The sequence below is a fragment of the Methylobacterium sp. 1030 genome (assembly GCF_040544715.1).
GTDB lineage: Bacteria > Pseudomonadota > Alphaproteobacteria > Rhizobiales > Beijerinckiaceae > Methylobacterium.
In genome coordinates this window covers 113,655-168,669 of the sequence record NZ_JBEPKM010000012.1, presented here as the reverse complement: position 1 = coordinate 168,669, position 55,015 = coordinate 113,655, and the positions used below count along the sequence as shown (strand labels likewise).

The following is a 55,015-nucleotide window of genomic DNA, read 5'->3' as shown; positions in this document are numbered from 1 at the left end:
TTCGGCGCGACGGAAGGGGTCGCCCTGGCCCTGGTGCTGGCCGGGATCGCCTGCGCCGAGCGCCTGAAACCGGCGCCCGCCGCAGAGGCCACTCCGGAAGCCGCCTACTCGCAGACGCGGACGCGGCGGATGTAGACGTCGCCGTAGGCATCGTAGGTCCGGCGGCGCTCGAAGTGGCAGACCGGGCCGTAATCCTCCTCGACGTAGACCGGCGGCGGGGCGCGGTAGACCGGGCGGCCCGGGTAGTAGCCGTTGTTGGCCGACGCGATGGCGCCGCCGACGGCCAGGCCGCCGAGCACGCCGAGGGCCGCGGCGCCGCCGGCGCCGATGCCGTCGCGGGCCTGGGCGGCCGGCGCGAGCGTGGCGAGGCTCCCGACGACAAGGCTCGTCGCGAGAAGGTACTTCATGACATCCCCCTGAAAGCAGGCGATTCGTGCCGATCGATCGGCACAGAGCTGCTAGCACACCCGAGCTTTGGGGCGTTTGTTCGGCCGCACGTGCCGGCTTGACGTGAGGTGCTCCGCCGCACCAAACCCGGGGGCGAGCCGGAGGGCGAGCGAGAGGAGCGGCGACCGTCATGGTGACACGGGGCTTCGTCGGACGCAGGCAGCCGCCCGAGACCGGCGCGCGCCTGCCGCCGGGTCAATATCTCACCGACGATTTCCCGATCCTCCAGATCGGCCCCAACCCGACCGTCGACATGGCGACGTGGCGGTTCACGCTGCGCGAGGGATCCCGGCCGATCAAGGCGTGGAGCTGGGCGGAGTTCGAGGCGCTGCCCCGCACCACCTGGCGCGGCGACATCCACTGCGTCACCAAGTGGTCGAAGTTCGACACGACCTGGGAGGGCGTCAGCTTCGACGACATCCTGGCCGATGCCGGGATCACGGCACCGACCGGCTACCTCCTGGCGGAATCCCACGACGACTACACCACGAATGTCCCGGTGGCCGACCTCGTGGGCGGTCGCGCCCTGGTGGCGACGCGCTACGAGGGTCAGCCGATCCATCCGGATCACGGCGGCCCGGCGCGGCTGTTCGTGCCGCACCTCTATTTCTGGAAGAGCGCCAAGTGGGTGAAGGGCCTGCGGTTCACTCAGACCGACACGGCCGGTTTCTGGGAATTGCGCGGCTACCACATGTACGGGGATCCCTGGCGTGAGCAGCGCTACATCGGTGACTGAGGCGGTTCCTGAGGTGGTGACTGACGCGGTGACGGACACAGTGACTGACCCGGCGTTCGAGCCCATCGTCTTCCGCTGGCACGAGGCGGAGATCACCGCGATCGCGCCGGTCACGCCGCACGTGAAGAGCGTCCGGCTGCGCTGCGGCCTCGCCGAGTCCTACCGGGCCGGGCAGCACGTCGATGTCCGGCTCACCGCCGAGGACGGCTACCAAGCGCAGCGGAGCTATTCCATCGCCTCGGCGCAGGACGGCAGCGGCACCCTGGAGCTGATGATCGAGGCCCTGCCGGACGGCGAGGTCTCGGGCTGGTTCTCGCACTGCGCCGAGGTCGGCGACCGGGTCGAGCTGCGCGGGCCGATCGGCGGCTCGTTCTCCTGGGACGGGTCCGACGGCGGGCCGCTGCTCCTGGGCGGCGGCGGGTCCGGCGTGGTGCCGCTCCTGGCGATGCTGCGGCGGCGGGCGCAGCACTGGCGGGCGATCCCGGCGGCGCTGATCTACTCGGCCCGCACCCGCGCGGAGGCGATCGCGGTCGCCGAGCTGGAGCGGCTCGCCGAGACGGATCCCAACTTCTCCCTGCATCTCGCCACCACGCGCGAGCCCGGCGGCAAGCGGATCGACGCGCACCTCGTCGCCGACGCGCTGGCGCGGATCGGGGCGCCCGGGAAGGTGTTCCTCTGCGGCTCGAACCGGTTCGTGGCCGCGGCCTCGGACCTGATCCTGGCGCAGGGCGTCGCGCCGGGCCTGATCCGCACCGAGCGCTTCGGCGCCTGAACGAGGCCTGGCGCTTTCCGGTCGAGGATCTCGGCTCTGTCGTCGTTGCGAGCGAAGCGAAGCAATCCAGAGTGCGCCACATTCTCCAACGTCGCGCCGCCCCGGGTCGCTTCGCTGCGCTCGCGATGACGGAGCGGGTTGCGCCGACCGAAGCGTTCAGCCGGAAGCCGAATCAGGGGCTGAAGATCAGCACGAGGTAGACGAAGAACAGGACGAGGTGCACCGCGCCCTCCAGCACGGTGGTGCGCGAGCCCGAGAAGGTCTGGGCGCTGAGGATCAGCGTCACGGCCAGCAGGGTCATCTCGGTCGGCTTGAGGCCGAGCACCACGGTCTGGCCGGTGAGCAGCCCGATGGTCAGGATCGCCGGCACGGTGAGGCCGACCGTGGAGGTGGCCGCCCCCAGGCACAGGTTGATCGCCCGCTGGAGCTCGTTGCGGGCCACCGCCTTGAGCGCCGAGATCCCCTCCGGCGTGAACACGATGGCGGCGATCAGCACGCCGCCCAGCGCCGTCGGCGCACCGAGCGCCGCGATGCCGTGGTCGAGGATCACCGCGAGGCTCTTGGCCAGGATCACGATCGGCAGGACGTTGGCGAGCAGCAGGCCGACATGCTTGGCGACGCTGCCGCCCGAGACCGGATCCGCGCCGTGCGGCGGCTCCGTCGCCTCGGGGATCTCCGCGTCGATGAAGAACTCGCTGTGGCGCCCGGTCTGGATGAGCAGGAACACGCCGTAGAGGGCGAGGGTGAACACCGAGAACGTGACCGCCTGAAGCGTCGTCAGGGTCCCGTCGCTGGTGGAACTGGTGAAGTTCGGGATGATCAGCGCGATCGTGGTGAGCGGGATGATCACCGCCATGAAGGCCGAGGCACCCTGGAGGTTGTACCGCTGCTGGTGGTGGCGCAGGCCGCCGACCAGGAGGCCCAGCCCGACGACGCCGTTCAGCACGATCATCAGCACCGCGAACATCGTGTCGCGACCGAGGGTCGGCGCGTCCTTGGCCGACAGCATCACGGCGGAGATCAGCGCCACCTCGATGATGACGATCGCCAGCGTCAGGACCAGCGTCCCGAGGGGCTCGCCGAGGCGGTGTGCCAGTTCTTCGGCCTCGTGCACCACGCCGAAGGCGGCCCAGACGATCACGGCGAGCAGCCACGCGAACAGGCCCCCCGCGAACAGGGGCTGCGACAGGTCTCCGAGCCAGTCCTTGCCGAACCACGTGAAGGCGAGAACCGTCGCCCAGGCTACCGCCACCCGCAGGGCTGCCATCATGATGAACGTGTACTCCGCTCGGTTCGCGTCGGGCCTCGACGTGCGCGATTCACGGGAGCCTTAGCAGGTCGTCGGACCAGTGTCGGCGTCGACGGCCGATCGGCCGCGAGTCCATTCGCGCGCCGATGAGGCGTGCCGGATCCAGGATCGAGTGCGCGCAACCGCCCCATGCTGCGACGGGAGTGGTCAGTCGGCCCGGTTGGCGTTACCTTCCAGGCACCCGAATAAAGTCCGGCGCCTGATTCCCCCGCCGCGCGATGGCGCGCTGCCGGGCGCGGCACGGCCGTTGAGAGTTCCCGAAGCTTGCCTTTCCCGACCCTGCCCGCCCCCCTCGCGCGGGCCCTGAGCGACCGCGGCTACGCCGACCCGACGCCGGTCCAGGCCGCCGTGCTGGAAGCCGCCGCCGGCTCCCGCGACCTCCTCGTCTCGGCCCAGACCGGGTCCGGCAAGACCGTGGCCTACGGCCTCGCCATGGCCAGCATGCTGATCGGGGAGGCCGAGCATCTGCCGCCCCCGGCGGCGCCCCTCGCCCTGGTGATCGCCCCGACCCGGGAACTCGCCCTGCAGGTCCAGCGGGAGCTGTCCTGGCTCTACGGCCCGGCCGGTGGCCGGGTTGCGGCCTGCGTCGGCGGCATGGATCCGCGCCGGGAGAGCCGGATGCTCGCGGACGGCACCCACATCGTGGTCGGGACGCCGGGCCGCCTGCGCGACCACCTCGAGCGCCGCAATCTCGACCCGACGGCGCTGCGCGCCGTGGTCCTCGACGAGGCGGACGAGATGCTCGATCTCGGCTTCCGCGAGGACATCGAGTTCATCCTCTCGGCCACGCCCGCGGAGCGGGCCACCTACCTGTTCTCCGCGACCCTGCCGAAGGCGATCGAGACGCTGGCCGAGCGCTACCAGCGCGGGGCCCTCCGGCTCGCGATCAAGGGCGAGACCAAGGGCCACGCCGACATCGCCTACCGCGCGGTGCGGATCATGCCGCGGGAGACCGAGCACGTGGTGCTCAACCTTCTGCGCGAGGCGGACGCCAAGACCGCGATCGTCTTCTGCAACACCCGCAACGCCGTCCGGCACCTCCAGGCCAGCCTGACCGAGCGGGGCTTCTCGGTGGTGGCGCTCTCGGGCGAGCTGGGGCAGGGCGAGCGCAACGCCGCGCTCCAGGCCCTGCGCGATGGCCGCGCCCGCGTCTGCGTCGCCACCGACGTGGCCGCCCGCGGCATCGACCTGCCGTCGCTCAGCCTCGTCATCCACGCGGATCTCCCGCACGACGCCGAGGTGCTCCAGCACCGCAGCGGCCGCACCGGCCGCGCCGGCCGCAAGGGCACCTCGGTGCTGCTGATCCCCAATTCCCGGCGGCGCCGGGCCGAGCAGATGTTCGCCATCGCCAAGGTGAGCCCCGAATGGTCGGGACCGCCCTCGGCCGACGAGATCCGCCGGCTCGACGGCGAGCGCATGCTCTCCGACCCGCTCTTCGCCGAGCCGCCGGCCGAGGAGGACGTCGCGCTGGCCGAGACGCTGCTCGCCGGCAAGAGCCCCGAGGAGCTCGCCGCGCTCCTGGCCCGCGTGTACCGCACCCGCCTGCCGGCCCCCGAGGAGGTCAGCGATCCGGGCGAGGGCCGCGCGCCCCGCGGCGAGCGTCCGCCCTACGACCCGATGGACCCGGAGCGGATCGCCGCCATGGGCCCGGCGGTCTGGTTCCGGCTGAACCTCGGCCGCCGCGACAACGCCGACCCGCGCCGGCTGCTGCCGATGCTGACCCGTCGGGGCGGGATCGGGCGCCAGGAGATCGGCGCCATCCGGATCTTCGACCGCGAGACCAAGTTCGAGGTGCGTGGCAACGCGGCGGCGCGCTTCGCCGAATCCTTCGCCCGCAACGGCTCGCCGGAGATCCAGGTCGAAGCGCTCGCGGGCGATGGGGCGCCGGCCGAGCGCCGGGGCCCGCCCGCCGGGCCGAAGGGATTCGCGAGCCCGCGGGCCGGCAAGCACCAGCGCAAGGCCGAGCGCACCGGGCCGAAGGGCGACAAGGCCGGGCGCCAGACGGGCCGGGCCTGAGCGCCGGCCCCGGCAGACGTCCGGCCCCGTGAGCGGGGCCGCCGCGGCGGATCAGAAGACGTTCTTGACGGCGTCACCGAGGGCGTCGACGCTCTCCTTCAGCTTCCGCCCGGCCGGCGCCAGGGACGGGAGCTTGATGCCGAGCACCTCGGTATCCTCAGCCTCGGCGGGCTCCGCCTGGGCAACGGTCGCGGTGGCGGCGCCCTTCGCCTTATCGGCGGTCCGCGTCGGCGCGGGCGTTTGGCGGGTCGCCGCCTTGGGCACGGGCTTCTCGGGGCGCTCGATCTTCTCGGCGCGCTCCGTCCTCTCCGATTTCCCGGAGCGCTCCGTCTTCTCGGCCCGCTCCTTCTTCTCGGGACGCTCGGCCTTCTCCGCGCGCTCGGTGCTCTCCGCCACCGGCTTCGGCGCGGCCGGCTCGACGAGCTCGCGGGCCCGGACCGTCTCGGAGGCGCGGGGCGTCTGAAGCGCGGCCGTGCGGCCCGGCGCCAGCGGCGCGACTTCCCGCGCGGCCGCGACCGGCGTGACGGGCGTCGGAACCGGGATGCGCTGCGTCGGCGCGACGGGGGCGGCGGCGACCTTCGCGGGCCGCGGGGCCGCCGGCCGCGGGGCGTCGGGCGCGGGCGGCGTCGGCGCGGGCGTGATCGCCGCGAACGCCTCCGGCAGCGACACCATCCTGAGCGCCGGTGTCTCCGGCTTGGCGGGCTGCGCCGGGGCGGCCGCCGCCTGGACGGAGCCCTTGATGGCGGGCAGCCCGTCCTTCAGCTCCGGCCAGTCCGCGGCCTGCCGGGACGCGATGATCTTCACGGGGGTCGGCGCCGCCAGGCCGGCCATCACCGTCGAGGCGGCGACGCCGAAGCCGACCAGCGCGCTCGCGCCGGCCACGCTGAACAGCACGACCTTGAGGTTCAGCGACGGCCCGGGCTTGGCCGACGGCGTCCGGTCAGGCCGGGTCTCGGACGGGTCGAGGTTGAGATCGATCATAGGCCGGGGTCTCTGACACGATACACGCCGCGCGCGACCGGGCTCCCCTTCACCGGCCGCCACACTCCGAGGATTCGAAGCTGGTTCGACTCTGGTGGCGATAGAGGAGCTGCAATACGGCGCAATGATGTCGGTCCGAATTGCCTGCCCAGCCAGTCCTGGCGCGGCTATCCACAAGATTACGCCACGCCGCTTAAGAATCGGTGTTCGCCCCGTCCGCGGCACTGGGGGCGGGGCGGCCTGAGCACGTCCGGGTCGCCACTCCGCCGGCCGCCCGCGGCGGGCGCCATGGACTTCGCCGGCGCGGTCGCTATGCGTCAGCGCGTGGATACCCGCCCGAACCTGTCCCCGCGTACCGAGACGGCCGAAGCGCCGGACGCTCCCCGGCTCCGCCGCTGGCCCTGGTCGGCGTGGTCCACCCGCGCGCGGCTCGTCGCGGTGGTCCTGCTGATCGACGCCTTCGCGGCCGTGATCTCCTGCGCGGTCATCGTCCTGAACGCCCGGTCGGCCGTGCGCGTCGAGACCCGCGCGTCGCTCGCGACCGTCGAGTCGCTAGTGGCCGACACGATCCGCCTGTCCGACACGGCCGCGCCCGACACGCTGCTCCAGACCCTCGACCTGCGCTTCAAGGTCCTCCGGCACGTCCGGGTCGCTGTGCTCGACGCGGACGGCGACGAGGTCGGCCGGCCGCTGCCGCCGCCGCGCGCCGACCGGGAGGCGCCGCGCTGGTTCGCCGACCTGATCATGCCGCCGATCGAGCGCCACGCCCTTCCGATCGTCGTCAACGGGCGGCGGCTCGGCACGGCGCAGATCACCACGCAGCCGATGGACGAGATCGACGAGATCTGGGGCTACGCCCGGGCGCTCTCGCTGACCACCCTGGCGATCAACGCCGCGATGCTGATCGCGCTCTACATCGCGCTGGGCCGGATCCTCGCGCCGCTGCGGCGGCTCGGCGCCGGCCTGACCCAGCTGGAGCACCACGACTACACCGCCCGCCTGGAGCCGCCCGGCGCCCGGGAGCTGGCCGTGATCGCCGAGCGGTTCAACAAGGTCGCCGAGGCCCTGGGCGAGGTCCGGGCCGCCAACGGCCGCCTCAACCGCCAGCTCCTGACCGCGCAGGACGACGAGCGCCGCCGGACGGCCCTGGAGCTGCACGACGAGTTTGGTCCGTGCCTGTTCGCCCTTGAGGCCAACGCCGCCTCGATCGGCCGCATCGCCTCCGGCACGGCCGAGCCGAGCCGCGAGAAGCTCGCCGCCCGGGCGGCCGAGATCAGCGCGATCGTCGGGCAGGTCCAGACCGTCAACCGGGAACTCCTGAACCGCCTGCGGCCGCACGGCCTCGGGCAGGCGCCCCTGGCGACCTGCCTCGACCTACTCCTGCGCGGCTTCGAGCAGCGCCATCCCGGCATCACCTTCGCGGGCCGCTTCGACGGGCTGGCCCGGGGCTACGGCGACCTCGTCGACCTCACGGTGTTCCGCTGCGTTCAGGAGAGCGCCACCAACGCCGTGCGGCACGGCGCCGCGACCCGGGTGGAGGCCGAGGCAGCCGAGACCGGCGGCCGGATCGACCTCACCATCCGCGACAACGGCACCGGAATCCCGCCGGAACACGGTACCGGGCTCGGTCTGTCGGGGATGCGCGAGCGCGTGGAGGCCCTCGACGGCACCTTCGCCCTTGACAATGCCGGCCCCGGGGCGATCGTCCGGATCACGATCCCCGTTCCGCCCGACCGGGGCGACGAGAACAACACCGCGCCGAGCGCATGAACGCCATCGCATCCCAGATCGACGCCGCCGCCACGCGCCTGCCGGTTCTCGTCATCGATGATCACCCCATCGTCCTGCAGGGCTGTCGACGCGTGCTGGAGGATTCCGGCGTCGAGACCATCGCGGAGGCGACGACAGTCGTCGGCGGCTACCGGATCTTCCACCGGCTCCGCCCGCCGGTCGTGATCTGCGACCTGACCTTCCAGGGCAGCGGCATGGCCGGGCTCGGCCTGATCCGGCGGATCCGGGCGGTCGCGCCCGAGACGCGCATCCTGGTCTTCAGCATGCACAACGACCCGGTGATCGTCGCCCGCGCCCTCGAGGCGGGGGCCCTGGGCTACGTCCTCAAGGACCACGCCTCGGCCGAGCTGTTCGAGGCCTTCGCCAAGGTCCGCGTCGGCGAGGTCTACCTCGACCGGCGCCTCGCCACCGAGGTGGCGATGCTGCGCGCCGACGCCCGCCGCGCGCCGGAATCGCAGCTGACCCCCCGCGAGCAGCAGATCCTGGCGCGCCTCGCGCAGGGCCGCTCCTACGGAGCCATCGCGGCCGACCTGTCGGTGAGCTACAAGACCGTGACGAACGCCTGCTCGCAGATGCGCCAGAAGCTCGGCGTGCGCACCCTCGCCGAGCTGATCCACGTCGCCGTCACCCACGCGCAGCGGCAGGGCTAAGCCGTGGCATCCCCCGGACCTGACGACGCCTTCTCCTGGGAGGCCTGGGCGCGCAACGCCGCCGCCTACGAGACCATCCGGTCGATGCCGTTCAACGCCGAGCTCGCCGCCGGCACGCTGCCGCAGGACCGGTTCCGGCACTACATCGTGCAGGACGCGCACTACCTGATCGGCTTCGGCCGGGCGCTGAGCCTCGCCGCCGCGAAGGCGCCGGATCCGGACACGATCGTGCAGTTCTCCCGCGCCGCGCAGGAGGCGATCGTGGTCGAGCGCGCCCTCCACGGCGGCTTCTTCCGCGACTACGGCATCGGGCCGGACACCTTCGCGGCCACGCCCCTGACGCCGGCCTGCGACCACTACGTCAGCTACCTCACGGCCACCGCCTACGCCGAGCCCTACGCGGTCCTCTGCGCGGCCCTGCTGCCCTGCTTCTGGATCTACAAGGCGGTCGGCGACGACATCTTCGCCCGCGCGCAGCCCGACAACCCGTATCGCGCCTGGATCGACACCTACGCGGGCGACGATTTCGCCGCAGCGGTCGCGGCCATGATCGCCGCCACCGACTGCGCGGCGCGGGACGCGTCGGAGGCCGAGCGCGCGCGGATGCACCGGGCGTTCACGCAGGCCACCCGGCTCGAGTGGCAGTTCTGGGACAGCGCCTACCGCGACGCGGCCTGGGCCCTGTGACCCGCCCGGCGCGCCCGTGACCGCGCCGGACGCCAGCCGCCGCGATCTCGTCGCCGCCGCGCTCGCTGCAGCCCCGCCGCGCCGCTCCGTCCGGCCCTGGCCGCCGGCGCCGGCGATCCGGCGCCGATCCCGCCGGATCGGCCCGTCCGGATCGCCATGCTGGTCTATCCGGGCCTCACCGCGCTCGATCTCGTGGGGCCGCAGACCTTCCTCGCCGGCCTCGCCCCCGGCAGCCTCCACCTCGTCGGCGCGGAGCCCGGGCCGGTGACGAGCGACACCGGCCTCGTCCTGGTGGCGACCCACGGCTTCGCGACCTGCCCGGCGGACCTCGACGTCCTGTTCGTCCCCGGAGGCGACGGCACCCCCGCACAGATGGGCGACGCTGCGCTCCTCGCCTTCCTGCGCGACCGCGCCGCGCGGGCCGGCTGGATCGCCAGCGTCTGCACCGGGTCGCTGATCCTCGGGGCGGCGGGCCTGCTGCGCGGCTACCGCGCGACGTCCCACTGGAGCGTGCGCGACGCGGTGCTGCCGCTCCTGGGCGCCCGTCCGGTGGCCGAGCGCGTCGTCTTCGACCGCGACCGCGTCACCGCGGCCGGGGTCTCGGCGGGGCTCGATCTCGGGCTGGCGCTCGCCGCGCGCCTGCGCGGGGATACCTACGCCCGCACCGCGCAGCTCGTCGCCGAGTACGCCCCGGCGCCGCCCTTCCGCGCCGGCACGCCCGCCGAGGCCGGGCCGGCGACCGTCCGGGCGGCCGAGGCGATCCTCGCGCCGCTGGTGACGGGGGCGGAGGCCGCAGCGCGCCGGTGAGCGCCGCGCCGGCGATGCAACCGGGACACGGTCCGGCGCGACGTGCGGCGGCGTGCTTGACGGCGCGCCGCCGGGGCCCGAACTGTTGCGGTGCACGATCCCCCGGAGCCGCCATGTCCCTGATCGCACGCCTGCGCGCCTACGCGGCCGAGGCTCTCGGCGTCGGCACGCAAGAGACCGTGGACGAGACGCATCTCGCGGCCACCGCGCTCCTCGTCCACGTCGCCCGCGTCGACGGCATCCTGGCGCCGGCCGAGAGCGAGCGCCTCTCGCGCCTCGTGCAGGGCCACTACGCCGACGGTCCGGATGCGGCGCGGGCGCTGATCGAGCGCGCCGCCGCCATGGATTCGGAGGTGCGCGACGTGGCGAGCCTCGTGGAGATGATCCCGCACGAGGCCGACCGGTCCGAGCGCGAAGAGCTGCTGACCATGGCGTGGTCGGTGGCGGCGGCGGACGGCAACGTCGACGAGTTCGAGGAGGCGCTGGTCGAGCGCCTCGGCCGCCTGCTCGGCTTCGACGAGGCCGCCATCGCGGCGGCCCGCCGCAGCGGACAGCAGGGCGTCGCGGCCGCGTAGTCCCGGCCGCCCGCGATGATCGCCAGCCTGGCCCTGATCCTGCTCGCGCAGTTGCTGGGCGAAGCCCTCGCGCGCGGCGCGGGCGTCCCGATCCCGGGGCCGGTGATCGGCATGGGCCTGATGTTCGCGTTCCTGCTGCTGCGCGACAATGCCCGCCTCGGCCTACCGCGCGTGCTGCCGAAGCCGCTGACCGACGGGACGCTCGAGACGACCGCGCGCGGGCTGCTGATGAACCTGTCGCTCCTGTTCGTCCCCGCGGGCGTCGGCGTCGTCGGCCGCCTCGACCTGCTGCGGGCGCAAGGCGCCAAACTGGCCCTCGTGCTGGTCGTCTCGACCGCCCTGTCGCTGCTGGTCACCGTCCTGGTGTTCCGCGCCGTCGCCGCGCTGGTCGAGCGGCGCGGGACCGACGGGGAGCCCTGACGGGTGGCCGGCGACTTCTCGCTCTGGGTCTACCTCGCCAAGACGCCGCTCCTGTGGCTGACGGTGACGCTGACCGCCTACGTCCTGGCGGACCGGATCGCCGCCGTGACCGGCCGGCACCCGATCGCCAACCCCGTCCTCATCACCGTCGTCCTGGTGGGGGCGGTCCTGGCCGTCACTGGCACGCCCTACGGGGCCTATTTCGAGGGCGCGCAGTTCGTCCACTTCCTGCTCGGGCCCGCCACCGTGGTGCTGGCGATGCCGCTCTACGAGCGGCGGGCGACCGTCCTGCGCGCCCTCGCGCCGATGCTGGCGGCCCTCGCCGCCGGCTCGGCCACCACCCTCGCCGTGGTGATCGGCCTCGCGCGCCTCCTCGACATCCCGCAGCCGATCCTCGTCTCGCTGGCCCCGAAATCCGTGACCTCGGGCGTCGCGATGGGCATCGCGGAGGCGCTCGGCGGCGACCCGACGCTCACGGCGATCCTGGTGATCCTCACCGGCATCATCGGGGCGATCCTCGTGACGCCGATGATGAACCTCCTGCGGATCCGCGACATGCGCGCCCGCGGCTTCGCGGCCGGGCTCGCGGCCCACGGCATCGGGACGGCCCGCGCCTTCCAGGTCAGCGAGGTCGCCGGCACCTTCGCGGGCATCGCCATGGGGCTCAACGCCTTCCTGACGGCGATCCTCGCGCCCCTGGCGCTGCACCTGCTGTTCTGAGGCCTCAGGCGTCCAGCCGGTCGGCCACGGCCTCGGCGAGCGACAGGCTGGAGGTCAGGCCGGGGCTCTCGATCCCGAACAGGTGGACGATCCCCGGCAGGCCGTGCTCGGCCGGCCCGTCGATCCGGAAGTCGGCCGCCGCCTCGCCGGGCCCGGTCAGCTTCGGCCGCAGGCCCGCGTAGTCCGGGTACAGCGCCCCGTCGGGCAGGCCGGGCCAGTAGCGCCGGATCGCGCCGTAGAAGGCCTCGGCGCGCGCGGGATCGACCCGGTAGTCGAACCCGTCGACCCACTCCACGTCGGGCCCGAAGCGGGTGCGGCCGGCGAGGTCGAGGGTGAGATGGATTCCGAGGCCGCCGTCGATCCGCGGCGCCGGGTAGATCAGCCGCGAGAAGGCCGGCTTGCCGGTGCAGCCGAAGTAGTTGCCGCGGGCGAGGCGCAGCGTCGGGACGCGCTCGGCCGGGTAGCCCTCCGTGCCGGCGGCCAGGGCCGGGGCACCGAAGCTCGCGGCGTTGACCACCGCGTCGAAGGCCATCGTGCCGGGCTCGGCGCCGCCGAACGCGGCCCGCCACTGCCCGTCCCGCCGTGCCAAGCCCTCGACCGGGGTGCGCAGGGCGAGCGCGCCGCCGTGATCCTCGATCGCCCCGAGCAGGGCGAGCATCAGCGCGTGGCTGTCGACGACGCCGGTGCGTGGCGAGTGCAGCGCCACCGTGCAGGCGAGATTCGGCTCCAGCTGCCGGGCGGCGCGTCCGTCGAGGAGTTCGAGGCCCGGGACGCCGTTGGCCTCACCCTGGCGTCGGATCGCCGCGATCTTCTCGGCCTCCGCGTCGTCGGACGCGACGATCAGCTTGCCGCACGCGCGATGCGGGACGCCATGACTCGCGCAAAAGTTGTATAATTGGCGGGCGCCCTCGACGCAGTGGTGCGCGCGCTCGGATCCGCCCGGGTAGTACATGCCGGCGTGGATCACTTCCGAGCTGCGGGACGAGACCCCCGTTCCGAAGGCGTCCTCGGCTTCCGCCACGATGACGGCATGCCCGCGCAGCGCGAGTGCCCGCCCGATGGCGAGTCCGACGACGCCGGCTCCGACGACCAGGGCCTCCATGTCTTCGCGTTCTCCAACGCGCCCGGTTGGGCAGGTGAGTCCTCAATACCGCACTTGAGCCGGAACAACGACGCGCCCGTTGATTCGTCGTTGACCCTAAATCTCAATCCTAAGTAGAAATATCGGCGCGATAAATGCGCGGCTCGGTTGTAGCGGCGGCGGACTGGCCCATAATGAGGCCATCCGCCGCCTCCGGCCGAGGCCGAGAACGTCTCAGGGACATGCACCGGCCGTCGGCGGCGAAGAGCCCGACGGAAACCGACGAGAGCCACATCCGAAACACGTAGAATCGAGGTGACGACCATGCAGATGACATCGCCGAGCGTCGAACTCGCCGCAAAGATCCTGAGCGCCTACGTCACGCGCAACAGTGTCCCGGCGGGAACGCTGCCGGACCTGCTCTCCGAGGTACACCGCTCGATCACCGCCCTGGACCAGCCCGCGGAGCCGCAGGTCCGGCGGCCGACCGAGGCGCAGATCCGGGCCTCGATCCGGCCGGACACGCTCATCAGCTTCGAGGACGGCAAGCCCTACAAGGCCCTGCGGCGTCACCTGACGATGCGCGGCCTCACGCCCGAGGCCTACAAGGCCAAGTGGGGCCTGCCCGTCGATTACCCGCTGGTCTCGGCGGTCTACAGCGCCCGCCGCTCGACGATCTCCCGCCAGATCGGCGAAGGCCAGCGCCTGCGGATGCAGCAGGCCGCGGAGTAAATGGGCGTCGGTCGCCGGCGCGCGAGCCCGGCGACCGGTCCTCACGGCCAGCCCGGGTTCTGCGCCTCGGCGGCGGCGGTCGCCACTTCCTGGATCAGCAGGGCCACGAGCCCGGACCATCCGGTCTGGTGCGACGCGCCGACCCCGCGGCCGCTGTCCCCGTGGTAGTACTCGTAGAACAGGACGTGGTCGCGGAAATGCGGATCCTCCTGCTCGATCCGGCTGTCGCCGTAGACCGGCCTGCGCCCGTCCGGGCGGCGGGTCGAGAGGCTGATCAGCCGCCGTGACAGGTGGGCGGCGATCTCCCGGAGCGCGTAGGTCCGGCCCGACCCGGTCGGCGCTTCGACTCTGAAATCCGGGCCGTAATAGTCGTGGAAGCGGTTCAGCCCGGCGATGAGCAAGTAGTTGACCGGCATCCACACCGGTCCCCGCCAGTTCGAGTTGCCGCCGAACAGCCGCGAGCGCGACTCGGCCGGCTCGTAGGCGAGCCCCAGGTCCCGCCCGTCCCAGGCGAAGCAGAACGGCTCGTCCGCGTAGACGCGGGACACGGCGCGCAGCCCGTAATCCGAGAGGAACTCGTTCGGGTCGAGGGCGCGGTGGAGCAGCGCCTTCAGCCGGTGCCCGCGCAGCAGCGACAGCAGCGCCGTCTGGCCCTCGCCGGGCTCGTTCCAGCGCGAGACCAGGGTCGCGAGGTCCGGGCGGTTCTTGAGGAAGAACACCATTCGGCTGCGCAGGGACGGCAGCCGCGCGAGGTCGCACTCGTTGATCACCGCCACCGCGAAGATCGGGATCAGGCCGACCATGGTCCGGGCGCGGATCGGGAGGCGCTGCCCGTCGCGCGTCTCGATGACGTCGTAGAAGAAGCCGTCCGGCTCGTCCCACACGCCCGCTCCCGTGGCTCCGGCGATGAGGAGGAAGTGCTCGAAGAACTTCTCCGCCATGTCCTCGAAGGTCGGGTCGTCGAGCGCCAGCTCGATGGCGATCCGCATCAGGTTCAGCGCGTAGGTCGCCATCCAGGCCGTCGCGTCGGACTGGGTCAGCGTGGCGCCGTCGCCTACCGGCTTCGACCGGTCGAAGATCCCGATATTGTCGAGGCCGAGGAAGCCGCCCTGGAACAGGTTGCGGTCGTCGGAATCCTTCCGGTTCACCCACCACGTGAAGTTAAGGGTGAGCTTGTTGAAGATCCGCTTGAGGAAGGCGTGGTCCGGCTGGCCGGTGAGCGCCCGGTCCAGCTCGAACACCCGCCAGGCGGCCAGCGCGTGGACCGGCGGGTTGGCGTCCCCGAAGCCCCACTCGTAGGCCGGCAGCGCGGCGTTCGGGTGGGTGTAGGCCTCGTCGACCAGCAGCAGGAGCTGGTTCTTGGCGAAGTCCGGGTCGATGAGCCCGAACACGATCGCCTGCAGGGCGAGGTCCCAGGACGCGAACCAGGGATACTCCCAGGCATCCGGCATCGAGATGATGTCGTTGGCGCGCAGGTGCGACCAGTCGCTGTTGCGGCCGTGTCGCCGCTCCGGCGCCGGCGCGGGCTGCGCTGGGTCGCCGGCGAGCCACTCGCGCACGTCGTAATGGTAGAGCTGCTTCGACCAGAGCATGCCGGCGAGCGCCTGCCGCTGCACGAGCCGCATCTCGGGATCGGCGATCGGCGCCTGGAGCGCCCCGTAGAAGTCGTCGGCCTCGCCCTCGCGGGCGGCGAAGACGGCGTCGAAATCCGCGAAGGGCGCGCCCGGCGCGGTCTCGGCGCGCAGGCGCAGGCGCACGGTCCGAGTCTCGCCGGGGCCGAGATGCAGGTCGTAGCGGGCGGCGCACTTGGTGCCGGACAGGGCGTTGACGGCGGCCCGGTCGCCGCCCACGACGCACCGGTCGATCCCGTCCTTGTAGAAGCCCTCGGCGGGGCCGCTGCCGAACAGCCGGTGCGTGTTGGTCTCGTTCTCGGTGAACAGCAGGTCGCCCGCGCCCTCGGCGAAGAACCGGAAGGTCGGCAACTCGGGGTGGCGCGCCCAGACCGAGCCCTCCGACCCGGCCATCAGCTCCGGCTTCGGCGTGCCCTGCTTCCACGACCACGTGTTGCGGGCCCAGAGCTGCGGCAGCAGCGTCAGGGCGGCCGGGTCCGGGCCGCGGTTGGTCGCGGTCACCCGCATCAGGATGTCGTCGGGGGCGGCCTTGGCGTAGGCGATCTCGACGTCGAAGTAGCGGCCCTCGTCGAACAGGCCCGTGTCGAGGAGCTCGAATTCCGGATCGTCGAGGCCGCGCCGCGCGTTCTCATCGACCAGGCGCCCGTACGGGAAGGCGGCCTGCGGGTACTTGTAGAGCATCCGCATGAAGGCGTGGGTCGGGATCCCGTCGAGGTAGTAGTAGAGTTCCTTGACGTCCTCGCCGTGGTTGCCCTCCTGGTTAGTCAGGCCGAACAGCCGCTCCTTCAGGATCGGGTCGCGCCCGTTCCACAGCGCCAGGGACAGGCACCAGTTCAGGTGGCGGTCGCCGAAGCCGCCGATCCCGTCCTCGCCCCAGCGATAGGCGCGGGACCGGGCGTGGTCGTGGGGCAGGTAGTCCCAGGCGTCGCCCTTCGGGCTGTAATCCTCCCGCACCGTGCCCCATTGCCGGTCGCTGAGGTAGGGCCCCCAGCGGCGCCACGCCGGATCGGAGCGGGCCTCCACGAGACGGCGGCCCTCGGCGGTCTCGAAGAGGTGCGGCGGCACGCCGTCGGGCTTGGTCATACGCGCGCTGCTCCTGCCCCCGCGGATCCGTACCGGATAAAGCCGCGACGCCGGCAGGGAAAGTCAACGCCCCGCCGCAACCGGATCTCCGCGGGGGATCGCGCGACGCGCGATCACACGATGCGGATCGACAGGTCCGGCAGGCCCTCGATCGAGCCGGCGAGCACGTCCCCACGGACGACCGGCCCGACATTCTCGGGCGTTCCCGAGAAGACGATGTCGCCTGCCTTCAGCTCGAAGGCCCGCGACAGCTCGGCGATCTGCTCGGCGACCGACCAGATCATGTCCGACAGGTCGGCGTCCTGCCGCACGGTGCCGTTCACGGCGAGCCGGATGCGGCCGCGCGCCGGATGGCCGACCCGGGCGACCGGCAGGATCGGCGTGATCGGCGCGGACTGGTCGAAGCTCTTGCCGATCTCCCAGGGCTTCTTCTGGTTGCCCATGCCGCGCTGGAGGTCCCGGCGGGTCATGTCGAGGCCGGTGGCGTAGCCGTAGACGTGGTCGAGCGCCTGCGCGGCCGGGATGTCGCGCCCGCCCGACTTCAGCACGGCCACGAGCTCGATCTCGTGGTGGTAGTTCTGGGTGAGCGACGGGTAGGGATGGTCGGCGACGCCGCCCGCGACGACCTGCACGGCATCCGCCGGCTTCTGGAAGAAGAAGGGCGGCTCGCGCGACGGGTCGGAGCCCATCTCGCGGGCGTGGGCCGCGTAGTTCCGGCCGATGCAGTAGATCCGGCGGACCGGGAAGACCTGCGCCTCGCCCAGGATCGGGATGATGGCCTGCGGCAGCGGGAACAGCGGGGCCGGCTGCGCCTCGGCGGCCGCGGCGGGGCCGAGGCCCGCGGTGGCGCCGGCGGCGACCGCCCCGAGCGCGCGGCGTCGACTGATCGTCACCATGGCCGTGTCCCTTCACCGCGATCCGCGCGGCGCAAGCGGGCGATACGACCGGGCGGGGCCGGCCGCCAGCGGATCCGCGGCCGGGATGGAGAGGCTCAGGCGGTCCGTGTCACCCGGATCCCCTCCGGGGCCGCCGCGACGCGCAGCCCGGTGTAGTCGGCGATGGTGGGATGATTGGTCCTCACCGGCTCGTGATGGGTCGCGGTGACGACCACGACGGCCGCATCCGCGGCCTCGGCCGCCCGGATGCCGGCCGGGGCGTCCTCGAACACGAGGCAGTCCGGCGCCGCGACGCCGAGGCGCCCGGCCGCCAGGAGGAAGCAGTCCGGCGCGGGCTTGCCCCGCGCCACGTCCTCGGCGGCCACCAGAAGGTCGGGGACCGGCATTCCGGCCGCCGCGAGGCGGCGCTCCGCCAGCCGCCGGGGCGCCGAGGTGACGATCGCCCAGCGGTGGCGCGGCAGCGCCTCCAGGAAGGCCTGCGCCCCCGGGATCGCCACGATGTCGTCGACATCCGCCATCTCGGCCTCGGTGATCGCGGCCGCCTCGGCCACGGGATCGACGCCCGGCAGGTTCAGCCGCCGGATGGTCTCGACCGACTGCACGCCGTGGATCGTCGGCAGGAAGGACGCCGCGTCGAGGCCGTGCGCCTCGGCCCAGCGCGACCAGATCCGCTCCGCGGAGGCGATCGAGCTGATGATCGTCCCGTCCATGTCGAACAGGAGCGCCGCCAGGGGGCGCGACGGGAGGGCTGACTCGGGCATGGGCGAGGGCTAGGCCGGCGCCGCCGTCCCGGCAACCGGCCCGCGCGCATGGCCGCGTCTCGCGCGTGGCCGGGCCTCCGGGACGCCTTCGCCCGCGGTCGCCGCGGGCCCGCCCGCTTCACGGGCCGGTGCCTTTGGTGTAGCGCGGGGGCAATCCCGGGCCGTCGGCGGCCCTGCAGAAGCGAATATCGACCGACCATGCCGAGCCGCATCGACGCCACCTTCGCCCGCGCCCGCGCGGAGAACCGGTCCGTCTTCGTCACCTACGTGATGTCCGGCGATCCCGATCCCGCGACCTCGCTCGAGGTCCTGAAGGCGCTGCCGGGCGCCGGCGCCGACATCCTGGAATTCGGCCTGCCGTTCACCGACCCGATGGCGGACGGCCCGGCGATCCAGGCGGCCGGCCTGCGGGCGCTCAAGGCGGGCCAGACGGTGTCGGGCACCCTCGACCTCGTGCGCCGCTTCCGCGCCGGCAACGACACCACGCCAATCGTGCTGATGGGGTACTACAACCCGATCCACACCTACGGCGTCGACCGCTTCCTCGACGACGCGCTGGCGGCCGGCGTCGACGGGCTGATCGTCGTCGATCTCCCACCCGAGGAGGATTCCGAGCTGTGCCTGCCGGCCCTCGGCAAGGGCCTCGCCTTCATCCGCCTCGCCACCCCGACCACCGACGAGCGGCGCCTCCCGGCCGTCCTCGCGAACACGGCGGGCTTCGTCTACTACGTGTCGATCACCGGCATCACCGGGACGGCGACCCCGGATTTCGGCAAGGTCTCCGAGGCGGTCGCCCGCATCCGGCGCCACACCGAACTGCCCGTCGTCGTGGGATTCGGCGTCAAGACCGGCGCCCACGCGGCGGCGATCGCCGAGGGCGCTGACGGCGTCGTGGTCGGCTCCGCGCTCGTGGACGTCCTGGTGCGCTCCCTCGACGGCGAGGGCCGGCCGCAGCCCGGAACCGTCGAGGCCGTGACGGAGCTGGTGCGCGAACTCGCCGCGGGCGTGCGGTCGGCGGGCGTCGGGCGGGCCGCCTGACGGGCGGACCGGGCACCCCTGGCGGCGGAGCGCGCCGCACCTGATATCTGCGCGGGCTTGAAGCGGACGGACGCAAGTCGATGGTCGAACCGATGAACTGGATCTCGGAGGTGGTGCGCCCCCGGATCAAGACCTTGTTCAAGCGCGAGACGCCCGAGAACCTCTGGGTCAAGTGCCCGGACACGGGGCAGATGGTGTTCCACAAGGAGGTGGAGGCCAATCACTGGGTCATTCCCGGTTCCGAGCATCACCTGAAGATGGGCGCCCAGGCGCGCCTGAAGATGATGTTCGACGAGGGCACGTGGATCGACGTGGCCCTGCCCGAGGTCACCCCCGACCCGCTGAAGTTCCGCGACGAGAAGCGCTACGTCGACCGGCTCAAGGAGGCCCGGGCCAAGACCGGCCTGCAGGACGCGTTCAAGATCGGCTTCGGCCGGGTCGGCGGCCTTCCGATGACGCTGGCCGCGCAGGAATTCGGCTTCATGGCCGGATCGCTCGGCATGGCGGCGGGCGAGGCCTTCGTGCGCGGCGCCGAGACGGCGCTGGAGAAGCGCACGCCCTACGTGCTGTTCGCGGCCTCCGGCGGCGCGCGCATGCAGGAGGGGATCCTGTCGCTGATGCAGATGCCGCGGACCACCGTGGCGGTGCGCCGGCTCAACGCGGCCCGGCTCCCCTACATTGTGGTGCTCACGAACCCGACCACGGGCGGCGTCACCGCCTCCTACGCGATGCTGGGCGACGTCCACCTCGCCGAGCCCGGCGCGCTGATCTGCTTCGCGGGACCGCGGGTGATCGAGCAGACGATCCGCGAGAAGCTGCCCGACGGCTTCCAGCGGGCGGAGTACCTGCGCGAGCACGGCATGGTCGATCAGGTGGTCCACCGGCACCAGCTCAAGGAGACGATCACGCGTCTCTGCAGCCTCCTCACCAACGCGGCCCAGGCCGGCGCGCCGGCCGCGGCTTCCGAGGCGGCCTGAGCCCGGCGATGGCCTCGTCCGACGCTCTGATGGCGCGCTTCCTGGCGCTCCACCCCCGCACCATCGACCTGTCGCTCGGGCGCATCGAGCGGCTGCTCGCGCGGCTCAACCATCCCGAGCGCCGCCTGCCGCCCGTGATCCACGTGGCCGGCACCAACGGCAAGGGCTCGACCATCGCGTTCATGCGGTCGATCCTGGAGGCCGGGGGCCTGGCCGCCCACGTCTACACCTCCCCGCACCTCGTCCGCTTCCACGAGCGGATCCGCATCGGCGGGATCGGCGGCGGGCATTTCGTGGACGAGGACCGGCTGGCCGACGCCTTCGCGCGCTGCGAGAGCGCCAATGCCGGCGAGCCGATCACGATGTTCGAGATCACCACGGCCGCGGCGTTCCTGCTCTTCTCGGAGAGCCCGGCCGACGTCCTGCTCCTGGAGGTCGGCCTCGGGGGCCGGCTCGACGCCACCAACGTCATCGACCGGCCGGCCTGCGCGGTGGTGACGCCGATCGGCCGCGACCATGCCGAGTATCTCGGCGACACGGTCGAGTCGGTCGCGACCGAGAAGGCCGGGATCTTCAAGCGCGGCTGCCCGGCGGTGATCGCCGCCCAGGACTACGCCGAGGCCGACGCCGTCCTCTGCCGGCGCGCGGAAGCCCTCGGGGCCGGGCCCGTGCTGGTGGGCAACCAGGACTTCTCCGTGCACGAGGAGCGCGGCCGGCTCGTCTACCAGGACGAGACCGACCTGTTCGACCTCCCGCGGCCGCGCCTCGCCGGGCGTCACCAGCTGGTCAACGCCGGAACCGCGATCACCGCGCTGCGCGCCGCCGGGTTCGGCGACATCGGGATCGCGGCCCTGGAGCGGGGCCTGACCGAGGTCGAGTGGCCGGGCCGGCTGCAGCGCCTCGGCCGCGGCCGGCTGGCCGCCCAGCTCGATGCCGGCACCGAGCTGTGGCTCGACGGCGGCCACAACATCGACGGCGGCCGGATCCTCGCGGCCGCCATGGCGGATCTCGGCGAGAAGAGCGACGTGCCGCTCGTCCTCGTGGTCGGCCTGCTCGGCACGAAGGACGCCGACGGGTTCCTGCGCAACTTCGTGGGCCTGGCCCGGGCCCTGGTGGCCGTCCCGATCACCGGGACCATGGCCGCGCGCCCGGCCGAGGAGGTGGCCCGGATCGGCGAGGATGTCGGCCTCAAGACCTACGCGGCGCCGAGCATCGAGGCGGCCCTCGCCCTCGTGCGGGACATCGCCTTCGAGCGCCCGCCGCGAATCCTGATCTGCGGATCGCTCTACTTGGCCGGCATGGTTCTCGCCGCCAACGACACGCCGCCGGTCTGAGTCGTCTCCAGTCTGGGAGCGCCGCGCGCGGCCGCTGTATCAAGTGGCCGGGAACCGGAGACCTGTGAAATCCGGATTCTGCATTCGAAAATCCGTCGAATCGCCGCAATCGCCCGGACGGACACCCGTCCACGGCCACGCTTTCCTCCCGCTGTGGCAGCTAAGCTACATCCTCGCGGGGCCCGATCGCATAGTTTCACCGGCGATCGGGCTTATGCTGGGGATCACAGTAATGAAGAAGCTTCTCACCTCTCTCGCGGCGTTCACCGCGCTCACGGCCGCCGCTTCGGCCGCCGACCTGCCGCGCCGCGCCGCGCCGCCGCCGGTGTTCACCCCCGTTCCGGTGTTCACCTGGACCGGCGCCTACTTCGGTATCAACGCCGGCTACGCGTTCGACGCCAGCAGCAACTCCACCCGCGGCTTCGTCCAGACGCCCGGCAACCCGGTCGCTCTGGTTCCGGGCGGTCTCGTCCCCTACCAGGCCCTGCTGCCGAACGGCTCGTCGCTGGTCTACAGCAACGACAGCCGCGAGGGTTTCTCGGGCGGTGGCCAGATCGGCTACAACTGGCAGCTGACCCCGGGCTCCGGCGCCGTGATCGGCTTCGAGGCTGACGCGCAGTACCTCGACTTCGGCCGTCGCGCCCGCTTCGCCACCAACGCCGTGGCGATCAACCCGGGCTTCATCCCGGTCAACGGCACGCTCAACACCATCGACTTCTTCGGCACCGTCCGCGGTCGTCTCGGCTGGGCCTTCGACCGGACCCTCGTGTACGCCACCGGCGGTTTCGCCTACGCCACCGGCACGGATGACGGCGCTCGCGTCGGCCTGCAGAACTTCGCCGGCCGCCGGAACGACTTCAAGACCGGCTGGACGGTCGGCGGCGGTGTCGAGTACGCCCTGCCCACCGACTCGTTCCTGAACTTCTTCCGCTCTTCGGCCGTCACGCTGAAGGTCGAAGGTCTGTACGTGAACCTCGACAACAACAACGGCCGCGCCCAGGCGCCGCTGGTTGGTGCTGCGATCTCCCCGGTCGGCCTCGTGCCGGTGTACTCGCTCGCCGGCGCCAGCCGGAACGAGAACGCCTTCGCCGTCGTCCGCGCCGGCCTGAACTACAAGTTCGGCTCGTACTGAGACGGAATACGGGATCCCGGGCCGAGCACCGGGATCCCGAAATAAAAAACTTGGGCTCGAAACCGAGAAAGCCCGGCCTCGCGGCCGGGCTTTCTTTTTGTCGTTCGGAGCCGTGACGGCAGATCAGGCGGTCTGGGCGCCGATCCAGCGCGACAGGTCGCCCTTCGGTGCGGCGCCGACCTTCTGGTCCACGCGCTCGCCGTTCTTGAAGAGCAGCAGCGTCGGGATCGAGCGGATGCCGTACTGGGCGGCGATCTGCGGGTTCTCGTCGACGTTGACCTTGGCGATCTTCACCTTGCCCTGCAGGTCGGTCGCGATCTCCTCGAGGGCCGGGCCGATCTGACGGCAGGGGCCGCACCACTCCGCCCAGAAATCCACCACGACGGGCTCGGCGGACTTGAGAACGTCCTGCTCGAAGCTCGCGTCGGTTACTTTCACCGTCGCCATAACGTCACCTTTCGGAATCCGCCGCCCGTCGGGCGGCGTCGAACGGGCAGAGGCCCGCGCGGTCCGGTCAGAATTGGCGACGGCCCGGCGCCCGGTCAAGAAGTCCGGTCGCCGGGGGAGGGCGGGGGTGCCCGGGACGCACGGCTCTCTCGGTGAATCGCCCCACCGCGACGTGCGCTGGCGCATGCGGACCGCTTCCGGGCACGCGCCCCGGGGCACGGGTCACGCCTCGATCCCGATCCGGTCCAGGGCCGTCGCGACGTCGTCAGAATCGAGGGCGCGGATCACCGGCCCCGAGGTCCAGACGAGAATGGGCCGGATCGTCCGGCCCGGGTAGATCTGCGCGAGGAGGCGCGCATAGAGGGCGATCTGGCCGGCCTCCGCGGCGGGCAGCGGCGCGCCGGGCTCGGGCGGGCGCCCGGTCTTGAAGTCGGCGAGGTGCACCATGTCCGCCGTCACGGCGAGGCGGTCGACGCGCCCCTGGACCACCCTCTCTGTCCCGCCGGCACGGACACGCCCCGACAGCGCCACCTCCGCGCGGGCGTCCCGGGCGAAGAGCGGCGCGAGGTCGGGGGCGTCGATGATCCGGAGGACCGACCGGACGATCGCGGGGGCGGCCGCGCGCGGCAGACCGGGCGCCCGGGCCTGCACGAAGGCGCGCCCCGCCGTCTCCCGGCGGTCCGGCTCGACCCGGGGCAGGTGCTGCAGCAGGGCGTGGGTCAGGATCCCGCGGCGCCGGGCCTGCGCGTCGGCGAGGCGCAGCGGCGGCACGCGCGTTCCGTCCGCCGCCTGCAGGGCGCCGGAGGGGTTCAGGGCCTCGGAGGTCGGTTCCGGCGGCACCGGGCCGCGCAGCCAGTCGGGCTCCGGCCCGGCCTCCGCTCCGGCCGACGCGGCACCCGCGGCGGGGGCGGAATCCGGCGGGGCGCCGTCCTGCCAGAGAGTCGCGGGCCCGTAGGGGAGTTCCAGCGCCCGGCCGGCGCCGAGTGCCGCCTCCAGGCCGGCCTGGATCATCCGGCACCACGCCGCCTCGGTCTCGCGCTCGTGGCCGCGGAAGGGCGCGACGATCAGCCGGTCGGCCGCGCGGGTCATGGCGACGTAGAGCAGGCGGTTGTGCTCCTGCCGGGCCTTGGCGAGCAGGGCCGCCCGCGCCGCGTCGGTGGCGGCGCAGTCCTGCGTCCGCCCGCCCGACCAGACCGGCGGCAGGGCGATCTCCGTCGCCGGGAGCGGCAGGAGGGGCGGGTCGTTGCGGCCGAGGGGCTCGCACCCGTCGAGGATCACCACGACCGGCGCCTCCAGGCCCTTGGCGCCGTGGACCGTCATGACCCGGACCTCGTCGCGGCCCGATTCGAGGTCGCGCTTGACCGTGTGGCCGGCCTCGGCCCCGACGTAGCGGGCGAGGAAGCCGCCCAGCGACGGGGCGTCCTCGCCGGTCTCGGCCTGGGCGGCGGCGGCGAGGAACACGTCGATCGCGTCCCCGGCCTCGCCGCCGAGGCGGGCGACCAGCTTGGCCCGGCCGCCCTGCGGCCCGAGGAGCCGGGCGTAGAAGCCGAACGGGCCGTGGAGCCCCGCCAGGGCGATCCAGCCCGACAGGGCCTCGAGCCCGCGCCGCGCGGCCGCGTCGCCCGCCGCGGCGTGGCGGTGCAGGGCATCCTCCAGGGTCTCGGCGAGGTCGCGGCGGGCGGCGATCCGCACGAGGTCGTCGTCGGTGAGGCCGACGAGCGGCGTCTTGAGGGCGGTGGCGAGGGTCAGGTCGTCGGCCGGCAGGAGGCCCGCCCGGCCGGCGGCGACCAGGTCGGCCACCGCGATGTGGGCGGAGACCTCGAGCCGGTCCTGCCCGGCGACCGGGACGCCGAGCCCCTTCAGGGCGCGGATCACCTCCTCGAAGGCCGGCCCGCGCTTCCGGACCAGGATCAGGACGTCCCCGGGGCGCCAGATCCGGCCGGTCGCGTCCCCCGCGGTGGTCCAGGCGCGCACCGCCTGCGCCACCCGCCGGGCGGTGACGATCGCGGGAGCGCTGGTCTCGGGCGCGTCCACGGGGGCGGTCCAGGCATCGGGCTCCGCGGCCGGCTCAGGCTCGGCGATCGGCCACAGCTCGACGGCGCCGGGCGCGCCCGGCCGGGCGCTGGCGTGCACGGTCGTGCGGACCGTGTCCTCGAACGACAGGCCCTCGTTGTGGGCGTCGAGGGCGAAGACCGCGTCGACGGCGCGCAGGACGAGGCCGGTCGAGCGGAACGACAGGGTGAGCGGCACGTCCTCGAAGGTCAGTCCGGCCGAGCGCGATTCCGCGATCCAGGACGCGCGGGTCAGGGCGAATTCCCGCGGCTCCGCGCCCTGGAAGCCGTAGATCGACTGCTTGGGGTCGCCCACCGCGAAGCGCGTGCGGCTGCCGGACCGCGCGCCCTCGCCGGCGGCGAATTCCTGCGTGATCGCCCGCAGGATCGCCCACTGCTCCGGGTTCGTGTCCTGCGCCTCGTCGACGAGGACGTGGTCGATGCCGCGGTCGAGCTTGTACAGGACCCAGCCGGCGCCGACGCGGCCGAGCAGGTCCAGCGCCTTGTGGATCAGGTCGTCGAAGTCGAGGGCGCCGAGGCGCGCCTTCTGCGCCTCGACGCGGCGGTGGATCTCGGCCGCGATCTGGAACAGCGCCTGCGTGCGGGCATGGGCCCGGGCGGCGCGCAGGCGGTCGAACAGGGGCTCCAACCGGTCCCGCTCGGCGAGCAGCGACGCCTTGACGCCGGCCGGCACGCCCTTGGTCCCGAGGCTGCTGTCGGCCTTGGGCTCGTCCTTCTGGGTGAAGAAGACCGCGCGGTAGAGCGCGAGCGCCTCGGCCCGGTCGGGAAGGTCCGCGGAGCGGAGCCGCTCGGCCTCGGCGGCTTCGAGCGCGTCGGCGAGCTTCTCGTCGTTGGCCTTGCCGGTGCGCAGCGCCGCGACCAGCGCGGCGCGCTCCTCCGGGCGGCAATCGGGACCGCCCTCGAGGATCGCGGCCTCGATCCGCTCGGCGGATTCCTCGGCCGCCAGCCCCAGCGCCCCGTGCAGCCGCCCGAAGGCCCGCTCCAGGCCGGCGGCGTCGCCGATGAAGCTCCGCGCTCGCACGGCCGCCCGGATCGCCGCCCGCAGGGTGTCGCCCGTGGCTTCCGGCGTGACCCGCGCGAGGGCCGCGCTGAGCGGCGTGTCGCCGTTCGCGACGGCGTCGGCCAGGACGTTGGCCATCTCGATGTCGAACAGTTCCCGGGCCTTGGCCTCGTCGAGCACCACGAAGCGGGCCGGCACGTTCGCCTCGAAGGGGAACATGTGGAGCAGCCGCTCGCACAGGGCGTGCAGCGTCTCGATCTTGAGGCCGCCCGGCGTCTCGACCGCCCGGGCGAAGAGGCGGCGCGCCAGCCGCAGGCGCTCGGGCCCGGCGCGCTCGCCGGTGAGCTCGGCGAGTTCGGCGGCGAGGGTCTCGTCGTCCAGCGTGACCCAGCGGCCGAGCAGCCGGAAGACGCGGATCGCCATGTTGGCCGCGGCGGCCTTGGTGAAGGTCAGGCACAGGATCCGGCCGGGCGGCGCCTCGTCGAGGAGCAGCCGGACCACCCGGTCGGTGAGGACCTTGGTCTTGCCCGCGCCGGCATTGGCCGAGACCCAGGCGGAGGCGCGCGGGTCGGCCGCCCGACGCTGGTTGGCGCGGGTCAGGTCGTCGACGACGAAGGGGGCGGGGGCGTGCGGGGTGGCGCTGCTCAACGGTCCGGTCCGGCTCGGCTGCCGGCACTCTCTACAACAGAAACGCGCCCGCGGGCCCGCCAAGGCGTCACACCGGCCCTCGCGGGATTGCCCCGGGCGCGGCGCCGTCCCATGGATGCAGACGATCCCTTCCGCGCACACCGAACACGCCCGTGACCCAGCCGACATCCGAGCCGGCGCGCCCGCCGATCCGCTTCCGCGGCCGCTCCTTCATGGCCACCGTCCTGGCGCCGATCCCCCCGGTCGCCGACTGGTTCGGCGACCTCGACGCCCTCAACCGCCGTGCCCCGAACTTCTTCGCCGGCCGGCCGGTGATCCTCGACCTGTCCGGATTGCAGCTCAACCGCGAGGATCTCGACGGTCTGCTCGCCGAGCTGGCCGCCCGCAACATCCCGATCCTGGGGATCGAGGGCGCGGCGCCGTCGCTCCTGGATTCCGCGACCCCGCCGGCCCTGTCGGGCGGACGGCCCGCGGGGGAGGTCGCCGCCCCGGACGAGTCGGCTGCGGACGCGCCCGCGCCGGCCGAGCCGCAGGCCCGGGAGACGGTGCGGTCGCTGATCCTCGACGCGCCCGTGCGCTCCGGCCAGACCGTGCTGCACCTCGAGGGCGACGTCACGGTGCTGGGCGCCGTGGCGTCGGGCGCCGAGGTCATCGCGGGCGGCTCGATCCACGTCTACGGCGCCCTGCGCGGCCGCGCGATCGCGGGCGCGGCCGGCAACCCGACGGCGCGGATCTGGTGCCGGCGGTTCGAGCCGGAGCTGGTCGCGATCGACGGTCTCTACCGCGCCGCCGACGACCTCGACCCGGCCTTCCGGGGGCAGGCCGTGGAGGTGCGGCTGCTGGAGGACGCGATCAAGCTGAACCTGTTCGAGCGAGGTTGAGAGGCTTCGCAGCTCCGGCGTTCAGGCCGTCGGTTAACGGCCTTTCAGCCCGCGCAGAACCCACGGAGACCGGGGCCGAGCCCCCCGCGACGCGCGCCCGAGGGCGTGAGACCATCCTCCGCTGCCCCGATACAAGGATCCCGGCAGAATTTGCCGACCGGATCAGAAACTTAACCCTTCGGTAACCATACCCGCCGTCAATGGTCCGGTAAGGACTCTTAACGGGCGGACATGAGCGACACCCTCCCCGAGCCGATCGACCCGGAGACCGCCACAGCGGCGGCTCCTTCCGCGCCCCGGCCGCTCAGCCTGCGCGGGCGGGCCTTCAAGGCCCTGGCCCTCTCCCCCGAGCCGCCGCTCCCCGAGTGGCTCGCGGGCCTCGACGCGGCGCTCAAGCGCTCGCCGACCCTGCTGAAAGGCCGGGCCGTCATCCTGGACTGCGCCCAGCTCAAGCCCGAGCCGGACGCGCTCGAGACGCTCATGAACGAGCTCAAGGCCCGCGGCATCGCGGTCCTGGGCATCGAGGGGGCCGACGCGGTGGTGGACGGCCTGCCGCCGCTGCTGGTCAAGGGGCACCCGTCCGAGACGATCGAGATCCCGAGCGTCCCGGCCGAGCCGGAGCCGCAGGTGGTCACCTCGATCACCGTCGAGGGCTCGGTCCGCTCCGGACAGAGCGTCATCAACCCGACCGGCGACGTGACCGTGATGGGGTCCGTCTCCTCCGGGGCCGAGATCCTGGCCGGCGGCTCGATCCACGTCTACGGCGCCCTGCGCGGTCGCGCGATCGCCGGAGCCGCGCGCAACCCGCGCGCACGAATCTACTGCCGCAAATTCGAACCCGAGTTGCTGGGGATCGACCGCCTCGTGCGGACGGCGGAGGACATGGGCACGGCCCTGCGCGGCAAGGCCGCCCAGGTCTGGCTCGATGGCGGCAACATCCGAATGGCAAGCCTGGATTAAGGGAGATCGACGCGTGGCAAAGGTTCTCGTCGTCACATCGGGCAAGGGCGGCGTCGGCAAGACGACGACGACCGCGGCCCTCGGAGCGGCCCTGGCCCAGGGCGGGCAGAGCGTGTGCGTCGTCGACTTCGACGTCGGCCTGCGCAACCTCGACCTCGTCATGGGCGCCGAGCGCCGGGTCGTCTACGACCTCATCAACGTGGTCAACGGCGACGCCAAGCTCCCGCAGGCGCTGATCAAGGACAAGCGGCTCGAGACCCTGCACCTGCTGCCGGCCTCGCAGACCCGCGACAAGGACGCGCTCACCGATGAGGGCGTGGCCCGGGTGATGGACGAGCTGCGCGCGAAGTTCGACTGGGTGATCTGCGATTCCCCCGCCGGCATCGAGCGCGGCGCCCAGCTCGCCATGCACCACGCCGACGTGGCGGTGGTCGTGACCAACCCCGAGGTCTCCTCGGTGCGCGACTCCGACCGGATCATCGGCCTCCTCGATTCCAAGACCGCCAAGGCAGAGAAGGGCGAGGACATCGAGAAGCACCTGATCCTCACCCGCTACGACCCGATGCGGGCCGACCGCGGCGACATGCTCAAGACCGAGGACGTGCTCGACATCCTGTCGATCCCGCTGCTCGCGATCATCCCGGAGAGCCAGGAGGTGCTGCGCGCCTCGAACCTCGGCTGCCCGGTGACGCTGAACAACCCGCTCTGCGCGCCGGCGCGGGCCTACGCCGACGCGGCCCGCCGGCTCAAGGGCGAGTCCGTGCCGATGAGCCTGCCGGTCGAGCGCAAGTCCTTCCTCGACAAGCTGTTCATGCGGAGGGCGGCGTGAGCATCCTGGGACTGTTCCAGAAGCGCAGCTCCGGCGCGGTCGCCCGCGACCGCCTGCAGCTGATCCTCGCCCACGAGCGCGCGGAGTCGGGTCGCCCCGACCTCGTGATCCAGCTCCGGGAGGAGATCCTGGCGGTGATCGCCAACCACGTCGCGGTGGAGCCCGACAAGGTGAAGGTCACCCTGGAGCGCGGCGAGGGTGTCTCGACCCTCGGCCTCGACATCGAGCTGCCGCTCGGTGCCTCGGGCAAGCTCGACGCCAAGCTGGCCGCGAAGCTCGCCGAGGTCGCCGCCAACAAGGGGGCCGCCAAGCCGGCCTCCTCCAAGAAGGCCGCTTGAGCCGGGCGGGGAGCGTCCCCGCCGGCACGGAAGATCGCAAGCCGCGCCCGGTCCGCCGGGTGCGGCTTCGTCGTGCCCGCCACGAACTCCGGTCGCGACTCTCGACCGGGCGCCCCGTCGCGCCATCTCGGAGACCCGGGGGAGGTCGATGAGAGGATCGCGATGCCGAGCGCCACGACGGACGACGGGATACGGCTCCACTACGAGGAGAGCGGCCGGGGAACGCCGCTGATCTTCGTCCACGAATTCGCCGGCGATCATCGCAGCTACGAGGCGCAGCTGCGCCATTTCGGCCGCCGCTACCGCGCGGTCGCGTTCAACGCCCGGGGCTACCCGCCCTCCGACGTGCCGGAGGCCGTCTCGGCCTACGCGCAGGCGCGCGCCGCCGACGACATCCTGGCCGTCCTCGACCATCTCGGCGCGCCGAAAGCCCACGTCGCCGGCATCTCCATGGGCGCCTTCGCGACCCTGCATTTCGGCCTGCGGCACCCCGACCGGGCGCTGTCGCTGTGCCTCGGCGGCTGCGGCTACGGCGCGGAGCCGGAGCGGCAGGCGCTGTTCCGCGCCGAGGCGGACGCCACCGCCGCGATGCTCCTCCACGACGGCATGGCGGCCTTCGCGGAGCGCTACGCCGTCGGGCCGACGCGGGTGCAGTTCGAGACCAAGGACCCGCGCGGGCACGCCGAGTTCAGGCGGATGCTCGCCGAGCACTCGGCCCTCGGCTCGGCCAACACCCAGGCCGGCGTGCAGAAGGGGCGGCCGTCGCTCTACGATCTCACGGACGAGCTGGGGCGCATGACCGTCCCGACCCTGATCGTCGCCGGCGACGAGGACTGGCCCTGCCTCGCCCCGAGCCTGATGCTCAAGCGGGTCATCCCCTCCGCCGCCCTCGCCATGCTGCCCAATACCGGCCACGCCCTCTCGGTCGAGGAGCCGGACGCCTACAACCGCCTGCTGGACGACTTCCTGGCGCAGGTGGAGAGCGGCCGCTGGCCGATGCGCGACCCCCGGGCGATCTCGGCGACGATCACCGGGATCAGGGGCTGAGCGGCTCGCGGGGGATCAACCGGAAGCGCGCGGGGCGATCCGGCTGGGTCGTCACGACCGCCTGGGGCAGCACCGGCTCGCTCTCGTCAAGCACCAGCCGGAAGCGCTGCAGCACCCGCGCCAGGGAGAGGACGGCCTCGCTCAGGGCGAACTGCGCGCCGATGCAGACCCGCGGGCCGGCCCCGAAGGGCAGGTAGGCGAAGCGCCGCGGGGCCTGGGCGCCGGGCAGGAAGCGGCCCGGATCGAACGCGTCCGGGTCCGGCCAGAGCGACCGGTGGCGGTGCAGCACCCAGGGGCTCACCATAACGATGTCGCTCGCCTTCACGGCGTGGCCCGCCACTGTGTCCGGGCCCAGCGCCCGCCGGACGACCACGAAGGCCGCCGGGTACAGGCGCAGGGTCTCGTCGATCACCGCGCGGGTGAGCGGCAGCCGCCCGTCGCTCTGGCAGCCGGTGGGGTCGGCGAGGTCGGCGGCCCGCGCCTCGGCGGCGACCCGCTCCTGCACCTCCGGCGCGAGGGCCAGCAGGTAGGCCGCCCAGAACAGCGTGCCGGCCGTGGTCTCGTGGCCCGCCAGGATCATGGTGGCGACCTGGTCGCGCAGCTCGTCGGGCGTGAAGGCGGCGCCGGTATCGGGATTGCGCGCGGCCGCGAGCAGGTCGAGCAAATCGCCCGAGCGGGACCTGTCCCCCTCGGCCCCCCGGCGCGCCGCGATGATCCGGTCGAGGAAGGGGATCCACCGGCGCCGGAACCGGCGGCGCGACCAGTCGAGGGGCACCGGCCAGCCCGGGGGGGTGACGATGTCGAGGAGGTGCGGCCGCCCCATCCGCTCGGCGTACTCGGCGATGAACTGGCGCAGCTCGGCGCCGTGCTGGTCCATCCCCACCGAGAACATGGCGCGCCCGGCGATCTCGAGGGCGAGCCGGTAGAAGGACGTGAACAGGTCGACCGGCCCCGCTGCGGCCTCGGCGGCGATGCGCTCCATCCCGTCGGTCACGGCGGCGGCGATGTGGGGCACGAGGCCGTCGATCGCCCGCGGCGTGAAGGCCGGCGCCAGGGTGCGCCGCTGGTGCCGCCACGCCGAGCCCTCGCTGATCAGGAGCCCGTCACCGAGGATCGGGCGCAGGATGCGGGTCGTCCCGGTGGTGCGGGCGTAGTTCGCCTGATTCTCGACGAGCACCCGGCGGATCGCCTCGGGGTCGTTCAGCACGAAGCTCGACCGCCCGAGCAGGCCCCGGCGGGTGACCGGCTCCTCGAAGGCGCGCCGGGGGAAGCCCGCGAGCGCGTTGTCGCGGATCGACCGCAGGTAGGCGGGCAGCGGCAGCTCGCGCTCGGGCGGGGCGCGGTGCGGCGGCACCACGCGCGGCGTCCCGGCGAGGCTCGGGATCGTCCGGTCCGGGGTCGCGGTGGCGTCCGAGAATGTTGGCATGGGGTGCCATCCTGTGCCGGAGACGGGCAGCCCTGTAAACCGCCGGCCGCGCCCCGCGCGGACCGGTCACGCTTACGTCATTCCGCCGCCGCGCGCAGGCGCGCTTCGGCACTCCGGTCGGCACTCTGGATCGGCAGGCGCGCGGGGAACCGGGCCGGGTCGGATTCCGGCGACAGGCTCGCCACGAGGCTCGCCCGGGGCAGGGCGGTCTCGGTCACGTCGAGCAGCGTGTCGACGCCCCGCTCCAGGTGCTCGTCCACCCGGTCGACCACGAGGATCTCCGGCTCGCGCAGGATCGCCCGCGCGAGGCCGACCCGCACCCGCACGCGCTCGGCGAGCGCCTGCCCGCGGTTGCCGACCTCCTTCTCGAGGCCGCGCCGCTGGATCGGCCGCTCCAGGTCGAACTCCCGGAACACCGCGCGGGCCTCCTTCTGGATCAGCGCCTCGCCGTGCATCCGCGCCGTGTCGATGCGGCCGAAGAGCAGGTTGTCGAGGACGGTGCTGCGCGGGTTGATCCGGTTCGGGTCGTAGGATTCGACGTCGCAGCCGTCGTCGCCGTGCATGAAGCCCTGCACGACCGCCCGCGCGCCGACCATGCGCTTGGACAGGGTCTCGTCGAGCAGCCCGAAGCGCATCCGCGGCTCGACATAGGCGAGGGCCAGCGCCAGGAAGGCCACGCTGTCGGTCTCGCTCAGCCGCCCGTCCTCGGGCAGGCGCGCGAGCCGGCGCAGGTAGTCGGGCAGCGCGTCCGGGGTGATCAGCGAGAACCGCCGGAACAGCGGGTGGCCCGGCGGCACGTCGGCGAAGATGTCCTTGAGGTTGCTGGCGATGGCGACGCCCATCCGGTCGAGCTCGTCGAGGAGCTTCACCTTCTCCAGCGCGTCGCGGAACAGGGGGACGCCGGCGAGGCGGCGCGGATCCGTCAGCGTCGGGTCGCGGGGGACGCCGAACAGCAGGTTCTCCCCGACGGTGGCCTGCTCGTTGTAGTGGCCCCGAGCGAAGGGGATCACGAGGTCGGCGAGACCCTTCTGGGCGAAATGCTCGCGCAGGTGCTCCCGCGCCGCGATCATGCGCTGGCCCACCGGCGTGTCGTGGGCGACCGAACTCAGGGCGCCGAGCCCGAACCGGTAGAGCTCGTCGCCGAGGTCGAGCCGGCCGAGCAGGTCGAGCAGGCGCTCGTCGAGCTCGTCGGCATCCCGGACGCCGAGGCGCTTGAAGTCGATCCAGGGGTCCTCGACGCTGTCGCAGGGGTTGCCGGTCTTCACCGCCTCGTTGATCCGCGCCTTGCTGAGGTCGAGGCTCTTGGTGCGCAGCGGGTGCACGCGCAGCCCGTAGAGGACGTTGTCGCGCAGCGTCCCGGGGAACAGCACGGGCTGGACGCCCGCGTAGGCGATGCGCCGCGCGTGGTCGCGGCGCGGCAGCGTCGAGAGGTCGTGCTCGCCGATCCGGACCGTGCCCCCGGGCGGCGACTGGAGCCCGGCGAGCACGCGGACGAATTCCTGCGCGATCGCCCCGGGCGGGACCAGGGCGACCTGCCCGGGGAGGCGCACCTCCGCGTCGCCGACCTCGATCAGGGACCCGCCCTGCGGATCGCGCAGCTGCAGGCCCTCCAGCCGCAGCGGCCCGCCGAGCCGGGGCGCCGCGCGCTCGGATTCGTGCTCGGCCGGCAGGAGGCGCTGCGGGCCGAAATGCGCCGCCACGGTCTCGTACTTGACCTCGACGTCGAGGCGCTGCTGGTCCCAGTCGATCAGCTCCTTGAGGGGCGGCGGCAGGTCCCGGTAGGCGGCCAGGACCGCCACGAGCTGGCCGATGTCGAGCTGGCCCTTCAGGGCGAAGTAGCCGCCGATCGCGTAGAACAGGAACGGCGTCACCTGCGCCAGCAGGTTGTTGAGGTATTTGACCGCGAACTTGCGGCGGTAGATCCGCAGGCGCAGGTCGTAGAGCCGGTAGAGGCGGCCGCCGATCTCCGCCCGCTCCCAGCGGCCGGTGTCGTTCAGCGTCACCGCCTGCAGGCCGTCGAGCACCTCGGCCACGCGCCCGGCCAGGGCGCGGGACGCGATCTGGCGCTGGCGGCTGAGACGGATGATCTCCCGCCGCAGCCGCGGGATCACGGTCATCTGCACGGCGACCATGCCGCCGGCCGCGATGCCGAGCCAGATGTTCTGCATCATGATGAAGGCCAGCGCCGTCGCGGCCTGCGTGCCCAGGAACACCGGCACCACGATCGCGTCGCCGATGAAGGAGCCGATCGGCTCGACCTCGTCCCGGATGATCGTCGCGGTCTCGGAGGATTTCACCTCCCGCTGCGTCTCCGGGGAGAAGCGCAGCATCAGCGAGAACAGCTGGAACCGCAGGCGGCGCAGCATCCGCTCGCCGAGAATGCCCTTCTGGAGGTTGATCCAGAACTTGAACGCGCCGTTGATCAGGACGAGGCTGAGGAACAGCGTCGACAGGCTGAGCAGCAGCTCGAACCGGTCGAGCTGGAACCCCTCGAACAGGTGCGTCTTGCCGCCGCCCAGGAAGGCGGGCCACTCGACGGTGAGCTCGAGGAACGGCGCGGTCGCCTCGCCGTGCGCGTAGGCCTTCCCCGTGATCGCGTCGTTGACGATGCGCTTCGGCAGGTCGAGCGAGGCGAAATAGAACGGGAGCGACGCCAGCACGACGGCGCAGATCCGGAGCTGCGCGACCTTGGAGTAGCGCCAGATATACGGGAACAGCCGCGGCTCAAGCGCGCGCATCGTGTCCTTCCGACGAAAGCCCGCCCTGGCGGCCCGACGGCCGAATCGCCGCAGCCGGACGCCTGACCCTGGTCGATACGCTACCCGAGGGATCCGGTTTCATCCAATACAGCCCGATAGGCGCGGATTCCCGCCGGCCGCGGTGTCATCGCGCCGTCATATAGGGCACTCGGCGCCGGATCCCGACGCCGATCTTCCCCCAGCAATCCCGGTCACGCGAGGCCCCCATGACCTCAGCGGCCTTGCCCAAGCGCGCGCGTCCTTATATTGCGACGCAACCATCACGACTCCGTACCTGAACCGGCGCGGACGGCCGCGCCGCGCGGCCGCCAGGGAGCCGGCACAACCCGTTTCGGGCCGCCATGAAACTGCGCAACATCGCCATCATCGCTCACGTCGACCACGGCAAGACGACCCTCGTCGACAAGCTGCTGGCCCAGTCCGGCACCTTCCGCGAGAATCAGCGGGTCGAGGAGCGGGCGATGGACTCGAACGACCTCGAGAAGGAGCGTGGCATCACGATCCTTGCCAAGGCGACCTCGGTCGTCTGGAAGGACACCCGCGTCAACATCGTCGACACCCCCGGCCACGCCGATTTCGGCGGTGAAGTCGAGCGCATCCTGTCGATGGTCGACGGCGTGATCGTGCTGGTGGACGCCGCCGAGGGGCCGATGCCCCAGACCAAGTTCGTGGTCGGCAAGGCGCTCAAGATCGGCCTGCGCCCGATCGTGGCGATCAACAAGGTCGACCGTCCGGACGCGCGGATCAACGAGGTCGTGAACGAGGTGTTCGACCTGTTCGCCGCCCTGGACGCCACCGACGAGCAGCTCGACTTCCCGATCCTCTACGGGTCGGGCCGCAACGGCTGGATGGCCGACAGCCCGGACGCGGACCCGTCGGTCGGCCTCGAGCCGCTGTTCGACCTCGTGCTCAAGCACGTGCCGCCGGCCCGGACCGAGGAGGGGCCGTTCCGGATGCTTGGCACCCTGCTCGAGGCCAACCCGTTCCTCGGCCGCATCATCACCGGCCGGATCGCCGCGGGCTCGGTGAAGCCGAACCAGCAGATCAAGGTGCTCGACCGTCACGGCAAGGTCGTCGAGACCGGCCGCGTGTCGAAGATCCTCGCCTTCCGCGGCCTGGAGCGCGCGCCGATCGACATCGGCGAGGCGGGCGACATCGTGTCGATCGCCGGTCTGATCAAGGGCACCGTCGCCGACACCTTCTGCGACCCGCAGGTCGAGACCCCGATCCAGGCGCAGCCGATCGACCCGCCGACCGTGACGATGTCGTTCATCGTCAACGACAGCCCGCTCGCCGGCACCGAGGGCGACAAGGTCACGAGCCGCATGATCCGCGACCGCCTGTTCAAGGAGGCCGAGGGCAACGTCACGCTCAAGATCGAGGAGGCGGCCGACAAGGACAGCTTCTACGTCTCCGGCCGCGGCGAGCTGCAGCTCTCGATCCTGATCGAGACCATGCGCCGCGAGGGCTTCGAGATCGCCGTGTCGCGGCCGCGGGTCGTGTACGAGCGCGACGAGGCCGGCGGCCTGCTGGAGCCGATCGAGGAGGTCGTGATCGACGTCGACGAGGAGCATTCCGGCGTCGTCGTCCAGAAGATGTCCGAGCGGAAGGCCGAGATGCTGGAGATGCGGCCGTCCGGCGGCAACCGCCTGCGCCTCGTCTTCCACGCCCCGACCCGCGGCCTGATCGGCTACCAGGGCGAGCTGCTCACCGACACCCGCGGCACCGCGATCATGAACCGCCTGTTCAAGGCGTACGAGCCCTACAAGGGCGAGATGCCGGGCCGTCGCAACGGCGTGCTGATCTCCAACGACCAGGGCGAGGCCGTGGCCTACGCCATGTGGAACCTGGAGGATCGCGGCCCGATGATGATCGAGCCGGGCTGGAAGGTGTACCAGGGCATGATCGTCGGCGAGCACAACCGCGAGAACGACCTCGAGGTGAACGTGCTCAAGGGCAAGAAGCTCACCAACATCCGCACCACGTCGAAGGACGAGGCCGTGCGCCTCACCCCGCCGATCCGGATGACCCTAGAGCGCTCGCTGGCCTGGATCCAGGACGACGAGCTCGTCGAGGTGACGCCGAAGTCGATCCGCCTGCGCAAGGCGATCCTCGACCCGAACGACCGCAAGCGGGCCGAGCGGTCGAAAGAGAACGCCGCCTGAGGCGCGCGACCGTCACCGATCGTGAACGACCGGCAACCGGGCGCTCAGGCCCGGTTGCTGATGTGGCCCTTATTCCTGGCCGCTCTCGGACCCATCGAACCCTTATGCCGGGGGCAATACTTCGATGGGGCGGACCCGAGAGGCCCGCGTGAACCCCGTGACACCGATGCCCGTCGCGCTGAACCCGCTTCCGTCGCTCGCGCAGGCCGCCGCCGCGCCGCCCTCATACCTCGTCGGCCAGGACGGCGAGGGTCACTGGGTCGCCGTCGAGACCGGTGGGCGTGCCGGAGGCATCTTCCGCAGCCGCCAGGACGCGATCCGCTACGCCTGTGTCGAGACCGGCTGCCGTCCCGGCGACGTCCCGCTGGCTTCCGGGCCGATCCCCTTCCGACTCTCCTGAGCCGCGCGCCGCCGCGCGGGGGATGCCGCCGCGGCGGCATCCCGGTCGCGTCAGCTGCCCCCGGGATCGGTCTCGTCGTTCTGCGTTCCGCCGGCGGGCGTCCCCTGGCCGGGCTTGCCCTCCGTCTTCTCGTTCGGGTCCTTGACCGCGTCGGGGGCGACGTTCTTCGGCTTGTCCGGCTGCGCGCCGGTCTCGCGACGCTCGGTCATTCCCGATTCTCCCGCTCCGCCCGGTAGTGCCCGCCCGCGACCTTCGTGTCGGCGGCCGGACCCCGCGAGGCCTTCTGGTCCGAGTGGCCGCCCGAGGAGCCGCCGACCGCCGGCGGCGCGCGCCCGGGCTCTCCGGCCGCGCCCCATCCCTCCTTCGGTTCGGTCCGCGGCGCCTCGCCGGAGCCCATGTCGGTGATCGCCGCCTGATCGGCCGTCTGATGGCCGCCCCCGGCGGGCGGGCTCCCGCGCGAACCGACCTTGTCGTCGGGCTTGCGGGTGACCGTGCCGGATTCGCTCGTCGGCCTGACCATCAGCGCTTCCCGTCGTCCTGGCCGACGGCGGCGGTGGCGCGGTCGATCGCCTCGCCGAGATCCGTGTCGGACCGCGCCTTGTCCTCCATCTGGCCGAGCTTCTCGCGCGGCGTCTCAGTCTTCGCGGCCACCGGGGCCTCGGCCCCCTCCCGCGCGGGTCGTCCGGTCTGGTCTGTCATGGCTCGCCTCTCTTCCTCTTCGGGGGACAACGGAGGCGGCCGATGAGGGTTGCGCGGACCGGGCGACCGGAGGCGGTCGGTTCAGGTCTCCGGCCCGACGATCCGGGGCAGGACGGCCTGCATGAGGCGCCGCGCCGCATCCTCCGCGGCCCCGCGATCCGATGCCCGGGCCTCGATCGTCAGCAGATCGCCGTCCCGGAGGATGACCGCGGTGGCACCCGCGCCGCCGTCCAGCGCGTACACGCTCAACCAGCCGATCGCCGGGCCGGCGGGCAGGGCCGAGAGCCGGCAATCCGGATTGCGCCGCACGCAGAGCGCCTCGAGCGCCGCGAGGGTCGTCCTGCCGGAGCGGACCCGGGCCTCGGTCCCGTCCGTCAGGCGCCCGATCCGCAGCTCGATCGCCGGGGTGCCCGCGCAGGCGGCGCAGTGCAGGCCGAGACGTTGGGCCTCCGCCTGCGCGGTGGCTGCCGGTCCCAGCGCCAGTCTGGCGGCCTCGGCCAGCCCGGTCAGGTCGTGGACCGCGAAGCCCAGGGCCATCGCCGACTGAGCCCAGAGGCCGAACACGAGAAGCAGGAGGCCGCGCATGAGAGAATCGCTGTCCGTTCGCCGATCGGCGTTAGCGGAGAGTTTTTCTGGCGTCCAGGCACGGGAGATCGCAGTGTTGATCCGAAATTTTCGCCCAAAACTCAGTATTGTGCTGCGAATAAATTTTAAAAGAGACAGATACTGATCAAGGAAAAATAATTGTATGACTGTGATAAAATGAAAAATTCCGTGGGTCGCGACGATCGTGTCCGTCCCCGGCGGACCGGAAGCGCGCGCGGATCCACATCGCCGCGATCCGCCCCGGTGCGATTCGATCGGTGCTCCGTAGGGGAGCGGCCCGAAGGCCGCTCCGATGGCCGGTTCAGCCGATCCCGTCGAACAGCGCCGAGGAGATGTAGCGCTCGGCGAACGAGCAGGCGACCGTCACGATCCGCTTGCCCTGGAACTCGGGGCGCTTGGCCAGCTCCAGCGCCGCCGCGACGTTGCCGCCGGTGGAGATGCCGCCGGGGATGCCCTCCAGCCGGGCGAGCGCCCGGGAGGTCTCGAACGCGGCCTGGTTGGTGACCTTCAGGACGCCGTCGAGGATGCTCGTGTGCAGGTTGTCGGGGATGAACCCAGCGCCGATGCCCTGGATCTTGTGCGGGCCGGGCTGGCCGCCGGAGATCACCGGGCTGTCCTCCGGCTCCACCGCGAAGACCTTCAGGTTCGGCAGGCGCGGCTTCAGCACCTCGCCGACGCCCGTCACGGTGCCGCCGGTGCCGACGCCGGCCACGAACGCGTCGAGCTGGCCGCCCGTGTCGCTCCAGATCTCCTCGGCGGTGGTCTTCCGGTGGATCTCGGGGTTGGCCGGGTTGGAGAATTGCTGCGGCATTACCGAGCCCGGGATCTCCTTCAGGAGCTCCTCGGCCTTGGCGATCGCGCCCTTCATGCCCTGCGCGCCCGGCGTGAGCGCCAGCTCCGCGCCCAGGAAGGCGAGCATCTTGCGCCGCTCCAGCGACATCGTCTCGGGCATCACCAAGATGAGCCGGTAGCCGCGGGCCGCCGCCGTGAAGGCGAGGGCGATGCCGGTGTTGCCCGAGGTCGGCTCGACCAGCGTGCCGCCGGGCTGGAGCTTCCCGGAGGCCTCCAGGGCGTCGATCATGTTGACGCCGATGCGGTCCTTCACGCTCGCGATCGGGTTGAAGAACTCGAGCTTCAGCAGGATCTCGGCGTCGACGCCGTGCTCCTTGGGCAGCCGGTTCAGGCGCACCAGAGGGGTGTTGCCGATCGTCTCGGTGATCGAGCCGTAGACACGGCCGTGGCCGACCTTCGCCGGTGCGTTGAGGGTATCGGCCATCGCGGAACTCCTGCTCGTGGTGACGGATCGGACAGATGTCGTATCCGGGAGTGGCCCCGCCAAGGGATCGCCCTCGCGTGGGGAGGCTTGACCGGCCCGGACGGGAGGCTGCGATATCGCGTTGCCGCGGCCGGAGCAATCGGGCTAAGTGCCGTTGCCGAAAGTTCTTTCCGGAATTGGGCGAACTTTCGCGGCGGGGTGGAAGACCTTTATTGAGCGGCCCGTTCCTGATGGAATTCTATTCTCCTGCCCGTCCGGCCGCGGCCGGCGCTGCCCGACCATCCTGCCCGACGGGCGGACGGGGCCTCCCTCTTCGGCCGACTCGTCGGGCCGCTCTTCTGGCGGGCCTCGGGCTGGTCCTGGCGCGGCCGGCGCGCGCCGCCGAGGCGCTCCGCGTCGTGCTCGCCACCGCGACGCCGGGGGGCGGCTTCCCGGCCTTCGGGGAGGCCTTCGCCGGCGCGGTCGCAGCCGCGGACCCGGCCCTGACCGTCGAGCGGCGCGCCACCGGCGGGTCGTCCGAGAATGTCGGCCTCCTCCGCGCCGGCCGCGTCGATCTCGGCCTCGTGCAGGGCGAGTACGCCTACCCGGCCCTCGCCGAGGGCGGCGGCCTGACCGTCCTGGCGCCGATGTACCCGACGCCGGGCCTGTTCGTGGTGCCGGCGGCCAGCGCGATCCGCTCGGTGGCGGACCTGCGCGGGCGCAGGGTCGTGCTCGGCACGCACAAGTCCGGGCTGACCGTCATGGGCCGCAGCGTCCTCGGCGCCTCGGGCCTCGATCCCGAGCGCGACATCAGCCCGATCCTCCTCGACCGGGCCGGCGACGGCCCGGCCCTGGTGCGGGAGGGCCGCGCCGACGCGCTCTGGGGCGGCGGCCTCGATTGGCCGGGCTTCCACGCGCTGGCCGCGGATCCGGGCGGGGCCCGCTTCTTCGGACCGTCCGAGGCGGCCATCGCGCGCCTCGCGCAGCCCGGCGCGGCGACGCGGCGCCTCACGGTTCCGGCCGGCAGCTTCGCCGGGCAGGCGGAGCCGATCGCGACGGTGGGGTCCTGGAGCTTCGTGATCGCGCGGCCCGGTCTCGACGAGGAGACGGCCTACCGGATCGTCCGGGCGCTGGCGCGGACGGAACTCACCGAAGCGCAGCCGAGGAACCTCGTCGGCCTCGTCCCGGCGGACCGGGTCAATCCCGGGACCGCCCGCGTCCTCCGCGAAGCCGGCGTGACGCTGCGCTGACGGCGCGGCGGCTCAGCGGAACGAGGCGACGCGGCGATCGCGCTTCCGCTCGGCGGCGGGCTGGTAGGCGATCTCGGCGTGGTGGGTGCAGTACGGCAGGCCGGTGATGGAGCGGGCGCCGCAGAAGCGGAATTCCGGCGTCGTCGGGTCGCCGAGGGGCCAGCGGCACATGGATTCCCGGAGGTCCATGATGGTGACGCGCTCCGACACCGCGAGGGCCACGGGCGCGGGCGCCGCGGCCGGCGCGGGCGCCGGGAAGTCCGGGGCCGGACGGTGGGCCAGGATCGCGACCGGCTCGGGCGCCTGCGTCTCGACCACCGCGATGGCGGTCTCGATCTCGACCGTCTTCGACGGCGGGACGGCGGTGGCGGCTTCCTCGCCGCCGCGGGCGCGACCGGCCAGACCCAGGCGGTGGACCTTGCCGATCACCGCGTTGCGGGTGACGCCGCCGAGTTGCGCCGCGATCTTGCTGGCGCTCTGCCCGTCTTCCCACAGGCGGCGCAGCAGCGCCACGCGATCGTCCGTCCAGCCGAGACCCGCTTCCATCATCCCCTCCGCCCCCTGCGGCTCGGCCGCGTTCCCGAAGGCCAGTCCGCGTCTTCCAAGCCGACAGGAGCCGTTATCCCGGCCGACCGTGTCGCCGCGCAGACCGCGCCCCCGCGCACCGGCTGCCGCATCGCGTGCGACACCCTGTCTCGCCAGGCCACGGGGGAACCCTAGCGCGGCGCTCGCGAACGTTGCAAGGGCGGGCGGTCGCCGGTCACGGGCCGCCGCGACGCCTGTCCACCGGCAATGACCCGGGCCGGCCCGGGTCGGCCGGGTCCGGCGCGATCCTGCGCGGCCCCGGCGCGGTCCCGCCGGTGTCCGGTACGGCGCCGCACCGTCCGGGCCGCCGGCCGCAGCGGCCACGCTTGCGCCCCGATCGCGTGGGATCGTGACCCCACCGCAACAGCGCGGCCTTATCGTTCCTCCGAAGCCGGCTAAGACGGAACAGGCGATACGGCCAAGCTCGTTCCGTGTGGCAGAGTGGGCGCGTTTCGCGGTTCGAGGAAGTGACGATGGGTGTTCGTCAGGTCAGCCTGCGCATGGCGGTGGCGTTCGGGCTGGCGGGTCAGGTCGCGGCCTGCGGCAGCGTTCCGCGGACCCCCTACAGTGCCGAGCAGGCGGCCTTCGCCACCGTGCCGGGCATCCCCGGCGCGCGCGTCTTCGCGGACGCGTCGGTGGACACGATCGCGGCGCTCGCCGCCAATCCGGAGCGGCGCCTCAAGGGCTTCACCTACCTGGCCCTGTCGGGCGGCGGCGGCGACGGCGCCTACGGGGCGGGCGTGCTCAACGGCTGGACGGCGTCCGGCAAGCGGCCCGAATTCACCCTGGTCTCCGGCGTCTCGACGGGCGCGCTGATCGCGCCCTTCGCCTTCCTGGGCCCGGCCTACGACCCCTACCTGACCGAGTTCTACACGAGCGGCGTCGCCAGCGAGCTGGTGGCCTCGCCGAACCTGGCCAACGTGCTGTTCGGCTCGGGCCTGTTCGGCGACGGGCGCCTGCGCAACCTCATCGACCGCTACGTCACGGACGATCTCCTCAAGGCCGTGGCCGAGGAGCACGCGAAGGGCCGGCGCCTGCTGGTCGTCACGACGAACCTCGATTCCCAGCGCGCGGTGATCTGGAACATGGGCGCCATCGCGGCGAGCGGGGTGCCCAACGCCCGCCAGCTGTTCCGCGACGTGCTGGCGGCCTCGGCCAGCATCCCGGCGGTGTTCCCGCCCCAGTTCATCGACGTCTCGGCCGGCGACGCGCGCTTCCAGGAGATGCATGTCGACGGCTCGGTGGTGACCCCCGTCTTCACCCTGCCGCAGACCCTGCTGCTGCGCGACGGGCGGATCCGCACCGGCGGCAAGGCCGAGATCTACGTGGTGATCAACGGCCGCCTGGAGCCGGAATTCGAGGTGACGAAGGACAACACGCTCTCGATCGTCGAGCGCTCCTTCACCACAGCGAGCCGCGCCCGCTCCCGCGCGACGCTGACGGCGACCTACGCGCTGGCCCGCACCAACGGCATCGGCTTCAATCTCACCTACATTGACGAGAACGGCCCCAAGGCGTCCGCCGCGAAGGGCTTCGACACCGCCTACATGCGGGCCCTGTACGAGGCCGGTTACGAGAAGGGCCGGACCGGCACCTTCTGGCAGCACTCGATCCCGGCGGCGCCGGTGCTCAAGGCGACCGCCAGCGCCGTCGCGAACTGACCGCCTAACGGTCCGCCGCGCGCCCGGCTCGGGCGCGCGGCGAATGGCGCGGGCGGACGGCGCGCCTACTTGCCCAGGATCTTCGTCACGAGGCGGCCGAGCGGCGTCGCCGTGCTGGCGTTCCGGTCGTCCCGGTCGACGGGGCGGTTCTCGTTGCCGAGGATCTTGGTGACGATGCGTCCGATCAGGTTCATGGGTCGGCCCTCCGGTATCGCGCCCAAATGGCGCAGCTTCCCCAACAACGGGTCAGGCGCGGGCCGCGTTCCAGCCCGGCGCCCGATCGGGCGCCTCAGACCTGCATCAGGCGGATGTTGTTGGTGTTGCCCGCCGTGTGGAACGGGATGCCGGCGGTGACCACGATGACGTCGTTCGGCCGCGCGAAGCCCTCGTCCTGGGCGTGGTGGCAGGCCTTCGAGGTCATCTCCTCGTAGCTGTCGACGTCCTCCGTCAGGACGCTGTGCGCCCCCCAGAGCAGGCTCAGCCGCCGCGAGGTCGCGACGTTGGGGGTCAGGGCCAGGATCGAGGCCGCGGGCCGCTTGCGCGCGACCCGGGCGGCCGTCGTCCCGCTCGCCGTGTAGGCGACGATGGCCGCGGCGCGCACCGCCTCGGCGAGGTCGGCCGTGGCGGTGGCCACGGCGTGAGGCGGCGTCTCCTCCTCACCCGGCTCCGAGGCCGCGACGATCGAGTGGTAGAGCTTGTGGCCCTCCACGCTCCGGATGATCCGGTCCATCATCGCCACCGCCTCGACCGGGTAGCGGCCGGTCGCGGATTCCGCCGAGAGCATCACGGCGTCGGCGCCGTCGTAGATGGCGGTGGCGACGTCCGACGCCTCCGCCCGGGTGGGCGCGGGCGCATTGACCATCGAGTCGAGCATCTGGGTCGCCACCACGACGGGCTTCACGGCGAGCCGGCAGGCCCGGATCAGCTCCTTCTGCCGCCCCGGCACGTCCTCGTGCGGGATCTCGACGCCGAGATCGCCGCGGGCGACCATCACGGCGTCGGAGAGCCGGATGATGTCGTCGATCCGCTCCAGCGCCTGCGGCTTCTCGATCTTCGACATGATGCCGGCGCGATCGCCGATGATCCCCCGCGCCTCGATGACGTCGGACGGCTTCTGGACGAACGACAGGGCGACCCAGTCGACGCCGAGATCGAGCCCGAAGGCGAGATCCGCCCGGTCCTTCTCGGTCAGCGGCGACAGGTCCAGCAGCGTGCCCGGCAGATTCACGCCCTTGCGGTTCGAGATCGGACCGCCGGTGACGACCTCGGCGGTGATGGAGGTCCGCTCGGGTCCGGTGACCCGCACCCGCACCCGGCCGTCGTCGATGAGGAGTTCCTGGCCCGGCACGACGGCGTCGAAGATTTCCGGGTGGTGCAGCGGGATCGCCTGCTTGTCGCCGTCGGCGCCCTCGAGGACGAAGCGCACCGTCTCGCCGGCCTGGAGATCGAGCCGTCCGCCCTGGAGCGTGCCGATGCGGATCTTCGGCCCCTGGAGATCTTGCAGGATGCCGATCGGCCGGCCGACTTCCTTCTCGAGGGCGCGGATGGCCGCGTGGACCTTGGCGTGATCCGCCTGGAGGCCGTGGCTGAAATTGAGCCGGAACGTGTCGACGCCGGCGAGGAACAGGGCGCGGAGCTGGTCCGGGGCGGAGCTGGCGGGACCGACGGTGGCGACGATCTTGGCGTGGCGGTGACGGCGCATGCGGGTCTCGGCCTCCTGAGGCTGCCTCTGGGAATCGAGCCGGGCGCTCGGTCGCGCCGACGGCGCTCACATCGGTCCGCGACGGCCCCGCGGCGAGGCCTCGCGGCGCCCGGCAGGCGATTTTTCGCGCGGCTGGCCGATTCGGCAGGGGGCTATCTGGCCGCCTCCCGGGCGATCCCGGCAAGCCCGGCGTCGAACACGCCCGTGATGTCGGCGACGGCGTCGGCATCGCTCATGCCCTCGGCGTCGAAGGTCGCGCTCCAGATCACCGTGGAGCCCGCGCCGTCGCGACGGACCGCCAGCGTCGCGTTGTAGGCGCGCACCGGCAGGGGCCCCTGGATGAAGCTGTAGCTGTAGCTCATGCCGGTCTCGTCGCGCGCGGTCTCGACCTCGGCGATCGTGCCCTTGCCGCCCTTCACCACGAGGCCGCGGATCTGCGCGCGGATGCCGTCATCCTCGTCCTCGCCCGACAGGATGCAGCGCTGGACCTGCGGGTGCCAGTTCTGGATCGCGCAGAAATCGCCGACCAGCGCCCAGACCGCGGCGGGCGGAGCCGGGATGTCGCGGCTGCGGGTGACCTCCAGGGCGCTGGCCGGTCCGGCGGCCAAGAGGGCCGCGCCGATCGCCGTCAGGTAAGCGGGATGCATCACGGGTCGGTCTCCGGGCCGCCGGGCTGATGTGACGCGACTTGGGGCGCCGCCCGGCCGCGGCGAGCCCCGGGGCCGCGACGGACCGCGTCTCGAAGGTGTCGCTGACGGCGCGGTATGCTACGCCGCGCCCGTCAGGATCACCGGAGATGCCCATGGACGATCGCGCCGCGCCGAAGCGGCCCGCGCCCCGGAGCGGCGCCGCGCGCGCGGTCCTGGCGACCGGCGCCGCACTCGTCATCGGCGCGGCCGTGCCGTCGCTCGCCGCGGGGCCGGACCCGTCGCCGCCGGCCGCGCCGCAGGCCTTCGAGGCCTGCCGGGCCGACCTGATCGCCTGGGTCACGGCCCGCGCCGTGCCGCAGGGCCTCGCCGAGGCGCAGCTCGCCCACCTCATGCCCGACCCGGACGTGGTCGCCGCGACCCAGAGCCAGGGCGAGTTCGTCCGGCCGATCTGGGACTACATCGAGGCCAGCGTCACGCCGGCCCGCGTCGAGGCCGGTCTGCGCAAGCTCGCCGAGCACGCCGACACGCTCGCGGCCATCGAGGCCAAGTACGGGGTCGACCGCCACATCCTGGTGGCATTCTGGGGCGTCGAATCGAGCTACGGCGCCGTGCTCGACAACCCGGCGGTGGTGAAGCCGGTCGTCCGCTCGCTCGCGACGCTCGGCTGCAGCGATCCCGCCCGGGCGACCTACTGGCGCGACGAGCTGGCGGCGGCGCTCCAAATCCTGGCCTGGAACCAGGCGCCCCTCGACCGGATGCCGGCGGGGCTGACCGGATCCTGGGCCGGCGCCATGGGGCACACGCAGTTCATGCCCAGCGTCTACCAGCGCGAGGCGGTCGATTTCGACGGCGACGGCCGGCGCGACATCTGGACCTCGGTGCCGGACGCCCTCGCGTCAACGGCGAACTACCTGCGCAGCCACGGCTGGAAGCCCGGCGCGGGATGGGGCAGCGAGGCGGTTCTGCCCGAGACCTTCGACGCGGCGCTCGCCGACGAGACGACGGTCCGCACCGTCGCGGCGTGGCGGGCGCTCGGCGTGAGGCCCGCCCGCGACCGCGCCCTGCCGGACACGGCCGAGGCGACCCTGATCCTGCCCGCCGGGATCCGCGGCCCCGCCTTCCTGCTGCAGCCGAACTTCGCGGTGATCCTCCGCTACAACACGGCGCTCGCCTACGCGCTGACCGTCGCGCTCCTGTCGGACCGCCTGCGCGGCGACCCGGGCCTGGTGCACGACTGGCCACGGGGCGACCGGCCCCTCACCGGCGACGAGCGGCGCGACCTGCAGACCCGCCTGACGGAGCGCGGCTTCGCCACCGGCGGGGTCGACGGCAAGATCGGCCCGAAGACGCGGGCGGCGCTGCGCGCCTTCCAGGGGTCGGTCGGCCTGCCGCCGGACGGTTACGCCGACGCCGCGCTGCTGGACCGGGTCCGGGCCGCGCCCTGACGGACGCTCACGCCAGGAAGGCGGGCTCGTCCCGGGCGAGCACCCGCTTGACGCTCTCCAGGTGGAGGCGGGCGCTCTCGGCGCGCCCGGCCGCCTCCTGGGCCGCCACGCGCTTCACGATCGCCTCGGGCACGGCCTTGAGCGCGCGCCCCGTGCTCATGGCCAGGACCTGCGCCTGTGCGGCGCGCTCCAGGTAGTAGAGGTCGTCCCAGGCCTCCGCGATCGTCTCGCCCAGTACCATCACGCCGTGGTTCTTCAGGAACACGACGTCCGCCTCGCCGGCGCTCTCGGCGATCCGCCGGCCCTCGGACGAATCGAGCGCGAGACCGTTGTAATCCTCGTCCACCGCGATCCGGCCGTAGAAGCGCAGCGCCGTCTGGCCCGCCCACACCAGGGGCTCGCCCTCCAGCATGGCCAGGGCCGTGGAATAGGGCATGTGGGTGTGGAACGCGGCCCGGGCGCGGGGCTTCAGCCGGTGCAGCTCGGCGTGGATGTGGAAGGCGGTGGCCTCGGGCTGGCCGTCGCCCTCGAGGACGTTGCCGTGGAAGTCGCAGAGAAGCAGGCTCGACGCGGTGACCTCCGCGAAGGCGAGGCCGTAGGGATTGACCAGGAACAGGTCGGGCCGCTCCGGCAGCACCGCCGAGAAATGGTTGCAGATGCCCTCTTCCAGGCCGTTGCGCGCGGCCCAGCGCAGGCAGGCGGCGAGGTCGATCCGGGCGCGGCGCACGCTATCGGCGTTCAGGGGCTCGTTGCTGCGGGCGGGCGGGGTTCCCGGGGCGGTAACGGCGTGCGCCATGCGTGCGGGCTTTCCTGTGTCGGGGTTCGGGCCGGGGACTCGACCGGTCCCGCACTCTAGACGCTCGCTCGCCCCTGCGCAGCCGCTCCGCGCTCAGGCGCGGCCGTCGGTGACGCCGCCGACGAGATTGAGGCCGAGCAGGAAGTCCGACGCGAAATCCGTGCGGATGACCGGCTCGCGCGGGATCGCCTCGCGCAGGAGATCGCGCTCGGCGCGGCGCGCCGCGACCGCCTCCGCCACCGTGACGCGCCGGAACGACAGGCTCGCCCCGCCCCGGACCTGCGCCAGCCGCCCGAGATCCGGGCCGATCACCGTGGCGATCTTCGGGTAGCCGCCGGTGGATTGCCGGTCGGCCATCAGGATGATCGGCAGGCCGTTACCGGGCACCTGGATCGCCCCCATGGCGACGCCGTCCGAGACGATGTCGTGCCCCTTGGCGTGCCTCAGCGGCGTGCCGTCGACGAAGCAGGCCATCCGGTCGCCCCGCGGCGAGACCGTCCAGGGACCGGCCAGGAAGGCCTCGACCTGGTCGGGCGCGAAGTAGTCGTCCTGCGGGCCCAGCACGACCCGGATCTCCCGGCCGTCGCGCTCGAGCCAGGGCGCGACGAGCCGCTGCGGCGGCCCGTCCGGGGTTCGGCCCTCGGCGACGGGGAGGCGGTCGCCCGCGGCGAGGCCGCGCCCGTCGAGGCCGCCGAGCCCCGAGCGGGTATGGGTCGCCGCCGAGCCGAGGACCGGCGCCACGTCGACCCGCCCGGCGACCGCGAGGTAGCCCCAGGCGCCGGCATCGCCGGCCCGCACGACGAGGGTCTGGCCGGGCTCCAGGGCGAGCGCGACCGTGTCGGGCAGGGGCACGCCGTCCAGCGCGACGCGGAAGCCCGGCGCCAGCAGGGCGAGCCCGACGGCGCCGTCCTGCGCCGAGACGGTGATGCCGCCCGTGGAGATCTCGATGGCGGTGGCGTCGAGGGCGTTCGACGCCGCCCGGTTGGCCGCGGCGTGCATCAGCGGGTCCATCGGGCCCGCGGCCGTGATGCCGTAGCGCAGGTAGCCGTGCCGGCCCCCGTCCTGCAGGGTGATGCCGGGCCCGGCGGAGTCGATGACGAGGGCGGGCATCAGCGCGCCTCCCCGCGGCGGGCCACCGGCTCGCCCGCCGCCTCGCGCGCCGTGAGGGCGTCGAAGGTCGCGGCATCCACGGGCTCGAAGCGGATCAGGTCGCCGGCGCCGACGAAGAAGCTCGGGTCGCGCTCCGGCGCGTAGAGGCGGGACGGCGTCGCGCCGATCACGTACCAGCCGGTCGGCATCGGCACGGTCGCCACCGCGGCGAGGCCGCCGCCGATCATGATGGCGTTGCGCGGGTGCGGCGGCCGCGGGCTCGCCCGCCGGGGCACTGCCAGGGGCTGCGGCAGGCCGCCGAGATACGCGAAGCCCGGCGCGAAGCCGTACATGTAGACTCGGAACGTCGTGGCCGCGTGGGTCGACACCACAGTCTCCGGGCTCAGGCCGCTCCGCTCGGCGACCTGCGCGACGTCCTCCCCGTGGGGCGCGTCGTAGCAGCAGGGCAGCGTCCAGAGTATCGGGCTCGCCGCGCGCGCGGTCGCGCCGGCGACCAGCCCCCGGACCCGCTCGGCGAGCGTCCCGCGGTCGAGCACCAGCGGATCGTAGTGCAGCATCAGGGATCGGTAGGTCGGCACGCGCTCGCGCAGCCCCTCGGGCGGGTCCGCCCCGAGTGCGTCGTCGAGGGCCAGGACCCGGTCGCTGATCGCCGGGTCGACGGTGCTGCCGTACTCGACCACGAGGGCCGCCTCGCCGGCGTCGAGGAGGCGGGGCTCGTCCAGCGCCGCGCTCACGGCCGGAACGGCGCCAGCGTGACGCCCGCGCCCTCCAGCCGGGTCCGCACCGCCCGCGCCGTGGCGACGGAGTGGTCCGAATCGCCGTGGACGCAGATCGAGCGGATCGGCGTCGGCAGCGTTTGACCGTCGGCCGTGAGGATCGCGCCCGCCTCGACCATGCGCAGGACGCGGTCGGCCGCCTCGCCGGCATCGGTGATCATCGCGCCGGGCTCGCTGCGGGGGATCAGGAGGCCTGTCGGCGTGTAGCCGCGATCGGCGAAAATCTCCTGGTGAACGTCGAGGCCGCAGGCCTCGCCCGCCGGCACCTGGGCGGTCAGCGCGATGGCGAGCAGCGCGAGCTCCCGGTCCACCGCACGGACCGCGCGGGCGATGGCGTCGGCCACCGGCCGCTCCTCCGCGGCGACGTTGGCCAGCGCCCCGTGCGCCTTCACGTAGGTGATGCGGTGGCCGGCATAGGCGGCGAGCGCCTGCGCGGCGCCGATCTGGTAGGCGACGAGTCGCTCGATCTCGGCGGGGCTGTAGGGCATCCGCCGCCGCCCGAAGCCCCAGAGATCCGGGAAGCCCGGATGGGCGCCGACCGCCACGCCGCGCTCCTTCGCCAGCGCGAAGGTTCGGGCCATGATCTCGGGGTCGCCGGCGTGGAGGCCGCAGGCGACGTTGGCCGAGGTGACGATCCCGAGGATCGCCGCGTCGTCGCCGCAGGCGTAGGCGCCGTAGCCCTCGCCGAGGTCGGAATTCAGGTCCACGCTGGTCATCGCCGCCGCTCCGCGTGCCGATCGGGTCTCATAGGGCCGCAACGGGTTCCGGCTCGGCCGGATCCGCGCTGCGAGAATCGAGCGCGCGGCCCGCCGTCTCCGGCAAGAGAAGCGCCGCGACGATCACGAGGCAATAGGCGCCCGCCGCCACGACGCCGATGGCGATGCCGAGTGTCAGCGAGCCGCTGAGGTGGCCCAACACGGCGGGGCAGATCGCGCCGGTGGCGCGGCCGAAATTGTAGCAGAAGCCCTGCGCGGAGCCGCGGATCCGGCTCGGGAACAGCTCGCTCAGGAAGGCGCCCATCCCGGAGAAGACGCCGGAGAGGAAGAAGCCCAGAGGGAAGCCCAGCACCAGCATCACCGGGTCGGTGATCGGGATCAGCGTGTAGGCGAGGACGAGGACGCCGGCGCAGAAGCCGAACAGGACGAAGCCCAGGCGGCGCCCGATGCGGTCGGAGAGCCAGGCGCTGGTCAGGTACCCGACGAACGACCCGAAGATCAGCATCAGCAGGTAGCCGCTGGTGTTCAGGACCGAGAGGTTGCGCTCGGTCTTCAGGTAGGTCGGGAGCCACGTGGTCACCGCGTAGTAGCCGCCCTGCATGCCGGTCGCCAGCAGGCTCGCCAGCACGGTCCGGCCGATCAGCGGCCGGGAGAAGATGTCGAGGAAGCTGCCGGTGTCGCCGACGTCCCGCATGGCGGCGCGGGTCTGCCGGTAGACTTCCGGGTCCTCGATGTTGCGGCGGATCCAGAAGATCAGCACCGAGGGGAGGGCGCCGAGCCAGAACAGGATCCGCCACGCCACCGCCGGCTCCGCCAGGGCGAACACGGCCCAGAAGGCGATCGCCGCGCAGGCCCAGCCGACCGCCCAGCTCGACTGGACGAGCCCCACCGCCTTGCCGCGGTAGCGGGCCTGGATCGTCTCGGCGATCAGCACCGAGCCCACCGACCACTCGCCGCCGAAGCCGAAGCCCTGCAGCGCGCGGGTCACGAGCAGCTGCTCGTAGGACTGGGTGAAGCCGCTGAGCACCGTGAACAGGGTGAACCACGCGACGGTGCCCTGCAGGACGACGACCCGGCCGTAGCGGTCGGCCAGGATCCCGGCCGCCCAGCCGCCGATCGCCGACGTGACGAGCGCGGCGGTGGCGATGTTGCCGGCCTCGACCTTGGTCAGGCCCCAGACCACGACCAGGGTCGGGATCAGGAAGGTGTAGACCATGTAGTCGAACGCATCGACGCCGTAGCCCGCGAAGGCCGCGCCCAGGACCCGGCGCTCCGCCGGACTCGTGTCTCTCACCCACATGGCGCAACTCCTTTGCGGAATGGCCGCCGCGCGGCCGGGATGGTCACAGGAACGGCAGGTCGCGGTTGAGGAGGTCGGTGATCAGCATGTGACCGGGCGCGTGGGTGATGCAGAGCGGCAGCCGCGCCGCCATCGCCACGGCCTGCGGGGTGACCCCGCAGGCCCAGAAGACCGGGAGCTCGTCGGGCTCGATCGGCACAGGGTCGCCGAAATCCGGTCGCGCGAGGTCGCGGATGCCGATCAGGCCCGGATCTCCGAGATGGATCGGCGCCCCGTGGACCGCCGGCATCCGGGCCGTCACCTGCACGGCCTTGATGGCGTCCGCCGCCTTCATGGGCCGCATGGAGACGACGAGCGGACCGTGGAACGGGCCCGACGGCTGGGTGGCGATGGAGGTCCGGTACATCGCGACGTTGCGGCCGAGGGCGATGTGCCGGAGCGGGATGCCCGCCTCGATCAGGCCGGCCTCGAACGAGAAGGAGCAGCCGAGGACGAAGGTGACGAGGTCGTCCCGCCACACGCCGGTCAGGTCGGGCAGCTCGGCCACGAGCGCGCCGCCCTCGTAGACGCGGTAGCCGGGGACGTCTGTGGCGAGGTCGAGATCGATCCCCAGCGTCGGCAGTGCGCGGTCGCCGGGCCGCGAGACGCCGAGGATCGGGCAGGGCTTCGGGTTCTGCTGGCAGAAGCGGTGGAAATCCTCCGCCATGGCCCGCGGCAGGATCATCAGGTTGCCCTGCGCGTGGGCGGGGACGAGACCCGAGGTGTGGCCCCGGAACCGACCCGCGCGGATCGCGCGCCGCGCGTCCGCCGCGTCGGCGAAGACAGGTGGCGCGCCGTCGGCGCCCGCGTGCTGGCTCACCGCGTTGATCTCCCTGGCTGGTCGTCGCGCGCCGGCGCGGCCGCGTCGGCCGTCCGTATTCCGCGAGATCCCGATCGCTTCAGCGATTCATTTCCTGCGGCAACGATCCCATCGCGCCGCGGAGCAGGCCAATCGTGATTGCGAATGGGGCGCGATAAACCGGACTTATCGGCCGGCGGCCCAGGTCTCGGCGGCCCAGGTCCCGGCGGCCCAGGTCTCGGCGACGTCCTGGGCGAGGCGGGCCGCGTCCGCCACGAAGTGATGGGCCGGCCGCTTGGTGTGCATCGCCGTGAAGGTCAGGTCCGAGAGCTGCGGCTCGGCTGGCAGGACGCGCAGGGTGCCGGCACGCAGTTCGGCTTCGACCACGGCCGGGGGGATCACGCAGATCCCGAGGCCCTCGACGCCCATCTTCACGATGGTGGCCAGGGAGGCGCTCGTGTGGATCTGGCTCGGCAGGAGGTTCTCCTGGAGGACGAGGTCGCGCAGCTCGACGTAGGGGCTGGTGTTGCGCGGGTAGGTGATGAGCGGGTGGTGCAGCAGCGCGCCGAGGCTCAGGGGCTCGTCGTCCGGCAGCAGGCCGGGCGCGGCGATCCAGGCGACGGGGGTGCTGAACAGGGGCCGGTTGGCGAAGCTCGGCAGGGTGATCGGCCCGACGAGGAGGGCGAGGTCGATCTCGTCGGCGACCAGGGCGGCCTGCATGTTCGGCGAGATGTCGACCGTGATGTCGACGCCGATCCCGGGATGGGTGGCGCGCATCCGCTCGATGAAGCGCGACAACCACAGGTGCACGATCGTCTCGGACACGCCGAGCCGCAGGGTGCCCCGCGTCCGGCCGGTCTCGTGCAGGGCCGCGCTCATCTCGGACTGGAGCGCCAGGAACCGCTCCGCGAAGCCGAGGAGCAGGCGTCCCCGCTCCGTCAGCGCGACGTCCCGGCTGCGGCGCTCGAACAGCGTCCCGTACTCGTGCTCCAGGGCCGCGATGCGCTGGGAGACCGCCGGCTGCGTGGTGTTCACCTTCTCACTGGCGCGGCGAAAGCTCGAGAGTTTCGCGACCCAGTAGAACACCTCCAAGCTGCGGAAATCCGCCATCCCGCGATCGTCCCGCCTCGCCGTCGTGCTCGGTCATATCGCGCCCCGATGCGCGCGAGCGCAAGCGCGCGGCCGCCGCTCGCCGCTAGAGGTTCGACACGCTCGTGGCCGGACGGGCCGGGCGCATGTGCGCGAGCAGCAGGCGCGCTTCCGCGACGAGGGGATGGTCCAGGTACCAGAGGCCGCAGGCCCAGCCGGCGATCCCGGCGGCGATCGCGGCCGCGAGGCTCGGGAGCGGCGTCTCGGCCGACCATCCCCAGGCCGACATCACCAGGACGGCGGGCGCGACGGCGATGCCGGTCAGGACGGCGGCGTGGAGGTAGATGGGGGCGTAGTCGCGCCGGAACGTGTCGGTCATCCGCTCGAGATGCGGCCGGTAGAGGCCGACGGCCAGGAACGCCTCGCCGATCCGCGCCGCGCCCGCGCCGCCGAGGCCGAACAGGCAGCCGATGCTGAACATCACGAGGCCGGCGCCGTGGCGCAGGAACTCGAACCGCGCCTGCAGGGCGGTCTGGTCCCGGATCAGGAACACCTCCCAGGTCATGCTGAGCGAGGTCAGGACGATCGCCGCCAGGGACAGCAGGCAGAAGGGCAGCGCCGCGCCCTCCCAGCCCGGCCCGAGCAGGACGCGCATGATCGGCCCGGCCAGGACGGCCGCGCCCGCGAAGGCCGGCCAGAGCAGCACGGTGATCATCCGCAGCGTGTGGAGGTAGCAGGTGCGCAGGGACTGCCCGTTCCGCTGCTGGTTCGCGAGGTCCACGAAGGTGATGCGCGTGATCACCACGTGCAGGTGGTCCCACATCAGGGTGTTGAGGCTCGCCGCGCGGGAGTACAGGCCGAGGGCGCTGAGCCCGAGCATCCGCCCGAGGACGAGGTCGCCCATCCGGCCGGCGATTCCCGCGACGCCCGCGATGGCGAAGAGCCGGCCGCCGTAGGTCAGGATCTCGCGCCAGCCCGCGAGGCCCATG

Annotated in this window: 54 protein-coding genes (2 of these 54 only partly in view); 26 read left to right on the top strand and 28 right to left on the bottom strand. The window is 72.7% G+C overall.

The annotated features are described in order from the left end of the window. Positions 1-135 carry the end of a DMT family transporter gene (locus ABIC30_RS19035; RefSeq protein ID WP_091927178.1) on the top strand. The gene continues 834 nt to the left of window position 1, outside the view, so 135 of the gene's 969 nt are visible here — the last part of the coding sequence; its start codon lies beyond the left edge, outside the window; its stop codon occupies positions 133-135. Here ABIC30_RS19035 and ABIC30_RS19030 read toward each other — a convergent pair. Beyond that, entirely contained in the window at positions 105-407 is a 303-nt protein-coding gene (locus tag ABIC30_RS19030) for a hypothetical protein (RefSeq protein WP_012320341.1), read from the bottom strand. The genes ABIC30_RS19035 and ABIC30_RS19030 overlap by 31 nt on opposite strands. 170 nt (positions 408-577) lie before the next feature. Here ABIC30_RS19030 and ABIC30_RS19025 point away from each other — a divergent pair, with 170 nt between their 5' ends. Further along, a complete protein-coding gene (locus tag ABIC30_RS19025; protein WP_020093023.1) occupies positions 578-1,183 on the top strand; it encodes a sulfite oxidase-like oxidoreductase in 606 nt (201 codons plus the stop codon). A gap of 28 nt (positions 1,184-1,211) precedes the next feature. Further along, positions 1,212-1,955, top strand: coding sequence for an FAD-binding oxidoreductase (locus ABIC30_RS19020; RefSeq protein WP_234081186.1), 744 nt, complete (start codon positions 1,212-1,214; stop codon positions 1,953-1,955). Between the two features lie 172 nt (positions 1,956-2,127). Here ABIC30_RS19020 and ABIC30_RS19015 read toward each other — a convergent pair whose 3' ends face one another. Further along, positions 2,128-3,225 (bottom strand): calcium:cation antiporter, encoded by a 1,098-nt coding sequence (locus ABIC30_RS19015; protein ID WP_042671759.1) that lies wholly within the window; start codon positions 3,223-3,225, stop codon positions 2,128-2,130. Positions 3,226-3,528: 303 nt separating this feature from the next. Here ABIC30_RS19015 and ABIC30_RS19010 point away from each other — a divergent pair, with 303 nt between their 5' ends. After that, complete coding sequence (locus ABIC30_RS19010) at positions 3,529-5,280, top strand: DEAD/DEAH box helicase (protein WP_020093026.1); 1,752 nt, start codon at positions 3,529-3,531, stop codon at positions 5,278-5,280. A gap of 51 nt (positions 5,281-5,331) precedes the next feature. Here ABIC30_RS19010 and ABIC30_RS19005 read toward each other — a convergent pair whose 3' ends face one another. Beyond that, positions 5,332-6,261: a hypothetical protein gene (locus ABIC30_RS19005; protein ID WP_020093027.1), complete on the bottom strand. Its 930-nt coding sequence runs from the start codon at positions 6,259-6,261 to the stop codon at positions 5,332-5,334. Positions 6,262-6,549: 288 nt separating this feature from the next. On the opposite strand from ABIC30_RS19005, the gene ABIC30_RS19000 reads away from it, so the two are divergent. The 7 genes from ABIC30_RS19000 (at position 6,550) to ABIC30_RS18970 (ending at position 11,911) form a co-directional block, all read left to right on the top strand. Continuing rightward, complete coding sequence (locus ABIC30_RS19000) at positions 6,550-8,031, top strand: ATP-binding protein (RefSeq protein ID WP_020093028.1); 1,482 nt, start codon at positions 6,550-6,552, stop codon at positions 8,029-8,031. Beyond that, positions 8,028-8,702 (top strand): response regulator, encoded by a 675-nt coding sequence (locus ABIC30_RS18995; RefSeq protein WP_012320334.1) that lies wholly within the window; start codon positions 8,028-8,030, stop codon positions 8,700-8,702. Before ABIC30_RS19000 ends, ABIC30_RS18995 begins: the two co-directional genes overlap by 4 nt. Before the next feature lie 3 nt (positions 8,703-8,705). Beyond that, on the top strand, positions 8,706-9,389 hold the full coding sequence (tenA, locus tag ABIC30_RS18990; RefSeq protein WP_020093029.1) for a thiaminase II: 684 nt from the start codon (positions 8,706-8,708) through the stop codon (positions 9,387-9,389). Positions 9,390-9,545: 156 nt separating this feature from the next. Further along, entirely contained in the window at positions 9,546-10,196 is a 651-nt protein-coding gene (locus ABIC30_RS18985; RefSeq protein ID WP_042672288.1) for a DJ-1/PfpI family protein, read from the top strand. Positions 10,197-10,309: 113 nt separating this feature from the next. Then, positions 10,310-10,771 carry a tellurite resistance TerB family protein gene (locus ABIC30_RS18980; RefSeq protein ID WP_020093031.1) on the top strand — a complete coding sequence of 154 codons (462 nt, stop codon included), beginning with the start codon at positions 10,310-10,312 and terminating at the stop codon, positions 10,769-10,771. A 15-nt stretch (positions 10,772-10,786) separates the two neighbouring features. Continuing rightward, complete coding sequence (locus tag ABIC30_RS18975) at positions 10,787-11,191, top strand: CidA/LrgA family protein (RefSeq protein WP_020093032.1); 405 nt, start codon at positions 10,787-10,789, stop codon at positions 11,189-11,191. Positions 11,192-11,194: 3 nt separating this feature from the next. Beyond that, a complete protein-coding gene (locus tag ABIC30_RS18970) occupies positions 11,195-11,911 on the top strand; it encodes an LrgB family protein (protein WP_020093033.1) in 717 nt (238 codons plus the stop codon). A gap of 4 nt (positions 11,912-11,915) precedes the next feature. On the opposite strand, the gene ABIC30_RS18965 is transcribed toward ABIC30_RS18970, so the two are convergent. Then, on the bottom strand, positions 11,916-13,013 hold the full coding sequence (locus ABIC30_RS18965) for an NAD(P)/FAD-dependent oxidoreductase (RefSeq protein ID WP_020093034.1): 1,098 nt from the start codon (positions 13,011-13,013) through the stop codon (positions 11,916-11,918). A 303-nt stretch (positions 13,014-13,316) separates the two neighbouring features. On the opposite strand from ABIC30_RS18965, the gene ABIC30_RS18960 reads away from it, so the two are divergent. Continuing rightward, on the top strand, positions 13,317-13,724 hold the full coding sequence (locus ABIC30_RS18960; protein WP_026604910.1) for a Ros/MucR family transcriptional regulator: 408 nt from the start codon (positions 13,317-13,319) through the stop codon (positions 13,722-13,724). Positions 13,725-13,765: 41 nt separating this feature from the next. Here ABIC30_RS18960 and ABIC30_RS18955 read toward each other — a convergent pair whose 3' ends face one another. The 3 genes from ABIC30_RS18955 to ABIC30_RS18945 form a co-directional block, all read right to left on the bottom strand. After that, a complete protein-coding gene (locus tag ABIC30_RS18955; RefSeq protein WP_020093036.1) occupies positions 13,766-16,438 on the bottom strand; it encodes an MGH1-like glycoside hydrolase domain-containing protein in 2,673 nt (890 codons plus the stop codon). A 113-nt stretch (positions 16,439-16,551) separates the two neighbouring features. Then, entirely contained in the window at positions 16,552-17,334 is a 783-nt protein-coding gene (locus tag ABIC30_RS18950) for a fumarylacetoacetate hydrolase family protein (protein WP_020093037.1), read from the bottom strand. A gap of 95 nt (positions 17,335-17,429) precedes the next feature. Then, positions 17,430-18,095, bottom strand: coding sequence for an HAD-IA family hydrolase (locus tag ABIC30_RS18945; protein ID WP_020093038.1), 666 nt, complete (start codon positions 18,093-18,095; stop codon positions 17,430-17,432). Between the two features lie 198 nt (positions 18,096-18,293). Between ABIC30_RS18945 and trpA the strand changes: the two genes are divergently transcribed. From trpA to ABIC30_RS18925, 4 genes are all read left to right on the top strand, one after another. Continuing rightward, on the top strand, positions 18,294-19,133 hold the full coding sequence (gene trpA, locus ABIC30_RS18940) for a tryptophan synthase subunit alpha (protein WP_020093039.1): 840 nt from the start codon (positions 18,294-18,296) through the stop codon (positions 19,131-19,133). An 80-nt stretch (positions 19,134-19,213) separates the two neighbouring features. Continuing rightward, entirely contained in the window at positions 19,214-20,110 is an 897-nt protein-coding gene (accD, locus tag ABIC30_RS18935; protein ID WP_091680513.1) for an acetyl-CoA carboxylase, carboxyltransferase subunit beta, read from the top strand. 8 nt (positions 20,111-20,118) lie between these two features. Beyond that, positions 20,119-21,444, top strand: coding sequence for a bifunctional folylpolyglutamate synthase/dihydrofolate synthase (locus ABIC30_RS18930; protein ID WP_020093041.1), 1,326 nt, complete (start codon positions 20,119-20,121; stop codon positions 21,442-21,444). Positions 21,445-21,676: 232 nt separating this feature from the next. Beyond that, on the top strand, positions 21,677-22,576 hold the full coding sequence (locus ABIC30_RS18925; protein WP_020093042.1) for an outer membrane protein: 900 nt from the start codon (positions 21,677-21,679) through the stop codon (positions 22,574-22,576). Between the two features lie 123 nt (positions 22,577-22,699). On the opposite strand, the gene trxA is transcribed toward ABIC30_RS18925, so the two are convergent. Further along, positions 22,700-23,023 (bottom strand): thioredoxin, encoded by a 324-nt coding sequence (gene trxA, locus ABIC30_RS18920; protein ID WP_010682902.1) that lies wholly within the window; start codon positions 23,021-23,023, stop codon positions 22,700-22,702. A gap of 222 nt (positions 23,024-23,245) precedes the next feature. Beyond that, complete coding sequence (gene addA / locus ABIC30_RS18915) at positions 23,246-26,743, bottom strand: double-strand break repair helicase AddA (RefSeq protein WP_354455934.1); 3,498 nt, start codon at positions 26,741-26,743, stop codon at positions 23,246-23,248. A 212-nt stretch (positions 26,744-26,955) separates the two neighbouring features. Between addA and minC (ABIC30_RS18910) the strand changes: the two genes are divergently transcribed. The 5 genes from minC (ABIC30_RS18910) (at position 26,956) to ABIC30_RS18890 (ending at position 30,798) form a co-directional block, all read left to right on the top strand. Further along, entirely contained in the window at positions 26,956-27,624 is a 669-nt protein-coding gene (minC, locus tag ABIC30_RS18910; protein ID WP_042672281.1) for a septum site-determining protein MinC, read from the top strand. 231 nt (positions 27,625-27,855) lie between these two features. After that, the gene (gene minC / locus ABIC30_RS18905) at positions 27,856-28,584 is read left to right on the top strand and encodes a septum site-determining protein MinC (RefSeq protein WP_020093045.1); all 729 of its coding nucleotides are present in this window, start codon (positions 27,856-27,858) and stop codon (positions 28,582-28,584) included. Positions 28,585-28,597: 13 nt separating this feature from the next. Continuing rightward, entirely contained in the window at positions 28,598-29,413 is an 816-nt protein-coding gene (gene minD, locus ABIC30_RS18900; protein ID WP_020093046.1) for a septum site-determining protein MinD, read from the top strand. Continuing rightward, entirely contained in the window at positions 29,410-29,751 is a 342-nt protein-coding gene (minE, locus tag ABIC30_RS18895; RefSeq protein WP_100251864.1) for a cell division topological specificity factor MinE, read from the top strand. Before minD ends, minE begins: the two co-directional genes overlap by 4 nt. A gap of 162 nt (positions 29,752-29,913) precedes the next feature. Next, positions 29,914-30,798 (top strand): alpha/beta fold hydrolase, encoded by an 885-nt coding sequence (locus ABIC30_RS18890; protein WP_354455933.1) that lies wholly within the window; start codon positions 29,914-29,916, stop codon positions 30,796-30,798. Here the strand turns inward: ABIC30_RS18890 and ABIC30_RS18885 are convergent. Beyond that, positions 30,788-32,224: a cytochrome P450 gene (locus ABIC30_RS18885; RefSeq protein ID WP_354455932.1), complete on the bottom strand. Its 1,437-nt coding sequence runs from the start codon at positions 32,222-32,224 to the stop codon at positions 30,788-30,790. The genes ABIC30_RS18890 and ABIC30_RS18885 overlap by 11 nt on opposite strands. 77 nt (positions 32,225-32,301) lie before the next feature. Beyond that, on the bottom strand, positions 32,302-34,962 hold the full coding sequence (locus tag ABIC30_RS18880; RefSeq protein ID WP_354455931.1) for an ABC transporter transmembrane domain-containing protein: 2,661 nt from the start codon (positions 34,960-34,962) through the stop codon (positions 32,302-32,304). A 362-nt stretch (positions 34,963-35,324) separates the two neighbouring features. Here ABIC30_RS18880 and typA point away from each other — a divergent pair, with 362 nt between their 5' ends. Further along, positions 35,325-37,148, top strand: coding sequence for a translational GTPase TypA (gene typA / locus ABIC30_RS18875; protein WP_020093051.1), 1,824 nt, complete (start codon positions 35,325-35,327; stop codon positions 37,146-37,148). Positions 37,149-37,296: 148 nt separating this feature from the next. Next, complete coding sequence (locus ABIC30_RS18870) at positions 37,297-37,548, top strand: RAG2 PHD domain containing protein (RefSeq protein ID WP_419544807.1); 252 nt, start codon at positions 37,297-37,299, stop codon at positions 37,546-37,548. Between the two features lie 50 nt (positions 37,549-37,598). On the opposite strand, the gene ABIC30_RS18865 is transcribed toward ABIC30_RS18870, so the two are convergent. The 5 genes from ABIC30_RS18865 to cysK all read right to left on the bottom strand — a co-directional run bounded on the left by ABIC30_RS18865 (position 37,599) and on the right by cysK (position 40,129). After that, positions 37,599-37,757, bottom strand: coding sequence for a hypothetical protein (locus ABIC30_RS18865; RefSeq protein ID WP_020093053.1), 159 nt, complete (start codon positions 37,755-37,757; stop codon positions 37,599-37,601). Then, positions 37,754-38,068 (bottom strand): hypothetical protein, encoded by a 315-nt coding sequence (locus tag ABIC30_RS18860; protein WP_020093054.1) that lies wholly within the window; start codon positions 38,066-38,068, stop codon positions 37,754-37,756. The genes ABIC30_RS18865 and ABIC30_RS18860 overlap by 4 nt, the downstream gene beginning before the upstream one ends. Continuing rightward, positions 38,068-38,247 (bottom strand): hypothetical protein, encoded by a 180-nt coding sequence (locus ABIC30_RS18855; RefSeq protein WP_020093055.1) that lies wholly within the window; start codon positions 38,245-38,247, stop codon positions 38,068-38,070. The genes ABIC30_RS18860 and ABIC30_RS18855 overlap by 1 nt, the downstream gene beginning before the upstream one ends. Positions 38,248-38,328: 81 nt before the next feature. Beyond that, a complete protein-coding gene (locus ABIC30_RS18850; RefSeq protein WP_020093056.1) occupies positions 38,329-38,832 on the bottom strand; it encodes a hypothetical protein in 504 nt (167 codons plus the stop codon). A 322-nt stretch (positions 38,833-39,154) separates the two neighbouring features. After that, complete coding sequence (gene cysK, locus ABIC30_RS18845) at positions 39,155-40,129, bottom strand: cysteine synthase A (RefSeq protein ID WP_020093057.1); 975 nt, start codon at positions 40,127-40,129, stop codon at positions 39,155-39,157. A gap of 230 nt (positions 40,130-40,359) precedes the next feature. Here cysK and ABIC30_RS18840 point away from each other — a divergent pair, with 230 nt between their 5' ends. Then, positions 40,360-41,358: a TAXI family TRAP transporter solute-binding subunit gene (locus ABIC30_RS18840; RefSeq protein WP_026604913.1), complete on the top strand. Its 999-nt coding sequence runs from the start codon at positions 40,360-40,362 to the stop codon at positions 41,356-41,358. Positions 41,359-41,370: 12 nt separating this feature from the next. Here ABIC30_RS18840 and ABIC30_RS18835 read toward each other — a convergent pair whose 3' ends face one another. Next, positions 41,371-41,907 (bottom strand): GcrA family cell cycle regulator, encoded by a 537-nt coding sequence (locus tag ABIC30_RS18835; protein ID WP_026604914.1) that lies wholly within the window; start codon positions 41,905-41,907, stop codon positions 41,371-41,373. A gap of 509 nt (positions 41,908-42,416) precedes the next feature. On the opposite strand from ABIC30_RS18835, the gene ABIC30_RS18830 reads away from it, so the two are divergent. Further along, the gene (locus tag ABIC30_RS18830) at positions 42,417-43,604 is read left to right on the top strand and encodes a patatin-like phospholipase family protein (RefSeq protein WP_026604915.1); all 1,188 of its coding nucleotides are present in this window, start codon (positions 42,417-42,419) and stop codon (positions 43,602-43,604) included. A 65-nt stretch (positions 43,605-43,669) separates the two neighbouring features. On the opposite strand, the gene ABIC30_RS18825 is transcribed toward ABIC30_RS18830, so the two are convergent. The 3 genes from ABIC30_RS18825 to ABIC30_RS18815 all read right to left on the bottom strand — a co-directional run bounded on the left by ABIC30_RS18825 (position 43,670) and on the right by ABIC30_RS18815 (position 45,953). Continuing rightward, on the bottom strand, positions 43,670-43,798 hold the full coding sequence (locus ABIC30_RS18825; RefSeq protein ID WP_012320301.1) for a hypothetical protein: 129 nt from the start codon (positions 43,796-43,798) through the stop codon (positions 43,670-43,672). Between the two features lie 95 nt (positions 43,799-43,893). Then, on the bottom strand, positions 43,894-45,306 hold the full coding sequence (gene pyk, locus ABIC30_RS18820; protein ID WP_020093061.1) for a pyruvate kinase: 1,413 nt from the start codon (positions 45,304-45,306) through the stop codon (positions 43,894-43,896). A gap of 152 nt (positions 45,307-45,458) precedes the next feature. Beyond that, positions 45,459-45,953 carry an SRPBCC family protein gene (locus tag ABIC30_RS18815; protein ID WP_020093062.1) on the bottom strand — a complete coding sequence of 165 codons (495 nt, stop codon included), beginning with the start codon at positions 45,951-45,953 and terminating at the stop codon, positions 45,459-45,461. A 155-nt stretch (positions 45,954-46,108) separates the two neighbouring features. On the opposite strand from ABIC30_RS18815, the gene ABIC30_RS18810 reads away from it, so the two are divergent. Then, positions 46,109-47,401 carry a lytic murein transglycosylase gene (locus tag ABIC30_RS18810; protein WP_020093063.1) on the top strand — a complete coding sequence of 431 codons (1,293 nt, stop codon included), beginning with the start codon at positions 46,109-46,111 and terminating at the stop codon, positions 47,399-47,401. Between the two features lie 7 nt (positions 47,402-47,408). Here ABIC30_RS18810 and ABIC30_RS18805 read toward each other — a convergent pair whose 3' ends face one another. From ABIC30_RS18805 to ABIC30_RS18770, 8 genes are all read right to left on the bottom strand, one after another. After that, positions 47,409-48,197, bottom strand: coding sequence for an aldolase (locus tag ABIC30_RS18805; RefSeq protein WP_020093064.1), 789 nt, complete (start codon positions 48,195-48,197; stop codon positions 47,409-47,411). A gap of 93 nt (positions 48,198-48,290) precedes the next feature. After that, positions 48,291-49,307 carry a 5-oxoprolinase subunit C family protein gene (locus ABIC30_RS18800; RefSeq protein WP_020093065.1) on the bottom strand — a complete coding sequence of 339 codons (1,017 nt, stop codon included), beginning with the start codon at positions 49,305-49,307 and terminating at the stop codon, positions 48,291-48,293. Further along, the gene (locus ABIC30_RS18795) at positions 49,307-50,041 is read right to left on the bottom strand and encodes a 5-oxoprolinase subunit B family protein (protein WP_354455930.1); all 735 of its coding nucleotides are present in this window, start codon (positions 50,039-50,041) and stop codon (positions 49,307-49,309) included. Before ABIC30_RS18795 ends, ABIC30_RS18800 begins: the two co-directional genes overlap by 1 nt. Then, the gene (locus tag ABIC30_RS18790; protein ID WP_354455929.1) at positions 50,038-50,799 is read right to left on the bottom strand and encodes a 5-oxoprolinase subunit PxpA; all 762 of its coding nucleotides are present in this window, start codon (positions 50,797-50,799) and stop codon (positions 50,038-50,040) included. Before ABIC30_RS18790 ends, ABIC30_RS18795 begins: the two co-directional genes overlap by 4 nt. A 28-nt stretch (positions 50,800-50,827) precedes the next feature. After that, positions 50,828-52,099, bottom strand: coding sequence for an MFS transporter (locus ABIC30_RS18785; protein WP_354455928.1), 1,272 nt, complete (start codon positions 52,097-52,099; stop codon positions 50,828-50,830). A gap of 43 nt (positions 52,100-52,142) precedes the next feature. Next, positions 52,143-52,958 carry a putative hydro-lyase gene (locus ABIC30_RS18780; RefSeq protein ID WP_020093069.1) on the bottom strand — a complete coding sequence of 272 codons (816 nt, stop codon included), beginning with the start codon at positions 52,956-52,958 and terminating at the stop codon, positions 52,143-52,145. Positions 52,959-53,123: 165 nt separating this feature from the next. Continuing rightward, complete coding sequence (locus ABIC30_RS18775; protein ID WP_020093070.1) at positions 53,124-54,047, bottom strand: LysR family transcriptional regulator; 924 nt, start codon at positions 54,045-54,047, stop codon at positions 53,124-53,126. 85 nt (positions 54,048-54,132) lie between these two features. Beyond that, positions 54,133-55,015, bottom strand: partial view of an oligosaccharide flippase family protein gene (locus tag ABIC30_RS18770; protein WP_042672444.1) — the 3' portion only. The gene runs 626 nt beyond the window's last position; the window shows 883 of its 1,509 coding nt (coding positions 627-1,509); its start codon lies beyond the right edge, outside the window; it ends in the stop codon at positions 54,133-54,135.

What these genes read in the sequence shown, in the direction of transcription:
- ABIC30_RS18855 (WP_020093055.1), bottom strand. Translation starts at nt 38,247, where the DNA reads ATGACAGACCAGACCGGACGACCCGCGCGGGAGGGGGCCGAGGCCCCG.
- ABIC30_RS18985 (WP_042672288.1), top strand. Translation starts at nt 9,546, where the DNA reads ATGCTGGTCTATCCGGGCCTCACCGCGCTCGATCTCGTGGGGCCGCAG.
- ABIC30_RS18790 (WP_354455929.1), bottom strand. Translation starts at nt 50,799, where the DNA reads ATGACCAGCGTGGACCTGAATTCCGACCTCGGCGAGGGCTACGGCGCC.
- ABIC30_RS18945 (WP_020093038.1), bottom strand. Translation starts at nt 18,095, where the DNA reads ATGCCCGAGTCAGCCCTCCCGTCGCGCCCCCTGGCGGCGCTCCTGTTC.
- ABIC30_RS18800 (WP_020093065.1), bottom strand. Translation starts at nt 49,307, where the DNA reads ATGCCCGCCCTCGTCATCGACTCCGCCGGGCCCGGCATCACCCTGCAG.
- ABIC30_RS18815 (WP_020093062.1), bottom strand. Translation starts at nt 45,953, where the DNA reads ATGCATCCCGCTTACCTGACGGCGATCGGCGCGGCCCTCTTGGCCGCC.
- minC (WP_020093045.1), top strand. Translation starts at nt 27,856, where the DNA reads ATGAGCGACACCCTCCCCGAGCCGATCGACCCGGAGACCGCCACAGCG.
- ABIC30_RS18865 (WP_020093053.1), bottom strand. Translation starts at nt 37,757, where the DNA reads ATGACCGAGCGTCGCGAGACCGGCGCGCAGCCGGACAAGCCGAAGAAC.
- ABIC30_RS18975 (WP_020093032.1), top strand. Translation starts at nt 10,787, where the DNA reads ATGATCGCCAGCCTGGCCCTGATCCTGCTCGCGCAGTTGCTGGGCGAA.
- ABIC30_RS18925 (WP_020093042.1), top strand. Translation starts at nt 21,677, where the DNA reads ATGAAGAAGCTTCTCACCTCTCTCGCGGCGTTCACCGCGCTCACGGCC.
- ABIC30_RS18840 (WP_026604913.1), top strand. Translation starts at nt 40,360, where the DNA reads ATGGAATTCTATTCTCCTGCCCGTCCGGCCGCGGCCGGCGCTGCCCGA.
- pyk (WP_020093061.1), bottom strand. Translation starts at nt 45,306, where the DNA reads ATGCGCCGTCACCGCCACGCCAAGATCGTCGCCACCGTCGGTCCCGCC.
- trxA (WP_010682902.1), bottom strand. Translation starts at nt 23,023, where the DNA reads ATGGCGACGGTGAAAGTAACCGACGCGAGCTTCGAGCAGGACGTTCTC.
- minC (WP_042672281.1), top strand. Translation starts at nt 26,956, where the DNA reads ATGGCCACCGTCCTGGCGCCGATCCCCCCGGTCGCCGACTGGTTCGGC.
- ABIC30_RS18930 (WP_020093041.1), top strand. Translation starts at nt 20,119, where the DNA reads ATGGCCTCGTCCGACGCTCTGATGGCGCGCTTCCTGGCGCTCCACCCC.
- ABIC30_RS18775 (WP_020093070.1), bottom strand. Translation starts at nt 54,047, where the DNA reads ATGGCGGATTTCCGCAGCTTGGAGGTGTTCTACTGGGTCGCGAAACTC.
- ABIC30_RS18810 (WP_020093063.1), top strand. Translation starts at nt 46,109, where the DNA reads ATGGACGATCGCGCCGCGCCGAAGCGGCCCGCGCCCCGGAGCGGCGCC.
- ABIC30_RS18890 (WP_354455933.1), top strand. Translation starts at nt 29,914, where the DNA reads ATGCCGAGCGCCACGACGGACGACGGGATACGGCTCCACTACGAGGAG.
- ABIC30_RS19000 (WP_020093028.1), top strand. Translation starts at nt 6,550, where the DNA reads ATGGACTTCGCCGGCGCGGTCGCTATGCGTCAGCGCGTGGATACCCGC.
- ABIC30_RS18850 (WP_020093056.1), bottom strand. Translation starts at nt 38,832, where the DNA reads ATGCGCGGCCTCCTGCTTCTCGTGTTCGGCCTCTGGGCTCAGTCGGCG.
- accD (WP_091680513.1), top strand. Translation starts at nt 19,214, where the DNA reads ATGGTCGAACCGATGAACTGGATCTCGGAGGTGGTGCGCCCCCGGATC.
- ABIC30_RS18880 (WP_354455931.1), bottom strand. Translation starts at nt 34,962, where the DNA reads ATGCGCGCGCTTGAGCCGCGGCTGTTCCCGTATATCTGGCGCTACTCC.
- ABIC30_RS18995 (WP_012320334.1), top strand. Translation starts at nt 8,028, where the DNA reads ATGAACGCCATCGCATCCCAGATCGACGCCGCCGCCACGCGCCTGCCG.
- trpA (WP_020093039.1), top strand. Translation starts at nt 18,294, where the DNA reads ATGCCGAGCCGCATCGACGCCACCTTCGCCCGCGCCCGCGCGGAGAAC.
- ABIC30_RS18965 (WP_020093034.1), bottom strand. Translation starts at nt 13,013, where the DNA reads ATGGAGGCCCTGGTCGTCGGAGCCGGCGTCGTCGGACTCGCCATCGGG.
- ABIC30_RS18835 (WP_026604914.1), bottom strand. Translation starts at nt 41,907, where the DNA reads ATGATGGAAGCGGGTCTCGGCTGGACGGACGATCGCGTGGCGCTGCTG.
- ABIC30_RS19005 (WP_020093027.1), bottom strand. Translation starts at nt 6,261, where the DNA reads ATGATCGATCTCAACCTCGACCCGTCCGAGACCCGGCCTGACCGGACG.
- ABIC30_RS18825 (WP_012320301.1), bottom strand. Translation starts at nt 43,798, where the DNA reads ATGAACCTGATCGGACGCATCGTCACCAAGATCCTCGGCAACGAGAAC.
- cysK (WP_020093057.1), bottom strand. Translation starts at nt 40,129, where the DNA reads ATGGCCGATACCCTCAACGCACCGGCGAAGGTCGGCCACGGCCGTGTC.
- ABIC30_RS18805 (WP_020093064.1), bottom strand. Translation starts at nt 48,197, where the DNA reads ATGGCGCACGCCGTTACCGCCCCGGGAACCCCGCCCGCCCGCAGCAAC.
- ABIC30_RS18830 (WP_026604915.1), top strand. Translation starts at nt 42,417, where the DNA reads ATGGGTGTTCGTCAGGTCAGCCTGCGCATGGCGGTGGCGTTCGGGCTG.
- ABIC30_RS18885 (WP_354455932.1), bottom strand. Translation starts at nt 32,224, where the DNA reads ATGCCAACATTCTCGGACGCCACCGCGACCCCGGACCGGACGATCCCG.
- ABIC30_RS18980 (WP_020093031.1), top strand. Translation starts at nt 10,310, where the DNA reads ATGTCCCTGATCGCACGCCTGCGCGCCTACGCGGCCGAGGCTCTCGGC.
- typA (WP_020093051.1), top strand. Translation starts at nt 35,325, where the DNA reads ATGAAACTGCGCAACATCGCCATCATCGCTCACGTCGACCACGGCAAG.
- ABIC30_RS19015 (WP_042671759.1), bottom strand. Translation starts at nt 3,225, where the DNA reads ATGATGGCAGCCCTGCGGGTGGCGGTAGCCTGGGCGACGGTTCTCGCC.
- ABIC30_RS18785 (WP_354455928.1), bottom strand. Translation starts at nt 52,099, where the DNA reads ATGTGGGTGAGAGACACGAGTCCGGCGGAGCGCCGGGTCCTGGGCGCG.
- ABIC30_RS18950 (WP_020093037.1), bottom strand. Translation starts at nt 17,334, where the DNA reads ATGGTGACGATCAGTCGACGCCGCGCGCTCGGGGCGGTCGCCGCCGGC.
- ABIC30_RS18960 (WP_026604910.1), top strand. Translation starts at nt 13,317, where the DNA reads ATGCAGATGACATCGCCGAGCGTCGAACTCGCCGCAAAGATCCTGAGC.
- ABIC30_RS19025 (WP_020093023.1), top strand. Translation starts at nt 578, where the DNA reads ATGGTGACACGGGGCTTCGTCGGACGCAGGCAGCCGCCCGAGACCGGC.
- ABIC30_RS18860 (WP_020093054.1), bottom strand. Translation starts at nt 38,068, where the DNA reads ATGGTCAGGCCGACGAGCGAATCCGGCACGGTCACCCGCAAGCCCGAC.
- ABIC30_RS19030 (WP_012320341.1), bottom strand. Translation starts at nt 407, where the DNA reads ATGAAGTACCTTCTCGCGACGAGCCTTGTCGTCGGGAGCCTCGCCACG.
- ABIC30_RS18955 (WP_020093036.1), bottom strand. Translation starts at nt 16,438, where the DNA reads ATGACCAAGCCCGACGGCGTGCCGCCGCACCTCTTCGAGACCGCCGAG.